This window comes from Bacillus halotolerans (assembly GCF_001517105.1).
GTDB classification, from domain to species: Bacteria; Bacillota; Bacilli; order Bacillales; family Bacillaceae; genus Bacillus; species Bacillus halotolerans.
On the sequence record NZ_LPVF01000008.1, the window covers coordinates 807,401 to 865,071 of the forward strand.

Annotated in this window: 53 protein-coding genes, 4 pseudogenes and 1 riboswitch (2 of these 58 running past the window's edge); of the genes and pseudogenes, 12 read left to right on the forward strand and 45 right to left on the reverse strand. The window is 44.5% G+C overall.

Annotated features, from left to right (window positions below):
- The 3 genes from AU387_RS06550 to AU387_RS06560 all read right to left on the reverse strand — a co-directional run.
- Positions 1 to 1,363, reverse strand: partial view of a GntP family permease gene (locus AU387_RS06550; protein ID WP_059335228.1) — the 5' portion only. Its footprint begins 77 nt before the window's first position; 1,363 of the gene's 1,440 nt are visible here — the first part of the coding sequence; the start codon lies at positions 1,361 to 1,363; its stop codon lies beyond the left edge, outside the window.
- 232 nt (positions 1,364 to 1,595) lie between these two features.
- Positions 1,596 to 2,438, reverse strand: a complete 843-nt coding sequence (locus AU387_RS06555) for a methyltransferase domain-containing protein (protein WP_059335377.1) — start codon at positions 2,436 to 2,438, stop codon at positions 1,596 to 1,598.
- Positions 2,439 to 2,663: 225 nt separating this feature from the next.
- Positions 2,664 to 3,416, reverse strand: a complete 753-nt coding sequence (locus tag AU387_RS06560) for a (S)-benzoin forming benzil reductase (RefSeq protein WP_059335229.1) — start codon at positions 3,414 to 3,416, stop codon at positions 2,664 to 2,666.
- Positions 3,417 to 3,560: 144 nt separating this feature from the next.
- Positions 3,561 to 3,662: riboswitch (purine riboswitch) on the forward strand.
- A gap of 127 nt (positions 3,663 to 3,789) precedes the next feature.
- On the opposite strand from AU387_RS06560, the gene AU387_RS06565 reads away from it, so the two are divergent.
- The gene (locus AU387_RS06565; RefSeq protein WP_059335230.1) at positions 3,790 to 4,983 is read left to right on the forward strand and encodes a NupC/NupG family nucleoside CNT transporter; all 1,194 of its coding nucleotides are present in this window, start codon (positions 3,790 to 3,792) and stop codon (positions 4,981 to 4,983) included.
- A 42-nt stretch (positions 4,984 to 5,025) separates the two neighbouring features.
- Here AU387_RS06565 and AU387_RS06570 read toward each other — a convergent pair whose 3' ends face one another.
- From AU387_RS06570 to AU387_RS06580, 3 genes are all read right to left on the reverse strand, one after another.
- Entirely contained in the window at positions 5,026 to 5,700 is a 675-nt protein-coding gene (locus AU387_RS06570; RefSeq protein WP_044160028.1) for a DUF3298 and DUF4163 domain-containing protein, read from the reverse strand.
- Positions 5,701 to 5,848: 148 nt separating this feature from the next.
- Positions 5,849 to 6,136, reverse strand: coding sequence for a hypothetical protein (locus AU387_RS06575; protein WP_044160029.1), 288 nt, complete (start codon positions 6,134 to 6,136; stop codon positions 5,849 to 5,851).
- Between the two features lie 49 nt (positions 6,137 to 6,185).
- Positions 6,186 to 8,246 (reverse strand): catalase, encoded by a 2,061-nt coding sequence (locus AU387_RS06580; RefSeq protein WP_059335231.1) that lies wholly within the window; start codon positions 8,244 to 8,246, stop codon positions 6,186 to 6,188.
- 208 nt (positions 8,247 to 8,454) lie between these two features.
- Between AU387_RS06580 and citH the strand changes: the two genes are divergently transcribed.
- A complete protein-coding gene (citH, locus tag AU387_RS06585; protein WP_059335232.1) occupies positions 8,455 to 9,735 on the forward strand; it encodes a citrate transporter CitH in 1,281 nt (426 codons plus the stop codon).
- A gap of 44 nt (positions 9,736 to 9,779) precedes the next feature.
- Here citH and AU387_RS06590 read toward each other — a convergent pair whose 3' ends face one another.
- The 5 genes from AU387_RS06590 to AU387_RS06610 form a co-directional block, all read right to left on the reverse strand.
- The gene (locus tag AU387_RS06590; RefSeq protein WP_059335233.1) at positions 9,780 to 10,886 is read right to left on the reverse strand and encodes a hypothetical protein; all 1,107 of its coding nucleotides are present in this window, start codon (positions 10,884 to 10,886) and stop codon (positions 9,780 to 9,782) included.
- A gap of 98 nt (positions 10,887 to 10,984) precedes the next feature.
- A complete protein-coding gene (locus tag AU387_RS06595; protein ID WP_059335234.1) occupies positions 10,985 to 12,403 on the reverse strand; it encodes a glycoside hydrolase family 1 protein in 1,419 nt (472 codons plus the stop codon).
- A 19-nt stretch (positions 12,404 to 12,422) separates the two neighbouring features.
- Positions 12,423 to 14,255: a beta-glucoside-specific PTS transporter subunit IIABC gene (locus tag AU387_RS06600; protein WP_059335235.1), complete on the reverse strand. Its 1,833-nt coding sequence runs from the start codon at positions 14,253 to 14,255 to the stop codon at positions 12,423 to 12,425.
- 310 nt (positions 14,256 to 14,565) lie between these two features.
- Positions 14,566 to 15,399, reverse strand: a complete 834-nt coding sequence (licT, locus tag AU387_RS06605; RefSeq protein ID WP_059335236.1) for a BglG family transcription antiterminator LicT — start codon at positions 15,397 to 15,399, stop codon at positions 14,566 to 14,568.
- Positions 15,400 to 15,495: 96 nt separating this feature from the next.
- The gene (locus AU387_RS06610) at positions 15,496 to 16,176 is read right to left on the reverse strand and encodes a hypothetical protein (RefSeq protein ID WP_059335237.1); all 681 of its coding nucleotides are present in this window, start codon (positions 16,174 to 16,176) and stop codon (positions 15,496 to 15,498) included.
- 210 nt (positions 16,177 to 16,386) lie between these two features.
- Between AU387_RS06610 and AU387_RS06615 the strand changes: the two genes are divergently transcribed.
- A complete protein-coding gene (locus AU387_RS06615) occupies positions 16,387 to 17,670 on the forward strand; it encodes an MFS transporter (protein ID WP_059335238.1) in 1,284 nt (427 codons plus the stop codon).
- An 18-nt stretch (positions 17,671 to 17,688) separates the two neighbouring features.
- Here AU387_RS06615 and AU387_RS06620 read toward each other — a convergent pair whose 3' ends face one another.
- Both AU387_RS06620 and AU387_RS06625 read right to left on the reverse strand, forming a co-directional pair.
- Complete coding sequence (locus tag AU387_RS06620) at positions 17,689 to 19,128, reverse strand: DEAD/DEAH box helicase (RefSeq protein WP_059335239.1); 1,440 nt, start codon at positions 19,126 to 19,128, stop codon at positions 17,689 to 17,691.
- An 81-nt stretch (positions 19,129 to 19,209) separates the two neighbouring features.
- Positions 19,210 to 20,358, reverse strand: coding sequence for a rhamnogalacturonan acetylesterase (locus AU387_RS06625; protein WP_059292216.1), 1,149 nt, complete (start codon positions 20,356 to 20,358; stop codon positions 19,210 to 19,212).
- Positions 20,359 to 20,522: 164 nt separating this feature from the next.
- Between AU387_RS06625 and AU387_RS06630 the strand changes: the two genes are divergently transcribed.
- Together AU387_RS06630 and AU387_RS06635 are read left to right on the forward strand one after the other, a co-directional pair.
- The gene (locus tag AU387_RS06630) at positions 20,523 to 20,864 is read left to right on the forward strand and encodes a PadR family transcriptional regulator (protein ID WP_044160040.1); all 342 of its coding nucleotides are present in this window, start codon (positions 20,523 to 20,525) and stop codon (positions 20,862 to 20,864) included.
- Positions 20,861 to 21,382, forward strand: a complete 522-nt coding sequence (locus tag AU387_RS06635) for a DUF2812 domain-containing protein (RefSeq protein WP_059292215.1) — start codon at positions 20,861 to 20,863, stop codon at positions 21,380 to 21,382. Before AU387_RS06630 ends, AU387_RS06635 begins: the two co-directional genes overlap by 4 nt.
- Positions 21,383 to 21,592: 210 nt before the next feature.
- Here the strand turns inward: AU387_RS06635 and AU387_RS20400 are convergent, their stop codons facing one another.
- From AU387_RS20400 to AU387_RS06725, 20 genes and pseudogenes are all read right to left on the reverse strand, one after another.
- Entirely contained in the window at positions 21,593 to 21,724 is a 132-nt protein-coding gene (locus AU387_RS20400; RefSeq protein ID WP_063623096.1) for a hypothetical protein, read from the reverse strand.
- A gap of 17 nt (positions 21,725 to 21,741) precedes the next feature.
- A pseudogene (locus AU387_RS06640) lies at positions 21,742 to 22,193 on the reverse strand (hypothetical protein).
- 13 nt (positions 22,194 to 22,206) lie between these two features.
- The gene (locus AU387_RS06645) at positions 22,207 to 22,503 is read right to left on the reverse strand and encodes a YxiJ family protein (protein WP_059335240.1); all 297 of its coding nucleotides are present in this window, start codon (positions 22,501 to 22,503) and stop codon (positions 22,207 to 22,209) included.
- A 64-nt stretch (positions 22,504 to 22,567) separates the two neighbouring features.
- On the reverse strand, positions 22,568 to 22,831 hold the full coding sequence (locus AU387_RS06650; RefSeq protein WP_232460826.1) for a hypothetical protein: 264 nt from the start codon (positions 22,829 to 22,831) through the stop codon (positions 22,568 to 22,570).
- A 140-nt stretch (positions 22,832 to 22,971) separates the two neighbouring features.
- A complete protein-coding gene (locus AU387_RS06655; protein WP_232460827.1) occupies positions 22,972 to 23,340 on the reverse strand; it encodes a hypothetical protein in 369 nt (122 codons plus the stop codon).
- A gap of 43 nt (positions 23,341 to 23,383) precedes the next feature.
- Complete coding sequence (locus AU387_RS06660; RefSeq protein ID WP_082687847.1) at positions 23,384 to 23,872, reverse strand: DUF2716 domain-containing protein; 489 nt, start codon at positions 23,870 to 23,872, stop codon at positions 23,384 to 23,386.
- Positions 23,873 to 23,887: 15 nt separating this feature from the next.
- Positions 23,888 to 24,337 (reverse strand): hypothetical protein, encoded by a 450-nt coding sequence (locus AU387_RS21690; protein ID WP_082687860.1) that lies wholly within the window; start codon positions 24,335 to 24,337, stop codon positions 23,888 to 23,890.
- A 72-nt stretch (positions 24,338 to 24,409) separates the two neighbouring features.
- Positions 24,410 to 24,736 (reverse strand): annotated as a pseudogene (locus tag AU387_RS21695) (DNA-binding protein); the annotation flags it as partial.
- Positions 24,737 to 24,939: 203 nt separating this feature from the next.
- Positions 24,940 to 25,356 (reverse strand): YxiG family protein, encoded by a 417-nt coding sequence (locus AU387_RS06670; RefSeq protein ID WP_059335243.1) that lies wholly within the window; start codon positions 25,354 to 25,356, stop codon positions 24,940 to 24,942.
- A 52-nt stretch (positions 25,357 to 25,408) separates the two neighbouring features.
- Positions 25,409 to 25,654: pseudogene (locus tag AU387_RS06675) on the reverse strand (hypothetical protein); the annotation flags it as partial.
- 657 nt (positions 25,655 to 26,311) lie between these two features.
- On the reverse strand, positions 26,312 to 27,241 hold the full coding sequence (locus AU387_RS06680; protein ID WP_059335245.1) for a DMT family transporter: 930 nt from the start codon (positions 27,239 to 27,241) through the stop codon (positions 26,312 to 26,314).
- A 158-nt stretch (positions 27,242 to 27,399) separates the two neighbouring features.
- Positions 27,400 to 27,846, reverse strand: a complete 447-nt coding sequence (locus AU387_RS06685) for a universal stress protein (protein ID WP_044160046.1) — start codon at positions 27,844 to 27,846, stop codon at positions 27,400 to 27,402.
- A 102-nt stretch (positions 27,847 to 27,948) separates the two neighbouring features.
- The gene (bglH, locus tag AU387_RS06690) at positions 27,949 to 29,358 is read right to left on the reverse strand and encodes an aryl-phospho-beta-d-glucosidase (protein WP_059335246.1); all 1,410 of its coding nucleotides are present in this window, start codon (positions 29,356 to 29,358) and stop codon (positions 27,949 to 27,951) included.
- Between the two features lie 23 nt (positions 29,359 to 29,381).
- Positions 29,382 to 31,220, reverse strand: coding sequence for a beta-glucoside-specific PTS transporter subunit IIABC (locus tag AU387_RS06695; RefSeq protein ID WP_059335247.1), 1,839 nt, complete (start codon positions 31,218 to 31,220; stop codon positions 29,382 to 29,384).
- 375 nt (positions 31,221 to 31,595) lie between these two features.
- Positions 31,596 to 31,868: a DUF2247 family protein gene (locus AU387_RS06700; protein WP_052330392.1), complete on the reverse strand. Its 273-nt coding sequence runs from the start codon at positions 31,866 to 31,868 to the stop codon at positions 31,596 to 31,598.
- Positions 31,869 to 32,060: 192 nt separating this feature from the next.
- Positions 32,061 to 32,474 carry a hypothetical protein gene (locus AU387_RS06705; protein ID WP_059335248.1) on the reverse strand — a complete coding sequence of 138 codons (414 nt, stop codon included), beginning with the start codon at positions 32,472 to 32,474 and terminating at the stop codon, positions 32,061 to 32,063.
- Between the two features lie 25 nt (positions 32,475 to 32,499).
- Complete coding sequence (locus AU387_RS06710) at positions 32,500 to 34,230, reverse strand: T7SS effector LXG polymorphic toxin (protein WP_059335249.1); 1,731 nt, start codon at positions 34,228 to 34,230, stop codon at positions 32,500 to 32,502.
- Between the two features lie 19 nt (positions 34,231 to 34,249).
- Positions 34,250 to 34,519 (reverse strand): YwqI/YxiC family protein, encoded by a 270-nt coding sequence (locus tag AU387_RS06715; RefSeq protein ID WP_059335250.1) that lies wholly within the window; start codon positions 34,517 to 34,519, stop codon positions 34,250 to 34,252.
- Positions 34,520 to 34,530: 11 nt separating this feature from the next.
- On the reverse strand, positions 34,531 to 34,896 hold the full coding sequence (locus tag AU387_RS06720; protein ID WP_059335251.1) for a YwqH-like family protein: 366 nt from the start codon (positions 34,894 to 34,896) through the stop codon (positions 34,531 to 34,533).
- A 322-nt stretch (positions 34,897 to 35,218) separates the two neighbouring features.
- Complete coding sequence (locus AU387_RS06725) at positions 35,219 to 35,650, reverse strand: very short patch repair endonuclease (RefSeq protein WP_059335252.1); 432 nt, start codon at positions 35,648 to 35,650, stop codon at positions 35,219 to 35,221.
- Between the two features lie 155 nt (positions 35,651 to 35,805).
- On the opposite strand from AU387_RS06725, the gene AU387_RS06730 reads away from it, so the two are divergent.
- Entirely contained in the window at positions 35,806 to 36,912 is a 1,107-nt protein-coding gene (locus AU387_RS06730; RefSeq protein WP_059335253.1) for a DNA cytosine methyltransferase, read from the forward strand.
- A gap of 135 nt (positions 36,913 to 37,047) precedes the next feature.
- Here the strand turns inward: AU387_RS06730 and AU387_RS06735 are convergent, their stop codons facing one another.
- The 4 genes and pseudogenes from AU387_RS06735 to AU387_RS22360 all read right to left on the reverse strand — a co-directional run bounded on the left by AU387_RS06735 (position 37,048) and on the right by AU387_RS22360 (position 41,008).
- Complete coding sequence (locus tag AU387_RS06735) at positions 37,048 to 38,673, reverse strand: AlwI family type II restriction endonuclease (RefSeq protein ID WP_059335254.1); 1,626 nt, start codon at positions 38,671 to 38,673, stop codon at positions 37,048 to 37,050.
- Between the two features lie 19 nt (positions 38,674 to 38,692).
- Entirely contained in the window at positions 38,693 to 39,136 is a 444-nt protein-coding gene (locus AU387_RS06740; protein ID WP_059335255.1) for a hypothetical protein, read from the reverse strand.
- Positions 39,137 to 39,313: 177 nt separating this feature from the next.
- The gene (gene abnB, locus AU387_RS06745; protein WP_059335256.1) at positions 39,314 to 40,726 is read right to left on the reverse strand and encodes an arabinan endo-1,5-alpha-L-arabinosidase AbnB; all 1,413 of its coding nucleotides are present in this window, start codon (positions 40,724 to 40,726) and stop codon (positions 39,314 to 39,316) included.
- Positions 40,727 to 40,843: 117 nt separating this feature from the next.
- A pseudogene (locus tag AU387_RS22360) lies at positions 40,844 to 41,008 on the reverse strand (hypothetical protein).
- Positions 41,009 to 41,351: 343 nt separating this feature from the next.
- Here AU387_RS22360 and hutP point away from each other — a divergent pair.
- From hutP to AU387_RS06775, 6 genes are all read left to right on the forward strand, one after another.
- On the forward strand, positions 41,352 to 41,798 hold the full coding sequence (gene hutP, locus AU387_RS06750) for a histidine utilization transcription antiterminator HutP (RefSeq protein ID WP_044160053.1): 447 nt from the start codon (positions 41,352 to 41,354) through the stop codon (positions 41,796 to 41,798).
- 112 nt (positions 41,799 to 41,910) lie between these two features.
- The gene (gene hutH, locus AU387_RS06755) at positions 41,911 to 43,437 is read left to right on the forward strand and encodes a histidine ammonia-lyase (protein ID WP_059335257.1); all 1,527 of its coding nucleotides are present in this window, start codon (positions 41,911 to 41,913) and stop codon (positions 43,435 to 43,437) included.
- A complete protein-coding gene (hutU, locus tag AU387_RS06760; RefSeq protein ID WP_059335258.1) occupies positions 43,434 to 45,092 on the forward strand; it encodes a urocanate hydratase in 1,659 nt (552 codons plus the stop codon). The genes hutH and hutU overlap by 4 nt, the downstream gene beginning before the upstream one ends.
- A 12-nt stretch (positions 45,093 to 45,104) precedes the next feature.
- Positions 45,105 to 46,370 carry an imidazolonepropionase gene (gene hutI, locus AU387_RS06765; protein WP_059335259.1) on the forward strand — a complete coding sequence of 422 codons (1,266 nt, stop codon included), beginning with the start codon at positions 45,105 to 45,107 and terminating at the stop codon, positions 46,368 to 46,370.
- Positions 46,363 to 47,322: a formimidoylglutamase gene (hutG, locus tag AU387_RS06770; RefSeq protein WP_059335260.1), complete on the forward strand. Its 960-nt coding sequence runs from the start codon at positions 46,363 to 46,365 to the stop codon at positions 47,320 to 47,322. Before hutI ends, hutG begins: the two co-directional genes overlap by 8 nt.
- A 76-nt stretch (positions 47,323 to 47,398) precedes the next feature.
- On the forward strand, positions 47,399 to 48,826 hold the full coding sequence (locus AU387_RS06775) for an amino acid permease (RefSeq protein ID WP_044160058.1): 1,428 nt from the start codon (positions 47,399 to 47,401) through the stop codon (positions 48,824 to 48,826).
- A 42-nt stretch (positions 48,827 to 48,868) separates the two neighbouring features.
- Here the strand turns inward: AU387_RS06775 and AU387_RS06780 are convergent, their stop codons facing one another.
- The 8 genes from AU387_RS06780 to AU387_RS06815 all read right to left on the reverse strand — a co-directional run.
- Positions 48,869 to 50,170: a pyrimidine-nucleoside phosphorylase gene (locus AU387_RS06780; RefSeq protein ID WP_024123413.1), complete on the reverse strand. Its 1,302-nt coding sequence runs from the start codon at positions 50,168 to 50,170 to the stop codon at positions 48,869 to 48,871.
- A 28-nt stretch (positions 50,171 to 50,198) separates the two neighbouring features.
- Positions 50,199 to 51,380: a nucleoside permease NupC gene (gene nupC, locus AU387_RS06785; protein WP_059292196.1), complete on the reverse strand. Its 1,182-nt coding sequence runs from the start codon at positions 51,378 to 51,380 to the stop codon at positions 50,199 to 50,201.
- 91 nt (positions 51,381 to 51,471) lie between these two features.
- A complete protein-coding gene (deoC, locus tag AU387_RS06790) occupies positions 51,472 to 52,143 on the reverse strand; it encodes a deoxyribose-phosphate aldolase (RefSeq protein ID WP_059292195.1) in 672 nt (223 codons plus the stop codon).
- A 105-nt stretch (positions 52,144 to 52,248) separates the two neighbouring features.
- Entirely contained in the window at positions 52,249 to 53,190 is a 942-nt protein-coding gene (gene deoR / locus AU387_RS06795; protein ID WP_059335261.1) for a DNA-binding transcriptional repressor DeoR, read from the reverse strand.
- A gap of 133 nt (positions 53,191 to 53,323) precedes the next feature.
- On the reverse strand, positions 53,324 to 54,154 hold the full coding sequence (locus AU387_RS06800) for a DUF1206 domain-containing protein (protein ID WP_059335262.1): 831 nt from the start codon (positions 54,152 to 54,154) through the stop codon (positions 53,324 to 53,326).
- A gap of 64 nt (positions 54,155 to 54,218) precedes the next feature.
- Positions 54,219 to 55,328, reverse strand: a complete 1,110-nt coding sequence (gene eutH, locus AU387_RS06805) for an ethanolamine utilization protein EutH (RefSeq protein WP_059335263.1) — start codon at positions 55,326 to 55,328, stop codon at positions 54,219 to 54,221.
- A 72-nt stretch (positions 55,329 to 55,400) separates the two neighbouring features.
- Positions 55,401 to 56,747 carry an MmgE/PrpD family protein gene (locus AU387_RS06810; protein WP_059335264.1) on the reverse strand — a complete coding sequence of 449 codons (1,347 nt, stop codon included), beginning with the start codon at positions 56,745 to 56,747 and terminating at the stop codon, positions 55,401 to 55,403.
- On the reverse strand, positions 56,744 to 57,671 hold the 3' portion of the coding sequence (locus tag AU387_RS06815; RefSeq protein ID WP_044160066.1) for a M20 peptidase aminoacylase family protein. Its footprint extends 215 nt past the window's final position; only the last 928 of its 1,143 coding nucleotides appear in the window; its start codon lies off the right edge, out of view; the stop codon is at positions 56,744 to 56,746. Before AU387_RS06815 ends, AU387_RS06810 begins: the two co-directional genes overlap by 4 nt.

Sequence of the window (57,671 nt, forward strand, 5' to 3'; positions counted from 1 at the left end):
TATCCCGATACGATTGGCGATGGGTCAGACCCGTCACAGCCAGCAGGGTGATCACCGCCCCATTATGCGGAAGCGTATCCATGCCTCCTGACGCCATTGAAATGACCCGGTGCATCACTTCAGGCGGTATGTGATAGGTCTGAATCGCTTTCAAATATTGATCAGACATCGCGCTTAACGCGATTCCCATTCCCCCTGAGGCCGATCCGGTGATCCCTGCCAGCGTTGTTGTCGTCACAGCTCCGTTTACAAGCGGATCCGTAAACGTATGTGAAATGCCGCTGCTCAGCTTATGAAACCCCGGCAGCGCAGCAATGATGCCGCCGAAACCATACTCGGCGCCTGTATTCATCGATGCAAGCAAAGCGCCGCCGATCCCTTCATTCAGCCCTTCCTTTAGCTGTCCAAACACTTTTCTCCAATCAAACAGAATGGTTGCGATGATTCCGATCAGGAGGGCAAGCTCCACTGACCAAATCGCAACCGCGGAGGAGATATCAAGTTTCCCGAACTCTCCCAATCCTATGGCGGAAAAATCAAATTCATTCGGATACCATTTGGGAAGGAACGTGGTGAAACATTTATTCATCACACCAACGAGAATAAGAGGAACAAAAGCGAGTGCGTGCCGGACCTTACTTGTGTCAGGCTCTAAGACCGGCCTGCTTTGTTCCGGGGCAAGATCAGATGGCTCACGCGCGGCAGAAATCTCCGATTGAAAACCGGCGTAACCTTCGCCCGATTTCTCTGCTTTTTTGCGCCTCGATTCCAAGTAGAGCATACCCGCCGCCAGCACAAACACCGCACCGATCATACCAAGCCAAGGGGCGGCGTAAATGTCTGTTTTGAAAAACGTCGTAGGAATCACATTTTGGATTTGCGGTGTACCCGGCAGTGCATCCATTGTAAAGGTAAATGCCCCGAGAGCAATCGTTCCCGGTATGAGGCGCTTCGGGATGTCAGCTTCTTTGAACATATTTTTCGCAAAGGGGTATACAGCAAAGACGACAACAAACAGGCTGACTCCGCTGTACGTTAAAATGGCGCCCATCAATACGATAGCGAGTGTTGCTCGTTTCGCCCCAACCAGTCTGACAATAGTCTTCGCAATGGAAGCCGCCAAGCCGGACATCTCGACAACCTTTCCGAAAATGGCGCCAAGCAGAAATACTGGAAAGTACAGCTTAATAAACCCCGCCATCTTTTCCATAAATATGGTTGAGAAAAAAGGAAGCACAAAGCTTGGATCCGTCAGCAGCACAGCAAATAAGGCGCAAATCGGAGCAAACAAAATGACTGAAAATCCCCGATAGGCGACAAACATCAGCAAACCCAAAGCCAAAAGAATAATAATAATGTCCACAAACATCCCTCTTTTCCGCTTGTCTGAGAAAAGGAAAGCGTTTACAAAACATCCCCTCCCTTTCCGTCATTTCTCATGCAAGTTCTGTGCCAGTTGCCAGAACACCATTTCAAGCCTTTCCCCTTCCATATTTACGGAAAATGCGAGATAGCTATTCCAATCCGGTGGAAATTTCCGTTTTTGCGGAAAACAAGAAAGGAAAGCTCCTTTTTTGGGAGCTTTCCTCTATCACTCATATCGTTCCGATTAATACATCGACATCAACTGTCAGCTGAGCCGATTCCATTTTTCGAAACTGGTTGATGTTTTCAGCCGATGCGGACCAGGCTAACGGTGTCATGTTCAGAAGCCATTCTATGCCTTGCTGATGAAGCGTTTTGGTATAGCGCAGCCTCATCAGATGATCGAGCTGAAAATGTGTTGTAAAACGCTCAATTGCAGGGGTATTGGAATAGGTTCGTCTTTCTGAATCTGCGTATAAAACCTGCCTTAGTTCTGTTAAATAATCCTTTTGAGGAACAACCTTTATAACCAAACCATCTTTTTTCAGCAGTCTGTGAAACTCTGCATAATTTGAAGGTGAGAAAATCGATAGAATGACATCAAATTGCCGGTCTTGAAAGGGCGCATTAGCTACATCGGCTACGGCCCACAGCATTCCGCCACTATTTTTTGAAGCCCGTAAAATGCCATCCTTGGCAATATCAATTCCAATTCCGTGAACTGTTTTCTTCTTTTGAAGCAGATCGCAAACCGCTTTCAAGTGGGTCCCCTCACCGCATCCGCAGTCTAAAATGGTTAACGTCTCTTTTTCAGACTTCCGGTCACTGATCAAGTCAGCTATTGCCTGATGAAGCGGTGCAAAAAAATGATACTCTGCCATCAGCTGGCTTCTTGCTTCGAAAAGCCCCGCCCGATAGCTGCTTTTGACCGGCTTTGTCAGGAAATTCACGTACCCATGCCGGGATATATCAAACGTGTGCCCGCTCGTTAAACAAATCAAACTTTTCCATGATGTGACTTTCATAGAAGAATCACAAATCGGGCATCGAAATTGAGAGACAAATTGATTCATATAAGCAGCATGCTTCTTTATGTTTGACACAAAAAACACCTCATTCATTCGTTTTTAAATAAATGAAAAAGGCATAGACAAATAAACCTGGGCCTATCTCACTTTTTGGCCAGGTCTGGAAAGTCGTCTATACCTGTCATTATCTATAACGAATGAATTGAATAATCATAAAAAAGAACTCCTTTTTGCTGCATAGAGGGTTTCCCCGCTATTATGATACATCAATCATCCAGAAATAGGAACCAGATTCTCAACGACAGGCGGCTGCCCGAACTCCTCGCTGTTTAGAAGGTCAATTAATAAGTGGGCTGTTACTTCAGCAGACTGCAATCTTCCTTCTTTCTCTAACTGAATGAATTGATCAACAGTAGGAAAATCCTCTTTACGAACGGATCGAATTTCAGTTTGCAGCTGGGTATCAATCACCCCGGGATACACCGCTGCGATTTTAACTGGATACGGCTGATCCGCCTGCTCCAGACTGATGCTTTTAGAAAATGAATCCAGCGCCGCTTTTGACGTGCTGTAGCAGCTTTGTGAAGGCAACAGATATTTAGCTGAAGCTGACGAGATATTCATGATTCGCTTATCCGTTTTGATGTGCTTCGTGTGCTTCACAAAATGGGAAGTGATCACCATAGGTGCAATTAAGTTGACCTGCAGGTTTTCTATCATGTCCTCCGTTTTATTTTGATCGATCGGCCCAATTGGCGCCAGTACACCGGCATTATTGATTACATAAATGCCTTCCGGCTCCGTATCAAGGCTAATGTGCTGAAACAATTCATCAAAGAGCGCCTCGAACCCGCGGCTATCTCTCAAATCAAATGAGTAATATTGCAAGCTGCTGTCCAAGTCGATCAGCTTTTGATTAGGCTGTCTTGAAATACAGTAAAGCCGATGGTCAGCATGTATTAGTTTCTGAACTAATGCTTCCCCAATCCCTCTTGACGTGCCGGTGATAATGATGTGCTTCATTTTTGTCCCTCCTGATCACAATTTCAGCATAGCAATCCAATATGATTTTCCTTTATTTTCTCGACTTCGAAATATAAATTTATTATTTTGAAAATAGTTAAAAAGGTTGATTTTCAAAAAGTGAAAGGATAAAATACTGCTATCATCTTAGAAAAAAGACATTCTTGTATATAATCAGTAATAAGGTCTGATTGTTTCTACCTAGTAACCGTAAAAAACTAGACTACAAGAAAGTTTGAATAAATTTGAACGAGTTGAAAAGGACAAGTTCTTTTCTGTTTGCTCTTATTTTTCACACTTTCTGCACTTCCAGAATTTGTGAAGGATAAGGGCTTTTTTCATTTCCATAATAAACCTCATAGGAGTTGCTATCATGTACTTTTTATTAAACCTTGTCGGTCTCATTGTGATTATGGCAGTTGTGTTCCTATGCTCCCCGCAGAAACAGAAAATCCAGTGGCGTCCTATTATTACGTTAATTGTTCTGGAGCTTTTGATTACTTGGTTTATGCTGGGGACAAAAGTCGGCAGCTGGGCCATCGGACAAATTGGAAATTTCTTCACTTGGCTGATTGCTTGTGCCAGTGACGGGATCGCGTTTGCCTTCCCTTCTGTGATGGCAAATGAAACGGTAGACTTTTTCTTCAGCGCACTTCTTCCAATTATTTTCATCGTCACATTCTTTGACATTTTAACATATTTCGGCATTTTGCCATGGCTGATCGATAAAATCGGCTGGGTGATCTCAAAGGCTTCCCGCTTGCCGAAATTAGAAAGCTTTTTCTCTATTCAAATGATGTTCTTGGGAAATACAGAAGCTCTGGCAGTCATTCGCCAGCAGCTCACAGTATTAAACAACAACCGCCTGCTCACATTTGGCTTAATGAGCATGAGCAGCATCAGCGGCTCCATTATTGGATCTTACCTGTCAATGGTTCCGGCGACATACGTGTTTACAGCGATTCCTTTAAACTGCTTAAACGCGCTGATTATCGCAAACCTGCTGAATCCTGTTCATGTGCCGGAGGATGAAGACATCATCTATACACCGCCTAAAGAAGAGAAAAAAGACTTTTTCTCTACGATTTCTAACAGTATGCTTGTCGGCATGAACATGGTGATCGTTATTTTGGCAATGGTGATTGGATATGTGGCGTTAACGTCAGCAGTCAATGGTATTCTTGGCGTTTTCGTACACGGCCTGACCATCCAGACGATTTTTGCTTATCTCTTTAGTCCGTTCGCATTCCTGCTTGGGCTGCCGGTACACGATGCGATGTATGTCGCTCAGCTGATGGGAATGAAATTGGCGACGAACGAGTTTGTTGCGATGCTTGACTTGAAAAACAATCTGAAAACACTACCGCCTCACACAGTTGCGGTAGCGACGACATTCCTGACGTCATTTGCCAACTTCAGTACTGTCGGCATGATTTACGGAACGTATAACTCGATCCTTGACGGCGAAAAATCAACCGTGATCGGGAGAAACGTGTGGAAGCTGCTCGTCAGCGGAATTGCGGTATCTTTACTAAGTGCTGCGATTGTCGGCCTGTTTGTGTGGTAGAAACATGGAGCCATATCCCTTTTAAGGATATGGCTCTTTTGATTATTGATAAATAGAGGAAGGCACCTGCACATCTCGGATTCCGGCTGCATATGGTCCTAAGTCATACTGGCCGAAGACGATGGCGATCCCGTTTTTCGTAAAGTAAAACGTTGTGTCTTGGTTAAGGGTAATATCCTCTTTCTTTACATCAGGAAAAAACAGCGTGTCATGTTTTTTGATGTAGCTGTATAGGTAATCTTTCGTTTTGCTGACTTTTGTTTTGGTATTCAGAATCTGATTCAGCGTCACCCGCTTTTGTGTTTTCAAGTCATAGTTGAAGGACTGAACAGACGTTAAACCATGGGCGCCGCCTGAATAGATATAATTGAGCGTTTGAATGCTGAGCTTGCCCGCTGCATTATATTTGACGCTGAAGGATGTTTGATATTCCGCGTTGAAGCCCTGCTGTTCGCCTGCTTTTTTGTTTTTCAGGTATTCCTGATACGATTGTTCAATATAGGCTTTCAGCTCTTGATTGATGTTCTTTTCAAATGCGGCATTCCCGATGTGATGAACCTGAGGATACTTTAATTCCTTGATCTTTTTGTACGTATGGCTGCTGACAGTCGGCGTTTTCGCTTGAACCGCTTGTAAAGATGGGGCCGCATATGCAAATACACTAAAAAGCAAAACAGCAGCAGCTACCGCGCATTTCATCATTTTGTTCCATTTCATACAATCTCCCCTTTTCGATGTTCTTTGTTTATCATTCCCTTTTTTCTGCAACGCACACTTTTATAGACTGATGAGGTGAAAAGAAGTTTCTAGGTCTATCTGCTCGATTTTCCCAATAAAAAAGAGACAATAAATTGTCTCTTTTTTACTATTTACGCCCGGCAATCACTTCGTGAACCGCTTGTGCCAAATCAATATTCCCAAACATCTCCAACACCGCGATGACGGTCTGGTCAGGTATGTGTTCTGACTCGTTCTTCGGCACGATCAGTTCTTCCACTGTTTTTTTCAAGCTTTCATTCAGCTTTTGCTGCGGATATGCTTTGGCATATAACTCCAACGGATCAAGATCATGGTTCACACACCATTGGGCGAACACTAATATCATCATATTTTCGTCGCGCTCGTAAGCCTCTGCGAGCTGTTTTTCGTTCATATGTCATGCTCCTTATGAAAAGTATCTTCCTCTAAGATACAGGAGCGAATCAAATTCGTCTATCCCAATGGCGGTGGGCGGCAACCGCTTCGATAAACGCTTTGCTGAAGCCGGTGTAATCATCTTCGTCTTTTGCTGACACAACGCCCGGCCCCTCTGTTGTGCCGACAGCCGATTTGAGGAGGTCAACTCCTTCGTTTGCCGCGCCGACCGTCTTATAGTGATTGTAGGCTTCTCTGATAAACGCCATCGCTTGTTTATCTTCTTTTAATTCAGGTCCTCCTGCGGCATAAACGGCATCATACAGAACAGAATCAACCGTCAGGAATGTGCCGCTGACCTCAAGCTGCTGTCCGGCGCCGCTTGTGATGTACCCCAGCGCTTGACTGATGATATCCGCTGTGATCCCTTCTTGTTTTAAGGCATCCAGCACTGTTTGCAGTTCTTTTTCATCAAAACCATTGCCGGCGAGAACCGCGACTTTTCTCGTTGACGCTGTTTTCACTGTACGGGCTTGGCTTAACGCAGGTGAGGTAAGGATTTCTTTTGATGCTTTGCGTTTCGCCGGCGGCGCCACGCCTACTCCTTTGGCGATTTCTTCTGCTAAATCTGCATCGACATTGCTGAAGACATCAACGACCTGCCGCTGCACATCTTTGCTTTTGATCTTCCCGACCTCGAAACAAAAGGCGGAAATGATGTGCTTTTTCTCAACCGGGGACATGCTGTTCCAGAACAGTTTTGCCTGTGAGTAGTAATTATTGAAACTGTCGCTCCGCTGGCGGATTTTTCTGCCTTCTACTTTCTCCTGATAGTGGACATAACCGCCTTCTTCGGCTGACGCAGGAGACGGGTCATTGTTCTGCAGAGAGTTTTTATGATAAGCGACCGGCCCCTTGTTGATGGTCATCCGGTGATAACCGTCGTACTGGTTGTTATGGAACGGACATACCGGGCGGTTAATCGGAATCTCGTGGAAGTTCGGGCCGCCAAGACGGATCAGCTGTGTATCCGTATAAGAGAAAAGCCGTCCCTGCAGCAGCGGGTCATTTGTGAAGTCGATGCCCGGCACGACATTTCCCGGGTGGAATGCGACTTGTTCTGTTTCCGCAAACACATTATCCTGGTTGCGGTTCAGCGTCATTTTCCCAATGATCTTCACCGGTACAAGCTCTTCCGGCCAAAGCTTCGTCGGATCAAGAATATCAAAATCAAAGTTGAATTCATCTTCTTCATCTATCATCTGCACGCCTAGCTCATATTCAACAACGCCGCCGTTTTCAATCGTTTCCCACAGGTCGCGGCGGTGGAAATCAGGGTCTTTTCCGGCAATTTTCTGCGCTTCATCCCATACGAGAGAATGTACGCCGAGCACCGGCTTCCAATGGAATTTCACGAAACGCGCCTTTCCTTGTTCGTTCACAAAACGGAACGTGTGAACGCCAAAGCCCTCCATCATCCGGTAGCTGCGGGGAATGCCTCTGTCAGACATCGTCCACATCACCATGTGAGCAGACTCTGGATTATTGGCGACAAAGTCCCAAAACGTATCATGAGCTGTCGCGGCCTGGGGCATTTCATTGTGCGGCTCAGGCTTAAACGCATGCACCAAATCCGGGAATTTGATCGCATCCTGAATAAAGAACACCGGGATATTATTGCCTACTAGATCATAGTTTCCTTCTTCGGTATAGAATTTCGTCGCAAAGCCTCTGGCGTCACGCACCGTGTCAGCGGAGCCTTTGGAGCCCGCAACTGTTGAAAACCGGACAAATACCGGTGTCTTCACCGAAGGGTCCTGAAGAAATTTCGCCCGGGTGAATTCTGTCATCGGTTCATAAACCTGAAAAAACCCATGCACGCCATACCCGCGCGCGTGCACGATCCGTTCAGGGATTCTCTCATGGTCAAAATGGGTCATCTTCTCCCGAAAGTGAAAATCCTCCATCAACGTCGGGCCGCGAACTCCGGCTTTTAACGAATGTTCGTCCTCAGACACCCGTACGCCTTGGTTTGTCGTCATTTTCTTTCCGCTGTTATCAACCCTGTACTGTTCGAGCTGCTCGTCTTTTGAGTGTTCATTGACTCGTTTGTTTTGATCATCACTCATGTCTGCTCCCCCTTTTCCTATTGCAGATCTCAAAAAATAAACATTCTACAGCACATTTACCCGGGGCGATCTGTATATAAACTGCTCATCTGCTCTCTAGGTTTTGAGGTCTACTTGTCAACATGAGGTCATAAATATTTGAAATAAGCCTTCTCGAAGTGTGGAAGCGCTTACTATAATTGTGCTGTTGAATGGAGGAGGTCATATCGTGCTTGCGATACTCGGTTTTGTGATGATCATTGTCTTCATGTATCTTATTATGTCTAACCGGCTTTCCGCTCTTATTGCCTTGATTGTCGTTCCTGTTGTGTTTGCCCTGATCAGCGGATTCGGCAAAGACCTGGGCGATATGATGCTTCAGGGTGTAACAGGTCTCGCTCCGACAGGCATCATGCTATTATTTGCGATCCTGTATTTCGGCATCATGATTGATTCAGGTTTGTTCGATCCGCTCATTGCCAAAATCTTATCCCTTGTCAAAGGAGATCCATTAAAAATCGCTGTCGGCACAGCGGTGTTGACGATGACCATTTCGCTGGACGGAGATGGGACAACAACGTACATGATTACCATTGCTGCGATGCTTCCGCTATACAAACGGCTCGGCATGAACCGGCTGGTGTTGGCGGGAATTGCAATGCTCGGATCGGGAGTCATGAATATTATTCCGTGGGGAGGACCGACTGCAAGGGTGTTGGCTTCTCTAAAATTGGACACGTCAGAAGTCTTCACTCCGCTGATTCCTGCTATGATCGCCGGCATTCTCTGGGTGCTTGCCGCAGCCTATATTCTTGGAAAAAAAGAACGGAAACGGCTCGGTGTCATTTCAATTGAACACCAGCACGCGTCCGATCCGGATACAGCGCCGCTCAAACGACCCGCTCTCCAGTGGTTTAACCTGCTGCTGACTGTCGTGCTGATGGCGGCTTTGATCACCAGCCTGCTCCCGCTCCCTGTTCTTTTTATGATCGCATTTGCTGTCGCCTTGATGGTGAACTATCCAAATGTCAAAGAGCAGCAAAAGCGGATCTCAGCGCATGCAGGAAATGCGTTAAACGTTGTCTCCATGGTGTTTGCCGCCGGCATTTTCACAGGCATTTTGTCGGGCACAAAAATGGTAGACGCGATGGCGCATTCTCTCGTATCACTCATCCCTGACGCCATGGGCCCGCATCTGCCCTTGATTACTGCCATCGTCAGCATGCCATTTACCTTTTTTATGTCGAATGACGCCTTTTACTTCGGTGTTCTGCCGATTATCACAGAAGCCGCCGCTGCTTACGGAATAGATGCCGCAGAAATCGGCAGAGCCTCTTTGCTGGGCCAGCCTGTGCATTTGCTCAGTCCTCTCGTTCCTTCCACTTATTTATTGGTCGGAATGGCGGGCGTCAGCTTTGGCGACCATCAAAAATTCACGATCAAATGGGCCGTGGGAACAACCATTGTGATGACGATTGCGGCACTGCTGATTGGGATTATTTCATTTTAATGTGAGAAAAGGATTTCCGCTTCCGGAAATCCTCTTTTGGTAATTTAATTGATATATTTTATGACAGGCAAGCTTTCAGCACCTGAAGCATAGTAGTAATTTAAAACACTGAAAAAGTCTATCGCTTTGCCGGTTTTCAGATCAACGATTAATATATGGTCCCCATAGTTCTGATCATCCGCATCAAGCCTTCTAGGTGTTTTTTTACCTAACGTATCAAGGAAAGAATCATCATAACCTACCCCGGACTGATAAGCTGATACATGATGCATAAAAAGCGTGCCTGTGTCTAAGTAAACCATGATGGCTGAGCTTGAACTTGCATAACTCGAATGATAAGTGACAGGGTCAGAAATATTTTTAACCTTCACATCAGAAATGGAATGGGTGCGCTGATTATACCCGCCTCCATAGGAAAAATAATATTCTCTTTCCCAGTCTAATGAAGATGTTTTCGTACTAGAATTGTACAGCAGTGTACCATTAGCATAAACGGAACCGTCTCCATACTCAGCAACAAAGGCTTGTAAATTAGACGTTACCGATTTTACACTTGAATAATTTGAAGGGTTTTTCGCGTTTAACTGAATGTTATATGAATCTCCCGTCGTTCCTTCAGAGTAAACCCGGATCATATAATCGCCAGCGGGAAGCTCTTTTAAAAGCACTAAGTTCCCTGCTGCCATAGATATATTAGACGGCTGAGCTTCTCCTGTATCCCAATTGACAACATACAATTTCAGATGGTAATCGCTGTTGTCTGAAAGAATTCTTGTGATAAGGGTTCGATCTGACGAAGTACTGAAAAAGTACATATCATCAGGATTATTTTCATCAAGGACAGAGGTTGTATTGAAAACCTGGTCATCGGAGTTGTACATGGAACTTGTTTTAAAACCATTCTCATTCGAAGGCTTCTTCACTTTCAGCTTTTCTGTTGTATTGTCCGTTTTAAAGCTTACTTGCTTCGCTTGATTTAATGAAACACCCTCAGTTTCCTTTTGTTTTTTCAGTTTTTCCTGCTGCTCCATAATTGGTTTATCTTTTAACACACTTTGCGCTGAGGCAGCATTTGAATTCAGACATAAGCTAAAAACAACAAGCAACACAGTACACAAAAAAGGCAGTGAAACAATTTTTTTGTTCTTCATATACAAACCCCTTTCCAATTTTATACTATACATATCGGCAAGGGGCTCGGATCATTTACATAAATATATTTATTTTCATAAATTGTTTATTTTTTCTATCATTTCGATGACGCGCCATTCGAAGCAATCAGCTCTTTATACCAATAAAAGCTTTTCTTGCGAATACGGCGCAGGTCTTTCAGGTCGAATTCATCACGATTGACATAGATGAAGCCGTAGCGTTTAGAACAGCCCTGGTGGGTGGAAATTAAGTCAATCGCAGACCACGGTGAGTAGCCGAATACGTCAACACCGTCTGTAATGGCCCACTGGATCTGTTCAATGTGCTGCTTTACATAATCAATCCGGTAATCGTCATTAACCGTATCGTTTTCTTCGAGTTGATCGAAAGCGCCTAACCCGTTTTCTGTGATGATCAATGGCAGCTGGTAGCGATCATAGATTTCACGAAGTGTGGAACGGAAGCCAACCGGATCAATTTCCCAGCCGAAATCGTTTTTCTCCAGGTTCGGGTTGGCACTGCCGCGGTAGACGCCGTCTTCTCCCGTTTTCAAATGCTGGTCTCCTCCGCGCGCTGCTTCGTCCGAGCCGTCGCCTCTGCTTGCTTCCGCCGTTTGAGACGTGTAGTAGTTAAATGCGATAAAATCAGGCTTCGCAGATCGCAGAATCTCCATATCACCATCTTTAATGACTGGCGTATAGCCTTTTTCTTTCATATATGCCCAAGCTGTCGTGTTATAACGCCCGTGAACTGCCATATCTAAATAGAGCCAGTTGCGGATTGCATTGTAGTTGAAGGCTGCGACAACATCTTCCGGTTTTGAAGATGCCGGGTAAATCAGCGCAATGTTCGGAGCTGGACCGATCTTGGCTTCCGGCAGCATCTCATGGCATAGATTCATAGCCTTCGCCTGTGCCACCAGCATGTGGTGATTTTGCTGATACAGTTCTTTTTTCGGGTTTTTCAGATTCGGATCAAGTGTGCCCAGTGCACTTCCATGCAGGATCATCATGTTTTGTTCATTGATTGTCAGCCAGTACTTGACACGGTCACCGAAGTGTTCAAACAGCACCTTCGAATACCGTTCAAAAGCGTCAATTACAGATCGCTTTGACCAGCCTCCTTTTTCCTGCAATGCATTCGGCAGATCAAAGTGATACATCGTGACGATCGGTTCAATCTTATATTTGAGCAGCTCATCAATCAGATTGCTGTAAAATTCAATCCCTTTTGGATTGATGTCTCCGTCGCCATCAGGAATAATGCGCGTCCAGGCGATAGAAAAACGGTATGCTTTAAAGCCCATTTCAGCAAACAGCGCAACGTCTTCTTTATAACGGTGATAATGATCGCTGGCTACCTTAAAATCAGTCGTTCCCTCAGGATAGCTGTCGCGGGCGTCAATCACTGAAGGTCCCTTTCCATCTTCGTTCCACGCGCCTTCAACCTGATAAGCAGAAGTTGATGCTCCCCACAAAAAGTTCTCCGGAAATGCCGCAAGTTTGTTATAGTTCATCGTCTGTTCCTCCAATGCTTTAGATTAAAGAAAGAATTCTTTCTTCTGTTTTGACTTGCTTTTGATCAGTTTGAATGACGTCGGTATATTGATCTGTGTTTGTGATGATGATCGGCGTGTTCATATCAAACCCTGCCTTTATTAACTCCTCTAAATCAAATTCAGCCAGCAGATCGCCTTGTTTGACGGCTTGCCCCTGCACTACTTTAGGATAAAAGTGTTTACCTTCCAGCTTCACCGTATCAAATCCGAGGTGAATCAGGATTTCTGTTTCCTGATGGGTGATCATGCCGAATGCATGGCCAGTCGGGAAAACAGTCGTTATCACGCCATCTGCCGGAGCCACCAGCCGGCCTTTCTCCGGCAAAATCGCAATTCCCTTTCCAAGCGTCTCCGATGCGAACACCTTATCCTTCACTTCCGCTAACGGAATCACGCTTCCTTCTAATGGACTGCTGATCTGCTCATGATGTGTGGCAGGTGCTGGCGGTTCCGTTTTGGCATCTGCTTTTTCCGCGGGATCTTCAAATCCGACAATGTACGTTAGGATGATTGAGAGAATAAAAGATACCGAGATTCCCAAGATAAAGCCTGCAAACCCCTGTCCGTAGAAAATCGGGATGGTCAATAGACCCGGCGCACCTGAAGCGATGGCCACACTGTGAGCCTGCCCGATAATCGCCCCGCCAACAGCCGCACTGATGACACCGCATACAAAAGGTTTTTTCAGTCTGAGCGTCACCCCATAAACGGCAGGCTCCGTAATGCCGAAAATTCCGGTGACTGCGGCGGAACCCGCAAGTGCCTTCAATTTTTTATTTTTCGTTTTTAACATGACTCCGATGGCGGCACCTGTTTGGGCAAACACAGCTGCTGCTGTAGCCGGTTTGATAGAATCCTGCCCGTTGACCGCAATATTGTTTAAAATAACCGGCACGATGCCCCAGTGAATGCCAAAGATGACAAGGATCTGCCAAAGGGCTGCGATCACGGCACCGGCCAGCATCGGATTAAAATGAAAGATCGCCAGAATCACAGCCGCGATGCCATTTCCGGCATTTACGCCAATCGGCCCGAACACGATTAATGTGAGCGGCACGACCATCACTAAACAGATCAGCGGCGTGATGAAGGTTTTTACACTGTCATGAATCAGCCTGTTTAGAAACTTCTCCATGCAGCTCATCACGAAAATCGCCAGGATGATCGGTATAACGGTTGATGTGTAATTCATTAAAACAACGGGAATGCCAAAAAAATCGGTATCCGCATTGCCATTCTTCAGTTCAATAATGGTTGGATAGATGAGCGCCCCCGCAACCGTGACAGACACAAACACGTTTGCGCCGAATTTTCGGGCAGCTGTAATCGCAAGCAGCAATGGCAGAAAATAAAACAGGCTGTCCGCGGCGGCATATAAAATCGTGTAAGTTGTATCCTCAGTTTTGAGCCAGCCGGCATTTGTACAGATCATAAGCAGGCCCTTTAAAATTCCCGCTCCCGCCATCACGCCAAGCAAAGGCGTAAAAATGCTCGATACGATATCAACCAGACGGCCGAACAGATTCCCTTTCTGAGCAGAACGCTCTGTTTGGTCATCCTGCAGCACACTTGATATCTTTCCAATCTCGCGATACACCTCGGAAACATGATTACCGATGACCACCTGAAACTGCCCGCCGCTTTCCACAACAGTCACGACATCGTCTAAAGCTTCTATTTTTTCTTTGTCTGCTTTTGAGCGGTCGTTCAGCGTAAAACGCAAGCGCGTCGCACAATGTACAAGTGAACGCACATTTTCTTCCCCGCCGACCAATTGTAAAATGTCTCTGGCCGCTGCCTGAATCCCCATTTCCCCTCATCCCTTCCGCTGAAAAATAAAAAACCTAAACTACCCCTGCCACAATAGGAACAAGTAGTTTAGGTTTTGCCTGCTGACCAGTAACAATCCTATAAAACTTCATCATTCGATTTTTCTTCAATTTTGCTCCATCACCATCCCCTGAAAAAAATAAAAACCTAAATTACCACTAGCGCAGACAGAGATCCTCCGCACTCATCGTAATTTAGGTTTTGCCTGCTTATCAGTAACAATCCTAAAATCATAATATATTGATGTAAGAAGAAATTAACACACGAAAATAAAAATGTCAACGCTTTCATCATGTTTGTTTGACGACCCTTTCAATATGAATCGTTAAGTACAGCAGCTCGTCCCTGGTGAGTTTGTGTTCATATTCGTGTTCCATATACGTTTTGATTTTCTTCGTGCAGTCATACGCGCGATGATATTTTTCTTTCACCGTTTCCAGCAAAAAATCGTCCTGGCTTTCCAGGTAGGTTCCGTTAAAAAGACGCTGCGCGAAAAACTTCAGGTGAGTGACAAACCGATAATAATGCAGCGATTCTTCATCAAATTCAATATTAAAATGATATTTTACAATACTTAAAATCTCTTGCATCACTTTTGTAATGTTGATGATATTGGGCATCTCTTCATTGAGTTCGGCATTCACGATATGGAGGGCAATAAAACCTGCTTCATCCTCCGGCAGGGAAACACCTGTCTTGTTTTTCACCATGTGCAGCGCTTCTTTGCCGACCGCAAACTCATCTTTGTACAGCCGTTTGGTTTCCCACAGCAACGCATTTTTGATATCAAGACCCTTTTTATTGCGCTGTATGGCAAAGTTAATATGATCGGTCAGCGACACGTAGATGCTGTCGTTCAGCTTTTTTCCAAGCTGTAATTTCGCATAGCTGATAATGTCCTCACACACTTCCATACATTCAAGCGGTATTTCATACAAAAGGGTTTTAAATTTCTCTGATACATCCTTGTTATCGAGAGTGAACACCTTCTCAATGCGTGCTTCATCGACCTCGTCGCCGGACTTTTTTTGGAACGCGAGCCCTCTGCCCATGATGACCAATTCGCTCCCTTGTTCATTGACCACACTGATCACGTTATTGTTGATCACCTTCGCAATCTTCATGACATGTCCCTCCAATCAGCTAAGAACAGACTACACCTTGATTGTACATTCTTTTTGTACTAGGTCAATATCTTCAGGGAAAGAGCAGCGATCCGGTCAATATCCTTCACTCAGCACCGTCTGCCCGCTCTGTTTCTGAAGCAGCGCCTCAAGATGGCGTTCAAAGGATTCCTTGTCTGCCCCCTGCTTCTTGACTATGCCATTCATTAAGCTGATGCTTTCGGCATTGTATTTCGTATATTGTTTTTTCAGCTGATCCAGCTGTTTTCTTGTTTGTTTAGCGTTTTTCGGTGTGACTTGATTGATGAGAGCGATCATGCTGCCGGTAATCTCAAAAAAGGTGTCTCTATTGTCTTTAAGCTGCTGATTCTCATTGCGGCTCTTTTCTTGATTGCGGGTTTTCTGAAGCATTGCGAATGCCTCTCTGTTTTGTTTTTTGAGCCGGCCGTTTTCGAGTTTAATGGATTCAAGATTTTTCTTCGCTATATCTGCTTCCTCTTCTGTCATGCTGCTGCGAATGAAATATTCAGGGTTGCCGATCCCATAATCAAACGTCTCGCTTACGTGTACCATAGAACTGAAAACAACCGCCAGCTGCATATCGTTTGATAGGGTCTGAAAGTCTTGCTTTTTCTTGCTGCCCAGTGATTTTATCATGCTTTGTTTGATCGCCTTTTGATCATGATGGGCGGCGGTCTGAACATTGCTTTCGCTTTCACATGCGCTCATCGCAAGAACAGCGACCAGCAGGCTTATCAACAAGCCTATTCGCCTCATGCTCTGTCTCCTCTCTGCTGAAACTCTTCTGGAAAATGCGGCAAAATATAGTTAAATCGTACCAGATATATGATGTGTCAGCAATAAACCAAAAGTATTATTTGACCTGTATAGAACATAAACATTTTGTAAAAATTGACCGCGGTTCCATCCTTTTCTATGCGGTTTCTCGTACAATAGAAGTATCGTTACTGGGGAGGGGCTCTGCAGATGAAACGTTTTACGAAACAAGAAAACAGCTGGGTTGTATATGACTGGGCTAACTCTGCTTATTCCATTGTCGTCACAACCGCGGTATTTCCGTTGTTTTATAAATCAGCCGCTGCGGAAGGCGGTGTCAGCGCTGCTCAATCAACTGCTTATTTAGGTTATACGATAGCGATTTCTACCTTTATTCTCGCCATGCTCGGCCCGATTTTAGGAACCATCGCCGACTATGAAGGCTGCAAAAAAAAGTTCTTCGGCTTCTTTGTGTCAGCGGGTGTCGCCAGCACCGCGGCGCTTGCCTTTATTCCAAGTGAACATTGGCTGCTTTTGCTGCTGTTCTACACCATATCGGCTGTCGGTTTTTCCGGCGCCAATGTATTCTACGACGCCTTCCTCGTTGACGTCACGCCTGAGGAGCGAATGAATCTCGTCTCCGCCCGCGGCTTTGGCTTAGGCTATATCGGCAGCACGATCCCATTTATCCTCAGCATCGCCGTGATCCTGCTCGCACAGGCAGAAACGATTCCGATGTCTGTGTCTGGCGCAAGCCAGCTGTCCTTTTTTATAACGGCCGCTTGGTGGGGGCTGTTTACCATTCCGATGCTGAAACACGTTCATCAGCGCTATTACATCAAAAGAGAACCCCGCATCATAGCCAACAGCTTTAAACGCCTCGGGCAAACGATGAAACGGATCCGGCAGTACCGGGCGCTGTTCCTCTTTCTGCTCGCTTATTTCTTTTATATCGACGGAGTCGGCACCATTATTACGATGTCGACGTCCTACGGGTCAGACTTGGGCATCAGCTCCACAAGTCTCCTGATCATCCTGTTTGTCACTCAGGTCGTCGCCGCGCCGTTTGCCATTTTATACGGAAGACTGGCGGAGCGCTTCACGGGGAAAACAATGCTGTACGTTGGCATCGTCATTTATATGATTGTCTGCCTATATGCGTATTTTCTGGAAACGACGCTTGATTTCTGGATTCTAGCCATGCTTGTCGCCACCTCGCAGGGCGGCATTCAAGCATTAAGCCGCTCCTATTTCGCCAAGCTCGTCCCGAAACACCATGCAAATGAATTCTTCGGCTTCTACAACATTTTCGGAAAATTCGCCTCGATTATGGGGCCGCTGCTCATCGCCGTTACCGCCCAGCTTACCGGAAAATCATCGACCGCGGTGTTCAGCCTGATCATTTTGTTTGTGATCGGCATTGTGATTCTTGCCTTTGTGCCGGAAGAAAACAGCACCAATGTCAGCCATCACGAAAACGACCTGCCCCTTTGACTGGAGCAGGCCGTTTTTTTATTTATTCGCTTTATTCACCTTAAGCTTTTTCCCTTTGACGGTTGTATCCTTCATGGCTTTGAGAACACGAGGGCCTTTTCCGTTTAAAATTTCTACGTACGAGGCGTTATCCATGATCGTAATGATGCCAATGTCATCAGCTGACACACCATCAATTTTGGCAATCGTCCCGACAAAATCAACGGCTCTGATTTTCTTTTTCTTTCCGCCGTTAAAATACAGCTTCATAATGTCTTTATTCAGCTCTTCGCTTTTGTCCTTTTTGATTTTCGGACGGTCGTTCAGTTTAGCGAGAAAATCCGGTTTCTTTTTTGCGACATCCTCTTGCGATGGGGCTTCCAATTTCTGAATCCCAAATCCGATATAGTCTTCTATTTCAGTCAGGAACCGCTTTTCAAACGGCGCCACAAATGAAATCGCTTTTCCCTGATTTCCGGCTCGCCCTGTCCGTCCTGTACGGTGTACGTAGCTTTCTTTCTCAAGGGGCAAATCATAGTTGATGACAAGGGCGATATTTTCGATATCGATCCCCCGCGCGGCGACGTCTGTCGCGACTAAATAACGGTACTCGCCTCTTTTAAATTCATTCATGACGTCAAAACGGTCTTCCTGAATCATCCCGCCGTGAATTTTATCGCATGGATATCCTAAGTCATCCAATTCATCGGTCAGCTGATTCACATGCTCTTTCGTCCGGCAGAAAATGATGCAGCTGTCCGGGTTCTCAGTGATGAGTACATCCTTCAGCAAAGAAAACTTATTCTCTTCTCTGACTTGAATCACCGCATGTTCAATATTCCTTGTGGTGAGGCCGGCCGCTTTGATTTCGATATGCTCTGGTTTTTGCATATATTGACGGCTTAATTTCTCAATATCCTCTGGCAGCGTCGCAGAAAACAGCATCGTTGTACGCTTAACCGGGAGATGCTTGATAATCGCCTCCACCTGATCGATGAAGCCCATATTCAGCATCTCATCCGCTTCATCAATAACCAGATAGGATAGGCGATCCAGCGGCAGCGTGCCTTTTTCAATATGATCCAGGACGCGTCCCGGTGTGCCGACAACGATATGGCTTTTTTGCTTCAGCTCGGCTTTTTGTTTATCAAAAGATGATTTTCCAAAGACAGCTGTCGCTTTGATTCGTTTAAATCTTCCGATGTTCGTGATATCCTCTTTTACTTGCACGGCAAGCTCACGGGTCGGCGTCAGCACCAGTGCCTGCGGTTTGTTTTCGTCCCAATCCGCCAGCTCGCAGAGAGGAATGCCAAACGCAGCCGTTTTCCCGCTTCCCGTCTGTGATTTGACGACAAGGTCTTTTCGTTCAAGGGCTGCCGGAATCACGTTTCGCTGCACCTCGGTCGGTTCTGTATACCCCAGTCCTTCCAATGCTCGTAAAATGTCGTGACTGATTTGATAGTTTTTAAAATGACTCATGTATAAACTCCTGTCTCTTGCAGATGTTCTCATTATACTCTAATTTCCGGCGGCGTATGTGTTTTGCTGAAAAATGACGTTTTAGAAACCATCAATCCCCTGTCTTTTTAGTTCCTGAACGGCCAATCGCGCCAGTGCATCGGCCCCTGCGCGGTTCGGATGAAGCGTATCGCCATCCATATAAAGCGCGAGCGTTTTTTCCGGACCGATCGATGTAAAGTATGCCGAACTGAGGACATTCAAGTCAATGAGATGTGTTTTTTCCTCTTCGGCCAAAGCCAAAATAGAAGCCCTGTACCATCGGTTTACAGACGAATGGATGCCTTCAGAAGTAAAGTCTGTCGCCCGGCCTTGCGGTGTTGAAAGAATCACGTCCGCGCCCTTCGCTTTCACCTGGCGGATCATATCACGCATGATGTCCTTAAACTCAGCTTCAGATTCATTATGCTTCGGGTTTGTATCGTTAATGCCGAGCTGCAACATAAAGTAATCTCCCGGTTTAATGTACTTCAAGATCGCTTCAAGCTGTCCGTCATTTCGAAACCCTCTCGCAATCTGCCCGCCTGACGCCATGTTTCTCACTTGAAAGGTATGCTTGTCGACATAGTGAGGCAGCATCTGCCCCCAGCCCGCCTGCTTGCTGCTGTTGAGCGGATAATAATTGCACACCGTCGAATCGCCGCCGACATAGATCGTTCGGTTTGTCACCGGCTGATCAGACAATTTCTTGATCTTCAAGGCGCTGAGCGTAAAAGCCGTACCCGTCTTGCCTTCAGTCACCAGCAGATTCAGCTGCCCGTCGGTGACAGGAATTTGGAACGTATCCTCCGCACCGTCTCCCGTCATATTGATGACCTGATACACACCCTCCGCCGCCACGCTTGCCCTCGCCGTATTGCCCAGCGTCACCTTCACCTCATAAAGACCATTTGGAAGATCCACATTAAACGTGTTGTCGCTTTTCGTCCCATACGCCAAAAACTGAACCGCATCACTCTTCACACCCGTCCCGGATGCCGCCACATCCTTCATATATTCCGGCGTCTGAAAACCGTAGCCCTTTGACGGGTTATAACGGTCAGATGCCCTGACACCAATGTAATCAGGCTCAGCCGAACCGCTCCCAAAGTCAAACTGATACACCTTAAGCTCAGATGCCTTTAAACTCTCCGCCCCGCTGAAACCCAACAACAACATCATCACAAAACCCGCCGTTATCCATTTTTTCATTAAGAATCCCCCTATATGAAAACGCACTCATTAATGCATACTCGGTGATTGTTTCTTTATGATGACTGAATGCAGAAAAAAATTGCATTGACAAAAGAAAAGGAAGATTTTATTATATCAATAATTGATATATCATTAGTTGATATAAGAAATGAGGTGACCGCTTGCCAAAGCAACGTCCGCAGGAAATGGATCAGCTTACCGATCCAGCCTATTATATTGTCTTAACCTTGCTGGAGCCAAAACACGGATATTCGATCATGCAGGAGATTGAGGACATGACCGATGACTCCTTTACGATCGGCCCAGCTACCTTATATACATTGTTAAAGAAATTATTGCAGGAAGAGATCATTGAGCTTGTCAACAATGAAAACCCGCGCCGCAAAGTGTACCAGACAACCCTGCATGGCCAAGAATTACTCAAAAAAGAAATTCAGCGCAGAAAGGTGATGGCTGAACACGGCGAACGCGCTTTTCAACAATTGAAAGGAGATCAGTCATGAAACAGAAAAAATATATGGTGTCTGAAGGCTTGGCTTTTTCAGAAGAAAAAGATATGAAGAAACTCAGCGATATGGCCAGCAAAGGCTGGATGCTCGATTCTTTTGCGGTTATGGGGTATAAACTTAGAAAAGCTGAGCCGCGGAAGTTGATCTACAGTATTGATTATCATGATGTTGGGGAAGAAAGCTTGGCGGAATACACCGAGATGTTTGAAGCGGCCGGGTGGGAACGTGTTTGCTCTTCACGAGGTATGCATATCTTTTCGGCTGAGCCTGGGACTTCGCCGATATACAGTGATCAATCCACCATGAGAGAGAAATATAAAAGAAGTGAAAAAGACATTCGAAATGTCACCTGCACCTTGAGTTTCCTGACTCTCTTGTCCATTGCACTCCATTATTTGACCGGATTATCAAATTGGGTGCCTTTGGCTTTCCTGGTTGTGACTTTTCCGTTTCTCGTGACATATGCGGCAACAAAAGCAAGAACGCTTGGAAAGTGGGGAAAATCAGTGTGACTTCTTGTCACACTTGATCACATCCCAACCTCCGCAATAGAAGCTTATTTGGTCTTCTTCGTCATACACATAATAACGGAGTCTTTCCCATTGATCGTCAGTCGGTACAATCTCCAACTCAACCCCATTGATGGATTCAAGGTCATCCAGCTTTGATGCACTAATGTTTTCAAACCGCAATTGAATGTCACAGGTTTGAGCAGATAGTTTTCATTCAAACACAGGAATATGAATATAACGATCATCTTCTTTCATATAGAAAGAAAACTCGTTTAATGTAAATGGGCCTGTAACCGCATCAGAAAGATGCTTTTTCAATTTCTCGTATTGTATGATATTCAAATGAATTCCCCCTATTTTTAGTTACCGCCAACCATATAGATGTCCGCAGCATCGTATTCAAACCACATGATCCGTTCGCCCGAGTCCGTCAGGCACTGGAGTTTGCCTTCGGAAAAATGGTTTTTATCCGGTTGAGAGGCAGTGATCAGAAAAACATCATCATTGATAGAAGCTAACAGAAGAGAAAATCTGCAATGCTCCGGCCTGCTTCATGTACTACGCATTGGAAATGAAATTGCCTTTTCGCCAGCTTCGTCACTTTGTAAGCATAGCCTTTGAAAAACTCTGACAGGTCTTCTATAAATGAACCACTCGTTATCACCTGTATCATGATTCGCTCATAGGCAAGCCCCTGCCAAAAACGATAAAAAGACTCAGCATCTTCAAGTTCGCATGACATAACGGTTTGGTCAGGCTTAAGCTCGATCATGTCCAAATTGCCAATACTGCTTATAGAGGTTTTTTTCATAAAATCCTCCTTATCAGTTGGATAGCGCAGCGCAAATCTCTTGTCTGACTTGCTCATACAAAAGAATGTGATGATACAAATCAGTATCGTTTTTGATCATATCCGGCGGGATGTCAGGATACAGCTCAAAAAAGCTTTTCTCCAACGAATGCCGCTGATGCCGGGGCATCCTTTTATTCGCCAGCACATAACCCAAACTGCCGGCAACAAGCATAAAAAACTCATATATTTCCGCTTCAAAGCCGTACAATTCATCGGGATACGGCGTTTCTTCAAGCTCTTGCTGTCTTTTTCTCAGTTTTTGAAGCACGCTGATCCTCCTCTCCCTATTCAACTTCCATCACCTCATATTGCCGGCAATAAAAGCGGAACGTCTACTCTTCCCATTCTTCCACAAGGTACATCCCTTGCGGCTGCATTTTAATATTAAGAAACCCATCAGACAGATCCGTTAGGGTTTCCATATCTCGTATCGTAACGGCTGAAACGTCTTTGAATGTGACAACAATCGAACGGGAATGATAAACAACTGATAACTGAATCGTATAAATGGTACCAAGAACGTTATCTGCTTCCTGATAAAGACGCCATTTCTTGATATGCTGAAACATAATAGGAGAAACTCCAGAAATACTCAATTTTGATTCCTCCGTTGATGCTCTCCTATACTCTATACTCACAGTAAGGCTTCAAATCAGGAAAAGCATCCTTCATCAGTCTTTCTATATTTTTATCGGTCACTGTAAATATAATATCGGTTGAATCAAAAAAACCGACTTCACCAAACACATTCTTTCACAGGGGAGATATAATCATCTTCATAAAAGTCAGCATTCCCATCAACAAACGGAACTTGTGTTAAATCATACGGTATCGTCTCTTTAGGCACAGCAGTTAAAATAGAAAATATCACATAAATCTCAAATTCATTTAATATACGATGAAATTCCTCACCTGTGATAAACAGATAGTCTTCACGCTCGCCGATGATATCGTTCCAATGATTCTTATCCTCCGATAAATCCATCATATTCAAAATATCACCAATGACCCAATGATACTCAGTAATAGGGAGAGGGAATTGTTTGAAAAAATCATTTAATAGAAAAAGATCAGAAATCGCATATTCCAGACAATACCTGCTCATGTTTTACCTCCACATCATTAAAGACACATGTTAAATGACAAACTCATCTATCTTGAAACAGGATAGGCGGATATTTATCTATCGCCTTCAATAACTCTTCACCAAACACAGTGATGGTACATTTCCACGGATCACCCAAAATCCCCCAAGAAAAATCCTGATGAAAAAAGAAATAATAGTCTCCGTTTGGAAATACCGGAACAGGCCATTCGCCAAATTCATCCTTAGGCATTGTCTGATGAGGGCTAAAGATATAGCCGTCATGCTGCCAATCTAATGCGTACATCAGATCGTTCTTCCCAGTACATGATTGAAATGCTTTTAAAATAGTAGTCTCTAAATCACTCAGCACTCCGCTTACATCATTACGACCAGCTTTACTGCTCATCCCGCTCGAGATATCAAACACTCGATATGGATCAGGCGGGATGATGTGATGACATCTGCTTCCGGGCTTCCATTTTATGAGCTGGTTCACTTCTGACCAGATGCTGTCTTGTTTTGTCTGACTTAAAGTGCGCCAATTCATCATGATCTCATCAACACCTTATTGGATATCCTGCTTATAAACACCAGAAGAAGTCACTGCGTAAACAGCGTTACTTGTCAGTTTCAGCTGTTGAACGTCTAGGGCTACACCGTTCGAGTCACAGCATGTTATCTCTTCCATCTCTTGACTCACATCGGTAGAAATCAAATAAAGAGACGGCTTAAGATCTGCTCTGTAACAGTTGACCGTCCCGACCCAAAAACCTTCTTTAGATACTGTGAGTTGATCATATGCTTCTGATTTAGGTGCTTCATCCGACAGAATCCACACCCGTCTCACAACGCTTTCATCAAATGCGGCGACTGCATCTCCGTAATACAGCATATAAATCAATCCGTTTTTTTCTGCAAGCCCATAACATTCATCTACAGCCGGTGCATCCATTTCTTCAAGCTTTCTATCAATATACATTTCCTTCTGCTTACCATCTAACGTAAAACACCACACACTTTGGCCGTTGGGATTCTCATCATGATAAATCCCTTCATCACATAAACCGACCCAAAGGTGTTGTTTCTCATCCAGAAGACAGCAGGAAACCCCTGAAGGCAAGCAAAAAGAAGTTTTCACCCTTCCCTCTTCTGAAAAAACCTTTACCTTCGGCTCATACGATTCGTAATAAACCAAGACATAGCCATCTGCACATTGTTGAAAGAGCAGAATATCGCTGTATGCAATCTGCTCTTTCACTTTAAAATCCCGAACTTCACCAGAAGGATCAAAGATTGAAACAGTGATATCACCTTTCCCTCCTTTTCCAATGTAGACACGTTCCTGTGCATCGGCATGGATAAAACAATCTTGGGTTTTCGTGTTGATGATTTTATTCATTTTTAATTTTTTCATTGGTTATGCTCCCAGATTAGAAATGAAGTGATAAGAATAAGCCATTTATTAGCTATTAGTAACGGACAGCCTAGTTTCATTAATCGTTTTGATATAAAGCTACTTTCCAATTCAGTCTTAAATCGCGATTACGTTGTCTTTTACATTTCGTCTGGCAGCTGTTATGTTGTATAAGAAAAGAGAGGCTGACAACCTCTCTTTTTTTATTTAGTGTTTAATTGGTATGCATAAAATGATTGATCATCAAAGCAAACCGTTTCAGCTTCTATAGCAATCAGCATTCTGTTCATGTCAATGAGAAAGTTAGCATTTGATTGATACTCTGGAATTACAGAATTGGATAGATTCCCGATTCCCTCCGGGTGATAACTCATTTCAAATACTTGCCAATTGTATTCTTCCGGATCTATTTTTTCCAATCTTATATCTCCGTCACCTCCATTGAAATAAACAGATGCTACATTTTGAAATATAATATTATGCGTATATTCAGCTTTATTTTGAACAACATGAATCTCAATTAAGAGTTCTTTTTTAAACACATTAAAGTCAATTTGAAGTACAATGCACCCCCCATCTATATAATCAACCCATTCATTAATTGTTTTGTACATTGTCATCTCCTACCTCTTTTTAATCAATAACGCCTTACCATCAAGCAGAATAAACAAATTACTCCGTATATAGTTTTATCCAATCATTTAAATCATCTGTTGAATGCAAATAAGTTTCCGCAGAGTCTTTCAAATCAATCCCGCTTAGAAGGATTAACATATCCCAGACTCTATCATCTTCTACCTCGGGGTCATCCGCATAAACATAAGAGCCCGCCCAATCTGACACTTCTTCTCTTGATGTTTGTTCATTTAAGACACTTTTGATTTTATTTATGCATTCTATTAGCTTTGGCTCAGTCAAAATTGATCACCGCGCACATCGTCTTCATTTTTAATCACCGACAATTCTTTTTTACTAAAGCTTTCTGACCATTCAAATGATCAACAGGCAATACTTTATTCGTTCTAATTGAAGAACAATCAGGAAGATCACACACAAAAACGTCAAATATTGCTTAGTATTTGTTAAATTATGTTTAGAACATTTTCTCTATTTCTTAAACCTATTCTGATAATCTCAGAATCTGTTATTTCTATATGACAGAAGACAAGATTCGGTATCTTTAATAAATTTTTTTCTGTTAACTGAACTCTGCTCAATATATCTATTAACTCAACGTTTTTTGAGTAATATGATATTCTCATGAGCAACAATTGTATTTTTTATCCTCTGCTGAAGTTTTCATAAATGAATTTTTTATATTTAAACAAAGTATTTGTTTTTCATTCGCTGAGTATCCACAATCATCCCTGTCTTTATTTGAAACTGAGTAGAATACGTTTCATATTGTTTATTTTCTATATTTCACAGTCCAATGATTCACCCAAAAAATTGAAATAACTGTGTTATTGATTTAACATGTTAGCGCCATTGGAATATGATTACAATATTTTTCTAGAATGTTTATGTTATTTTAAGAATAAAAAAAGGCCACTTAGGCCTTTTACATCTTCAATCTCAAACTTGTTCTATATTATTGTCCTCAGCCACCACTTCCGCCTTCCCCTGCCTCCTGACAAGCGTCAAAGCCATACCCGCAAAGATCATTGCAATGCCGAGTGTCTGAAAAAGATCCGGGCGAAATCCCGTAAACACGGTATCGAGCACGATCGCGACAGCGGGGTCGAGGAAGACAATGACCGAAATAAATTTCGTTGATAAAAATCGCAAACTGTCAAAAAACAGCAAATACACAATACCTGTATGAATAATACCAGTGGAGACGACCATAATCCAGTTTCCCTGAGACAGGTTTGCAAAAGCGCCGAAGTGAATAAACGGAATCAGGATGATCACCCCTAAACCGGTTTGCAGGAAGGTGGTCGTGTAAGGGCTGAGGTTTTGAATGCCTTTTCCCAATAAAGTGGTGAACGCATAAAACAGTGCGGCGAGAACGGCCCAAATGATTCCTGATCCCATCAGCTGTGTCAATGAAGTGCTGCCGTTAATCCCGGAAATCAGCGCCGTTCCAAGAAAGCAGATGATAATGGAGCTGACGGAGATCACATTTAATTTTTCTCTATAGATAATACTCCCCAGGAGAAGAACAAGCACAGGTGCAAGGTGGTATACAGAGATGGCAATTGTAACTGACGTTTCTTCAAAAGACTTAAATAAGAAGACCCAGTTGAATACCAGAAAGAAACCGCAAGCTAAAGTTTGCAGGACTTCCCGCTTGCTCCATTTTTCAGTTTTATGCTGACCGGACGCCAGCCAGCAAAAGCTTAAAAATAGCGTCGCGCAAAGGCAGCGGACAAAGACCAATTCAAATGACTGCAAATTGGTATGCTCAGAGAAAAAGCCGATGGAACCGAAAATCACCATAGAAATGACCATTTTCAGCACGGCTGCTGATTTTTGTTTTTGTAATATGAGATTTTGCTGCATCAAATGCCTCCTAGTATAGCTATCTGCAGATATAAGAGAAAATCCTCTTTTTTACATATTGATACTATTATAAAGGAAGCTGTTCCATAAATCACCCAGAGTTATTGTACGAATCTATACATAAAAAAAGCGCCTTGCGGGCGCTTTTTTCTTCTTATCTATCGAACAATTAATACAGGACAAGTTGATAATTGAGACACTTTATGGCTGACGCTTCCAAGCATCATTTCTTTCAGGCCGCTGATGCCCCGGCTTCCTACTACGATCAGGCTGACGCCTTTCTCTTTTGCGGTATTTAAAATTTCATATGCCGGCTCTCCCTGTGCGTAAATGATGTCGGCTTGAACGCCGCTCTCGGCCGCTTTCGCTTTCGCGTTCTCAAGGATGTGTAAGCCTTCTTTTTTCACTTCTTGCCTGATTTCATCAATAAAATGTTCTGGTACATAGACAATCCCGGTCAGAGAAGAAGTCGCTACGACGGCTTCTCTCCCCACATGAAGGATGCTTAGTTCTGCCTGCTGTTCTTTTGCCAGATGCACTGCGGCATCAAGGGCTTTTGCACTCATTTCTGACCCGTCAATCGCAACTAACATTTTGTTAAACATACGCTTCCCGCCTTTCGGACTGTGGGTGGTTCATCTTTCTCTTTTATTGTCCGCCTGCTGTCTGTTATTGTCAATTGCGGTGTATGTTTTTTCATAAAGTTGTCAGAGACTTTCTCCGTTTGTGGCAATGACCTGCTGATACCAGCCGAAGCTTTTTTTCTTGATGCGATTCAATGTTCCGTTCCCCTCATTGTCTCGATCAACATAAATGTAGCCATAGCGTTTTTTCATTTCGGCAGTGGACGCGCTGACAAGGTCAATCGGTCCCCATGATGTGTATCCGATCAGCTCAACGCCGTCAGCAATCGCTTCACGCGCTTCCATTAAGTGGTCCCGCAGATAGTCAATTCTGTAATCATCGTGAATAGAGCCGTCCTCCTCAACTTTGTCTGCCGCGCCAAGGCCGTTTTCCACGATAAACAGCGGCTTCTGATAGCGCTCGTATAACGTGTTAAGCGTGATGCGCAAGCCTTTCGGGTCAATCTGCCAGCCCCATTCTGATGATTTGAGATAAGGGTTTTTCACGCCACCCAGCAGATTGCCCCCTGATTTCGCAAGATCTTCAGGATCGGTGCTCGCCGCCATGGACATGTAGTAGCTGAATCCGATGTAATCGACCGTATGTTTTTTCAACAATTCCTCATCGCCTTCAGCCATTTCAATTTCAATATTGTTTTCTGCCAGATAGCGTTTCATATATCCCGGGTACGCGCCTCTTGCCTGCACATCTGAGAAGAAAAGTGTTTTGCGCTCATTCTCCATTGCCGCGAAGACATCCTCTGGCTTAGAGGTCATCGGATAGGTTGTTGTCGCGGCGATCATACAGCCAATTTTTGAGTCGGGAATGATCTCATGCCCCGCTTTGACGGCAAGGGCGCTGGCGACAAACTGGTGATGTGCGGCCTGGTACATCGCGTTCAATTGATGTTCTCCTTCTTCAAAAACAAGACCGCCGCCTGTAAACGGCGCATGGAGGACCACATTAATTTCGTTGAATGTCATCCAGTACTTCACTTTGTGCTGATAGCGTTTGAAAACAGTTCTGGCATAGCGTTCATAAAACTCTATGACTTTGCGGTTCTTCCAGCCGCCATAATGTTTCACAAGACCGAGCGGCATTTCATAATGAGAGATGGTCACGACTGGCTCAATATGATGCTTTAACAGCTCATCAAACAGGTCGTCATAAAATTTGAGGCCTTCTTCATTTGGCTCCTCTTCATCGCCATTCGGAAAAATTCTTGTCCACGCAATCGAAGTGCGGAACGCTTTGAAACCCATTTCTGCAAATAAGGCAATATCCTCTTTATAACGATGATAAAAATCAATTCCGGTATGATACAGATTTAAAGAAGTCATCGATTCATCAAATGGAGACATGATGCCGTTCGGTGATACATCAGCTGTCGAAAGTCCCTTGCCGCCCTCGTTATAAGCACCCTCAACTTGGTTGGCAGCAACCGCGCCGCCCCATAAAAATCCTTCTGGAAATCGTTTTGCATTTGCACTCATTACAGTTCACCTCATCAGTTTATTTAAGATAAAGCAAGCAGCGCTTCTTTTGTTTGAACCCTGCCGATTTCTTTTACCGGCGAAAATGAATATCGGTCTGTGTTAGTGATGATAACCGGAGTGATCACGTCATATCCAGCTGCTATAATCTGTTCCAGATCAAAGGAAACGAGCGGATCTCCAGGCGCGACCTTGTCGCCTTCTTTGACATGAGCCGTGAACCATTGGCCCTCCAGTTTGACAGTGTCCAATCCAATGTGTATGAGGATTTCAGCTCCCTGATCACTCGTAATGCCAATAGCGTGCTTTGTTTTAAAAATGGTGGTAACGCTTCCATACACAGGTGAAACCACTTCTCCTTCTTCCGGCTCAATAGCAAATCCTTTTCCCATAATCCCGGCAGAAAATACCCCGTCATTGACTTCGCTTAATGCTTTCACTTCCCCTTTAATCGGACTGTGAATGATTTCTCCGCTGTCCTGATGACCATTTGTCACAGAAGGCTGCTGATCACTTTCAGACGGTACATCCTCGAATCCAATAAGATAAGCTGCCGCTGTTCCCGCAACAAACGCAATCACAAGACCAATTATCGCGTAGATAAACGTTGGGCCGATAAAGACCGGGATACTCGGCAGCCCTGCATTGCCTCCGACAATATAGGAAGCAACACCCGTCACGCCGTAAAATGCGCCGCCAGCCGCACCGCCAAGCAAAGCGGCCGCAAACGGTTTCTTCAAACGCATATTCACGCCGTACATCGCGGGTTCTGTAATTCCCATCAGCGCCGTCACACTTGTGGTAAGCGCAAGCGATTTAAATTTCTTGTTTCTTGAGCGAAGAAAAACCGCAAAAGATGCGCCGGCCTGCCCCATATTCGCCAAAAACATGGCGGGCAGCAAATAATCGTGGCCGTTTTGCGCGATGTTGTTAATCATAATCGGCACCAATGCATAATGCATGCCCGTCATAATGATCAAAGAGAACGTTCCCGCAAGCAAAATCATCGCCACAAGCCCGGCATGATCAAATAAATAGTTTACGCCGACAGACAAGTATTCTCCTAAAATAGCACCCAGCGGACCAACTGTAATCAGTGTCAGCGGCACGACAATCAACAATGTCAGAGTCGGAACGACAATCAACTTGAGAGAAGAATGCGTGATTCGGTCAATCCACTTTTCCACATACGATGCGATCCAAATCGCAAGCAAAATCGGGATGACCGTTGATGAATAAGTGGCAGCCGTTACAGGAAGCCCGATAAAGGAAATACTTTTCCCTGAACTGAGCAGCGCCGTCAAATCCGGATGCAGAATCGCTGCTGCAATCGCCGCCGCTACATACGGATTGCTTCCAAACTTTCTCGCCGCACTCATCGCAAGCAGGAGCGGAAGAAAGTAGAACGCACCGTCACCAACAGCTGACAGAATGACATGGACTTGGCTCTTCTCCGCCATCCAGCCGAATGTGATCGCTAACGCAACGAGCCCTTTGATCATACCTGCACCAGCAATCGCGGGCAGGATCGGTGTAAACACACCAGAAATCACATCAAAAACCGCACTCAGCACATTCTTTTTCTGAGAAGATGAACCAGCGCTCTTTTCATCACTGAGATTGCTGTGCCGCACAATCGCCTGATACACCTTCGGCACATCGTTTCCGATAATGATTTGAAACTGCTCGCCGCTGATATTGGTGCCCATCACACCCGGCAGCTGCTCCAATTGACTCCGGTCCGCTTTCGAATTGTCATAAAGATTAAAACGCAGTCTCGTCATGCAGTGAATCACGCGCTGAACGTTTTCTTCACCGCCTGCGAGTTGTAATATGTCTCTCGATAATTTATCATAATCCATGTGTATACCTCCTTTTTTGGGGGGAACCGGCTGGATGAAAGGTGACCGCCTTTCTCCAGCTTTTTTTGTATTTAATGCTGCATCACCTCCAAAATGAGAATAAAAAAAACCTAAATGACACAGATTGCGAGAGTCTCCTCCTGCACCTGCATCATTTAGGTTTTGCCTGCTTTAGCAGTAACAATCCTGACGGGTCGCTGTATTTGTTTGTAGGTATACTTTAGCACTAGATTTTTGGGGTGTCAACGCTTTCATTTTTGGTTTTTGACTAAGGGCAACACTTTTTAAGAACTATTTTTGTTTACAATGGTAAGCCATTTTTTATATTTTGTTTTTCTCTTACTAAAAAGTATAGAAACGAATTGTATAATCTAATTATATTTTTTTCATAGGGATATAAAAGCGGGTTACATCCGTTATTAGAAGTCTGTCAGAGACTAGTTCTAATAAAGCATCTGCTTTTTCTTCAGTTTGTTCCCACGCCAATTCAAGGATATTCTCATCTTTAATATTAAGATTATTCCCTAGATAATTAACCGCATAATTTGTAACTTCTTGTGAAGAAATTAACTTAAACTGCCTACCAATAAACAATGTAATCCAGTTACATTCAAATTCATTTTTCTTGATTATCTCAACTGTATACATCCTTCTATCTCTTCCATTCTGGTTTATTTCATCTGATACTTTTCCACCTCTTTAACGTAATAATTTAAAATTAGGAGCTGATTCTACAATAGGAAAAGCTTATTCCACTCCACATCACGGTGTGAGAATAAGCTTTAAAAAGTTATCATTGACTTTTAAGCATTGTTGCATAAACAATTCTATAACAAATTATTAAGAATGAACCTTCTCAAGAAAGTCTTCAAGTATTTTCTTTACTGGAGCACTTGCTTTTGGCAACTTATCATTTATTCGCTGAAGTATGGATGGATCGTTCAATATCATTTGTTTACTCTCGGGTGTCACAAAGCTTCTTAGAGAATCTATGCATACCTCAAATAGCTCTTCATTATCAATACTAAGTAGTGATAGTAATATTGAAAACTCATGTGAACTTCCGTTATTATCCATACAGTATGCCAGTTTTTTTTGCCATTCCAAAGGTTTAGTAAGTGCTTCGTTTTTTAATTTTCCCCAATCATCTGCTCTAAATTCTGACAATATATCACTTGCAATTATACAACCATCATCGTACCATGAGTCCTCAGTTGTTTCAGCAGATAAAAGATTATCCAATTCTCTATACATTTTTTATCACCTTTCAATTTACATCTCAAAAACCTGATGGACGAGGCGCATTTACCTTTCCTGTTGGGTAACCACTAGTTACATCGTCACCATTTTTGATAACATCTATTTCCACTCCATTTTTTGATGCTCTATGCCAAGTTGATCTATCCCTCAACCTTGTAGATATAGGTGGTGTATTTCCAACCTCTATAATACTCTTAAGAATCTGATCATCATTCCATGATTCCGGAAATAATGTACTCTTTTTAATTTTAGAAATATTACCATCTACAAATTGCTTAGTAAACATAACATTTTTCGTCCCATCTGCATTAGTAGATAGTACTTCCACTGCGAAATTATCATTAACGTTGTTTATACTTGAGGAATGTCCACCTATTAAAATATTTTTTGGAACTTTACGTTGTCCTTCCAATATTTTCGCTTCCATATCTGAGCTAATAACCGTCTTTGAAGATACCAATTTCCTACCTTCACTCGCACCCTTTGAAGCAACCTTATTAACTTCACCCTTACTTTCCTTCTCCGCAATATGTTTAGCCACATCTGTAACAACACGCTTCCCGCCTCGGACCGCCAATTTTTTTATAGCACCCTGAGGACTTACCCACTCAACAAACTCATACTGTGTCCCGGCAAGAAACGAATCAATTGGCTTAGCTCCGCCTCCTTTATCCTCTGGAATGTAAGACACTTCTTCTAGCCGCTTTTTCCCTCCAGCGTAGAGTTCTCTCACAATTTGGCCGTTTTCATATACATAATATTTGCCGCCGACGTAGTCGATGCTTGCAGTATCACGAGTTAGTTCGTCAATCACTTCTATCGTATCTATCTTTTTTAATCCTTTATGATTATATAGTTTATCATTTATCACCCGTATGTCTCCATAGACTTTCGGGTGGGCTGCTGCTTCTTTCTGTAATACAGTTAAATTACTGTCATCACCATAAATCTCGCGCTCGATCTTCTGTTGTTTGCCATCCATCATCACAGAATCAACGTTTGATTGCTTATGTTTCTCCAGTTTCTTCAGCATCATCTCCATCGGTGATTCATCCGGCTGTTTCATTTGCGGATTGATGGCGCCGAAGGTTTGGTTGATGTTTTCTTCTTCCTGAGATTTCAAGATAGAGCCGGTTTTGTATCCTGTGATTTCAATTTTCGGACCGGTGTACATGGTTTCGAGCTGGTCTATATATTTTTTCATCGTTTGAAAATCTGATTTTGCCGTTTCTAGTGCTTGAGTTTGCTGGCCGTCAAATTGAAAGAGCTTATTCAGGGTGTCTGAAATCAGTCGCTCAGCCTGTTCTGTTTCCATCCGGAAAAAGGAGTCATTGACTGTCGGCAGGCTGACGATGTGGTCGATAGCTGATGTCTGGCGATTGACTGCGTCAGTGAGCTGTTCTGTCACTTCTCGTGCATGCTTGACCCCGTGTCTCGCGTCGTGTGAGAGAAAAGCCTCTGCGATCATGCCGTGGGAGTCAGATTCTACAGAGGCAATCGCATGCTGTGTTTGTTTCAGCACTTTTTTGTATTCGTCGATAAACATGCCGAAGAAAAGGAGAAAGGGCTTGTGGCACTCCTCGTAAAAGGTCCGGATGGCATTTCCGCCTTTTCCTTTTAGCGCATCCTCCATGCCTGCCAGGTGCTCAACGCTTTTTTCCAGCTTCTCCAGCTGCTGTTTTTGCTTGTCCAGTTTCTCAATCGTATGCTGAATGCCCTCGTGAAGAGCGTGGACATCTAATGTTTTCAATCCCTTGTCCTCCCGCGCTTTATTTCATGGAAGATGATATGTTTTCGTCCGTTTCCTTCATGGCGTTTACCGCGCTTTCCGTTTGTGCGATATGCTTGGCCAGAACGGACGCATATGCTTCAGTGAGCTCTTTGATGTCCTCATTTAATTGCTCGATGGACTTCACAACATTTAAATGGTTTCTGCCTGAGAGATGGCCGGGCACGGAGGACTTGAGTTCAGCTGAATGCTTGAGCTGAGAAAGCCCTTGCTTCACTGTGCCATAGACCATTTTAATTTCCTGTGCCATTTGTGCTCACCTCACTTTTTATGTTTTTCTTTCTCTATTTCATGCTCTATTCTTATGATTTGGCGTCTGATGGAATACACATCGCCCTCTAATGAATGGATTTTTCCTTCTATGCTTTCGATGATTCCGCTGACCTGTTCGCTTTTGATTTGACGATATGCTTTGTTCATTCCTTCACGAATATCTTCAAACCGCTCCGCATGTGTTCCTCTCCATACCTCTCGGTTAAGGTGAGGCCGATGAATGAGATGCTGGGCCTCAGAAAATTCGTGTTTGATTTGCCTGATTTCGTGCAGCACTCGTTTTAACTGATGGATCTGTTCCTGTTTTTCATGTAAGTCGGCTTTTACCGAATGTAACAACATTTCACTATGCATGCCGCAACACCTCGTGTTTCTATCAAACTGTGTCAATTCTTTACAATACAGACTATTTTCATATTACATGATGGATCATATTGGATAAATAGGTAAAAAGGTTTGTCTTAAAGAGGGTTTGAATAAGCCTAAATATCTACTTTATCTCTTTGTTTTATTTTCTCCTGATTGAGATCCAGCATACAAAGGACTATGTATCTAGGCTAATTAACCTCATTCAATTCGATAAAATTAGGATCTATCTAAATTTTGAGGGGGAAAATGTTATTTCAATGAGAATTAATTTAAGAGAAACAATTTAAAACCTGGATAACTAATCCTCTTAGCGTCTTTTAGAGAATTCATCTTTTGTTTCTTTTATAAACTTTTCTATTTTATCTATTGCCATGTTAAAATCTTTCATAAATTCATGCTCCCATATCCTTAAGATATTCCATCCTTTCTCTTTGTAATAAGACGTTACTTCACTGTCCCTAACTTTATTGCGTTTTAGTTTAGCCTCCCAATATTCTTTATTGCTCTTTGGCATATTTCCATGAATGTCACAACCATGCCAAAAACAAGAATCTATAAAGACTACTATTTTATATTTTTTTATTGCAATATCAGGTTTTCCGAAGAGAGATTTTACATTCCTTCTAAAACGTATTCCTCTTCTCCATAATTCAGCAGCTGATTTATCTTCTAATTTAGATTTTGATTTTATAGCCTGCATGTTTTTTCTTCTTTGTTCTTTTGTATGTTTATCAGCCATTAAATCATTCCTTTCAACTTTTGAATATTCATTTTTCCCCGTTTAATTTCACTTAAATCTTTTAAAAAGGTAAAAACAAACGTTCCCCTTGCTGCAAAAAAATATGTTATAGTTTATAATATGTATTACTTAGATTAATTAATGGAGGTTTTTATATGATCTTCCGTAAAGGAGAGCTTTTTAGCGGACCCGGAGGACTTGCTTTAGGTTTAACAAGCGCATGTATTGTTGATGATTCTGGTAATGAATATAAAATCAAACACGAATGGTCTAATGATTATGATGAATCAGCTTGCAAAACATATAGACGAAATATTTGCCAGAACATAGATGACTCGAGTGTAATTGAAGGTCCTGTTCAGGAACTTGACATTGAAAGCCTCCCGCCGATAGATGCTTTAGCCTTTGGATTCCCTTGTAATGATTACAGTATAGTAGGGGAACATAAAGGAATGAGCGGTGACTATGGTCCGCTTTATTCTTATGGTGTTAAAGTGCTTAATTATCACAACCCAAAGTTTTTTGTTGCTGAAAATGTTGGCGGACTGCAAAGTGCAAATGAGGGAAAAGCCTTTATACAAATACTAAAAGAACTTGCCGATGCCGGACTGGGTTATCAATTAACACCCCACTTATATAAGTTTGAAGAATATGGTGTTCCTCAAAAAAGGCACCGTATTATAATAGTTGGTATTAGAAAAGATCAGGATGTAATATTTAAAGTACCTGCACCAACTACACCGGATAAATATGTTTCTGCAAAAGAGGCTCTGCATAATCCTCCGATTCTTGATTTTACAGAAAACCACGAACGCACAAAACATAATCCTAAAACGATTGAAATGTTGAACTATATCCCTCCCGGCAAAAATGCTTGGTATGAAGGGATCCCCGAAGAATTGCGTTTAAAGGTTAAAGGTGCCCGAATGAGCCAGATTTATAAAAGACTTCATCCGGATGAACCATCTTACACAGTAACTGGCAGCGGGGGCGGCGGTACACACGTTTACCACTGGGAAGAGCCCAGAGCATTAACCAATAGAGAACGTGCTCGCCTTCAAACTTTTCCGGATCACTTTGTTTTTGAAGGAAAGAAAGAAAAAGTAAGACAGCAAATTGGAATGGCTGTACCACCTAGAGCAGCTAAAATTATAGGTGAATCGATCTTAAAAACATTTGCAGGTATTGAATATGATTCAATCAAACCCAAGTGGACTTACGAAGAACTAATAAAAGAAGAACAAGTTCCATACATGGTATAAGCAGAATCGCAAAACGATTCTGCTTCTTTTTCACTTTAAAAATAAAATTGCTGCAACCGTAAGTATAGAGATAAATGCAGGAGTTATTGATAGCTTAAACTTCTCTATTTCAATGTACACAACTAATTCACTCTCCTAACCAATCTGGTTTATTTCTGTTAGAAGCTGTTCAATTGAAGAATAACTTTTATTTTTTATCGCTTTCATAAAAATCTTTACTCTTTCTTTTGGAGACAAATCATTTTCTATACAAAAATCAAGTAAACCTAGTAAAGTTTTCGCATTTAATAAAATACCATTAATAGAAAATCCCTGAAGATTTCTTACAGTCAATTTATTGATCTTATCTAAATTCTTGACACCTCTAAATTCATCAGCTGCTGTAACATAACCATAAAACATCATATCTTTATTATCATATCCTTTATAATTTGGTATATATTCAGATGCCATATGAGAAGCAAAAGATGCGCTCAAAGTGAACTTTCCTTTATATCTTTTTGCATCAATTATTCCAAAAAAATCATCATAACTAATTAATAAATCAATTTCAGTTCTTTCATTATTAAGTGCTTTGGGATGCATTGTTACATTAAATCCAAGAGCTTTAAAGATCTCACCTGTCTTGTCCTCAAATAAGAGATCATTTGTCTCATTTATATAACCTTCAACAAAATCTATATTTAACGTTTTATATTCATCTTTCGAGAGAATATCATGAGCGATATTTTTTGAATCACGCGGCGGAAATACTTTACTTAAAACACCTATCAGTTCTTCCTTACTTAAGGATTTCGGTTCTGGTATACTTTTGAGAACTGATTGTACTTTTTTTTCTGTTTTTTTAATATTTGTAGCAGGTTTTATACCATTAAAACCACTCGCTTTATAGCTATGTATATCAAGTCCATTATTCTCAGCCATTCTTTGCAAAGAAATTAGATAACGTTTATTGAAAGGGTATTTAATGTCCAATAAATCCATCTCTTTATTGAGCTGCTCTCTTTTACTACTTTCAACAATCAGCGCTTTCCCTCTAATATACTCGACCATTCCTGTATATTCACTTATGAGCATAAAAGTATGTGCAACATCTGAATGTGCTGTATAAAAATTACGTGCCCCTTTATCAGACCTTTCTCTATGATCATACTTTTCAGCTATTAATTGTTTCATCTTTTCTTGTTCTTCTTTGTCAGCTTCACGGAAACTGATAATTTTATCAATAACTTCTTCTACTTGATCATCTTTTTGAGCGGTCATTACAAAGTAGGTGATTTCTTCTTTTGTTAGATAATAATTCAGAGTCCCTTGATTTGCAACTTTTACCAGAAATCTAACAGGCCGCAATTGGAAATCCTCACTGAACTTTGGTCTAAAGCCTTTTTCTAAAAAATATGCATTTGGATATTGAAGAGTAAGTATTTGTTTTCTAATATTTAAGTAAACTTCTCTTTTTTCTAATATAGCTTTTCCTGATTTCGTAAATCTAATTTTTCCGTTCTCATCTAGATAACAATAAGCAAAAGTTCTCAGCATTGCCATCCATGTTCTTCCTCCAGAACCGTCAGCACTTACATTTTGCCTTTTCACTCCTTTATCAGCAAGAACTTGTTCAAACTTTTTATGAACCTCACGATTCCCTGTCCATGTTAACGACAGTTTCTCGGTTGCCTCATAAAGTGCTTCTATTGCATCTTGATGAAATTTAGGATCCCTTTCAGGCCTTGTTATAAACCATACTAACCTCTCAGAAGCCACTTAACATACCTCTTCTCTCTTATAATCCTTTTATTTTTATATATATCTTTTCTTCTTCAGCACTTATCTTTTTTTTCTTCTTTAATAATTCAAAATAATATATTGTACTTTTTAAAAGACTTTTATTGTCACTTAAAAAAACAGTTAAATCTGCATCTGCAATATTATTTGTAACTTTAATAATCTCTAAAGCCTCATCATCAATAAATTGTTCCAATGTTATTTCTTCACTCTTTCTTTCTCTTAATATTTCATTTACAGACTCAAGATACCTTAAAATAGTTGTTAATTTAGGGATCTTCATTTCGTTCAACATTTTGTTAAACGCATTATCACTTTTTCCAGTTCTAATACTCAACTGCTTTTGTTTAATATCTTCTCGTGATAAAACACTGTTTATATTATCTAAAATTTTCTTTGCTGCAACCTTCTCTAAAAATTTTTGAAGAGTTTCTGTACTCATATACACCTCTTTTAAATATTGGGTTTTATACAAAATAATTCATATCATTATCATAATACAATTTTTTACCTCTTAATATACTCTATAGAGTACTCTTTTCTTCTTCTAATAATTTTTTGATCTTTCAAACAAAATCAAAAGGCCCTTCAAAAGGCCTTTTGATTAATAATTTATAGTTTATTTATTAACTCCCCAAACAGCCTCACCGCTGCCATTCAATACACTAAACGTCATCACGTTCTTCTCTCTCACCGAATCCCACTGGCGTAAAAATACTCCATTATATGTCTTGCCGGCTAACGTGATGTCGGCTGTATCATCTCCAGTTTTCTTCCACGTTCCGGTCATTTCCCCGGAAATGGTGTGGTCTTTGTTGAGCTGAATGTTGATGGTTTTTTTGATGTCGGCTGAGATGTCTTTTCCGTGCTGGATGAGTTTGTATGTTCCTGTGATGTCTTTTTGCTTTACTTTTTTCAGTGTTTCACCTGCGTATCGATATGGCGCGACAATTGGCCAGCCGTCTTTGTTCATGAACATCTGGTGGACCCTGACTTCGTGTTCTTCACCTCTGCCAGGAAAGCGGGTGTGGAAGATTAAATAGGAACGGCCGGTTTTTTCGTCATAATAGGCTGAGTTGTGGCCCGGTGAGACGTATCCGGCTCCTTTTTCAGTTTCTGTTTCAAATGAATAGCTGCCCATGAGCTTGACGCCGTACGGCTCAATGGAGCGGTCATCGAAGAATGTGCCTTCTTTGCCTTTAACATCAATCATTGGACTGCCCTCTGCGTCATAATACGGGCCATCTGGTTTTTTGGAGCGGGCCACACGGATGTTGTAGCCGCCTGTTGCGTCTAGACCGCCATATGATAGGTATAAGTAGTAGTAGTTGGTGTCTGGATTGTAGAGGATATATGGGCCTTCGATTCTGCTGTGGTTGCCGCCGAGCAGTTTTTTCCCGTATCCCTGTCCAGGGAGCGGGAAGCCAGTTTTCGGATTCATTTCAAGTATGAAAATGCCGCCTGAGTATGATCCGTAAACCATCCACAGCTTTCCGTCTTTATCAAAGAAGGTATGCGGATCGACGACATTCGGATGTTTTGTTGCGTCATACGGTGTTCCGTCATTGCTTGTGCCTTCCATGCCTGATTTCAAAAAGATGCCTTTGTTTTTATAGGGTCCTTCGATGTTGTCAGCGATGGCCACTCCCATGGCGGATCTTGGTGAGTCACCGCGGCAGGCGTTGTAGTACATATAGTATTTGCCGTCCGCCAGCTGTGCGACATCAGCCGCCCACAGGGTATCGGATTGTGCCCATTCGAAGGTATCTTTTAATTCTTCATAGACATTGGGAATAAGAGGGTTATCATTGCTGACGCTGGTGGTTAGCTGCTGCCATTGCATGAGGTCATTTGTTTTCGCTGAAGCGAGATGAGATCCGAAAACATAAAAGGTGCCATTTGTTTCAATGATGGAAGGATCATGGACGCTGACTTCTTTAAATACAGGTTTTTGTGCATAGACGGAGTTTGGGAGGGTGAAGGCCATGATAAGAGCTATAAGAAAACATACACGGAACAATCGGTTGAACATCTAAACAATTCGCCTCTCTTTTTTATTGAATTTTTAAGCGTTTACATTCTTCTATGAAGAAACCCCAGCCTATTAAAACAGCCGAATGTTTTCATATTCAAACAGATAGGTGATTTCTCACTGTTCTCTTACATTGTCTGGCTGTTTGCGCAGAACTGCTGCTTGCATATCCTCTCCTTCATACATAGTTCAACTCTTTTGCTGTTTCTCCTTCTTTCATCACTCTGTTTTTCATTTGCGTACATGTAATTTTTGTAAAGTCGTCGACTGTGATACAGCCATTTCGTTGTCGGCGTTTTTTAAGATGATGCCTGACTGCTCGTCAACACCGGAGTCATTTGGCTTGGCGGTGCTGAGGAAGTCATTCGGCTGGCTCTTGAGAAAATGCTTTGCGAAAAATACGACTTAGTAAACGCATATTGAGAGTAAGACAGCGGCGCTTTCCTCCTGTCCGGATATCGTGTGCAATCGCTGAAAAAACCCGTCCTGCTTTCTGCGTCACGATATCACAATACCAATCTAACTTGTTAAAGACTGTAAAAAACCTTTTGACTTCTATTGCTGAAACAATTAATATAATACTCAGTTAATAGTTATCAGAATTTTTAGGAATTGAGTGATTCATATGACACTGCACAAAGAGCGCCGGATCGGCCGGCTGTCTGTTCTTCTGCTGCTTCATGAGGCGGAAGAGAGTACACAGGTCGAGGAGCTGGAGCGAGATGGATGGAAAGTCTGTCTTGGCAAGGTAGGATCAATGGACGCGCATAAAGTAGTAGCCGCAATTGAAACCGCTTCCAAAAAGAGCGGGGTCATTCAATCTGAGGGTTACCGTGAGTCACATGCGCTTTATCATGCGACGATGGAGGCTTTGCATGGCGTGACCAGAGGTGAAATGCTGCTTGGATCACTGCTTCGGACGGTTGGTCTGAGGTTCGCCGTTTTGAGGGGAAATCCTTATGAAAGTGAAGCGGAAGGCGATTGGATTGCTGTCTCGCTTTACGGAACAATCGGGGCGCCGATTAAAGGACTTGAGCATGAAACATTCGGCGTTGGAATTAATCACATATGAAACAGCCCATAGATCTTAGACGATAGGGGGCTATGCGTGAAATCAGGTTTTCACAGCATAGCCCCTTTTTGTATGGGCGCTTTACCAAAGTAAAGACAAAGGAGTTGGGCTTATGGTGACATTAGACGGTTCTTCATTGACAACAGCCGACGTCGCGCGAGTGCTGTTTGATTTTGAAGAGACAGCGGCTTCCGAAGAAAGTATGGAGCGTGTGAAAAAAAGCAGAGCGGCAGTGGAGCGCATTGTTCACGAAGAAAAGACAATATACGGCATTACCACCGGATTTGGCAAATTCAGTGATGTCCTGATTCAGAAGGAAGACTCGGCGGCGCTGCAGCTGAATTTAATTCTTTCTCATGCCTGCGGAGTCGGAGATCCTTTTCCTGAGTGTGTTTCCAGGGCAATGCTGCTTTTGCGCGCCAATGCGCTGTTAAAAGGGTTTTCCGGTGTGCGTGCTGAGCTGATTGAGCAATTGCTTGCTTTTTTAAATAAACGTGTCCATCCTGTCATTCCCCAGCAGGGATCACTTGGTGCAAGCGGAGATCTGGCGCCGCTCTCCCATCTGGCGCTTGCACTGATCGGGCAAGGAGAAGTCTTTTTTGAGGGGGAGAGAATGCCGGCAATGACGGGCTTGAAAAAAGCCGGTATTCAGCCGGTAACACTGACATCCAAGGAAGGGCTTGCCTTGATTAATGGGACTCAGGCCATGACTGCTATGGGTGTGGTCGCATACATTGAAGCGGAAAAACTAGCCTATCAAACAGAGCGCATTGCCAGCTTAACGATTGAAGGGCTCCGCGGGATTATCGATGCGTTTGACGAGGATATTCACTCCGCACGCGGTTATCAGGAGCAGATCGATGTCGCAGAACGAATCCGTTTTTATCTATCTGACAGCAGCCTGACGACCTCTCAAGGAGAACTGCGGGTCCAGGATGCCTATTCATTGCGCTGTATTCCGCAAGTGCACGGTGCGACCTGGCAGACGTTAGGCTACGTGAAGGAAAAATTAGAGATTGAGATGAATGCAGCTACGGACAATCCTCTTATTTTCAATGATGGTGACAAAGTCATTTCTGGCGGAAACTTTCACGGGCAGCCGATCGCCTTTGCCATGGATTTTCTGAAAATTGCAATATCAGAGCTTGCGAATATCGCAGAGCGCAGGATCGAACGACTTGTGAATCCGCAGCTGAATGACCTGCCGCCGTTCCTAAGCCCTCATCCCGGTCTGCAATCCGGTGCAATGATCATGCAGTACGCCGCGGCCTCACTCGTTTCTGAAAATAAAACACTGGCCCATCCTGCAAGTGTGGATTCCATTCCGTCATCCGCCAACCAAGAGGACCATGTCAGCATGGGAACCATCGCTGCGCGTCATGCTTATCTGGTAATCGCGAATACGAGAAGAGTGATTGCGATTGAAGCGATTTGCGCATTGCAGGCTGTTGAATACAGGGGCATAGAACATGCAGCATCCTACACCAAACAGCTTTTTCAAGAAATGAGAAAAGTCGTGCCGTCTATTCAGCAGGACCGCGTTTTTTCCTATGACATCGAACGCTTGACTGCCTGGCTGAAGAAGGAATCTTTATTACCATATCAACAGAACGAAGAATTGAGGGGGATGAACATATGACTGATGTAAAAAAATCAATCCGTGCCAACCGGGGGACAGAGCTTGAATGCTTAGGGTGGGAACAAGAGGCGGTGCTTCGGATGCTTCGCAACAACCTTGATCCGGAAGTCGCCGAGAAGCCGGAGGACCTCATCGTATACGGCGGGATTGGCAAAGCCGCTCGGGATTGGGATGCGTTTCGCGCCATTGAGCATTCTCTGAAAACACTAAAACATGATGAGACATTGCTCGTGCAATCCGGAAAGCCCGTCGGCATGTTCCGTACGCACCCGCAGGCACCGCGCGTGCTTTTAGCAAACTCTGTTCTTGTTCCAAAGTGGGCGAACTGGGAGCATTTCCACGAGCTTGAGAAAAAAGGGTTAATGATGTACGGGCAAATGACAGCTGGCAGCTGGATTTACATTGGCTCACAAGGCATTTTGCAAGGAACGTATGAAACCTTCGCTGAGCTCGCGAGACAGCATTTCGGAGGAACGTTAAAAGGGACATTGACGCTGACAGCCGGTCTCGGCGGAATGGGAGGCGCCCAGCCGCTGTCTGTCACGATGAATGACGGAGTTGTGATTGCCGTCGAGGTTGATGAAAAACGAATCGACAAACGAATTGAAACGAAATACTGTGACCGTAAAACAGCGTCGATTGAGGAAGCCTTAGCGTGGGCTGAAGAGGCAAAGCTGGCAGGAAAACCTCTCTCCATCGCTCTTCTCGGAAACGCGGCAGAGGTTCATCATACCCTTCTGAACCGCGGCGTCACCATTGATATCGTCACCGATCAAACGTCTGCCCATGACCCATTAATCGGTTATGTTCCCGAGGGCTATTCACTTGATGAAGCCGATCGCTTGCGCCAAGACAATCCAGACCTTTATGTGCGCCTTGCGAAACAAAGCATGAAAAAACATGTGGAAGCCATGCTGGCCTTTCAACAAAAGGGCTCAGTTGTATTTGACTACGGCAACAATATCCGGCAAGTTGCTAAAGATGAAGGCCTGGAGAATGCCTTCGATTTTCCGGGATTTGTCCCTGCTTACATCCGTCCCTTATTCTGTGAAGGAAAAGGACCATTCCGCTGGGCGGCACTTTCCGGTGATCCGGCAGATATTTACCGTACGGATGCGTTATTAAAAGAACTGTTCCCGGCAAACAAGGCCCTTCACCGCTGGATCGATATGGCACAGGAAAAAGTCACGTTCCAAGGCTTGCCGTCCCGCATTTGCTGGCTTGGATATGGAGAACGAAAAAAGATGGGCCTTGCCATTAACGAATTGGTCCGAAACGGGGAGCTAAAAGCGCCTGTCGTGATTGGGAGAGATCATTTGGACTGCGGGTCTGTCGCCTCTCCAAACCGGGAAACTGAAGCGATGATAGACGGAAGTGACGCTGTCGGCGATTGGGCTGTGCTCAATGCGCTTGTCAACACGGCGGCAGGTGCGAGCTGGGTTTCCTTCCACCATGGCGGCGGCGTCGGAATGGGCTATTCCCTGCATGCCGGTATGGTCGCAGTTGCCGATGGAAGTGAGCTGGCTGACGAACGGCTCGCCAGGGTCTTAACGAGCGATCCGGGGATGGGCATTATCCGCCATGCGGATGCGGGTTATGAACGTGCCGTTGAAGTAGCGAAGAAGCAGGACATTATCGTGCCGATGCAAAAATAAGGGAGTGATAACATGCCGAAACAAATTGATACGATGCTCATCAACATCGGTCAGCTTTTGACGATGGAAAGCAGCGGCCCGCGCGCGGGCAAAAGCATGCAGGATCTTCATGTGATCGAAGACGCTGTTGTCGGAATCCACGAACAGAAGATTGTGTTCACCGGAAAAAAAGGGACTGAAGCCGATTACGAGGCAGACGACATCATTGACTGTTCGGGACGGCTTGTAACCCCGGGCCTCGTCGATCCGCATACCCATCTTGTATTTGGCGGATCTCGGGAAAAGGAGATGAATCTTAAGCTTCAGGGCATCTCCTATTTAGATATTCTGGCGCAGGGCGGCGGTATTTTGTCCACTGTCAAAGATACCCGGGCCGCCTCGGAGGAAGAGCTGCTGCAAAAAGGCCGTTTTCACCTGCAAAGAATGCTGTCATACGGCACGACCACGGCTGAAGTGAAGAGCGGCTACGGCTTAGATATAGATACAGAGCTGAAACAATTGCGCGTCGCAAAAAAACTGCATGAAAGCCAGCCCATTGACCTTGTCTCCACATTCATGGGGGCTCATGCCATTCCTCCTGAAGATAAGGACAGCCCCGATGAATTTTTAGATCGCATGCTGGATCTCTTGCCAAAAATAAAAGAGGAGGAGCTCGCAGCCTTTGCAGATATTTTTACAGAAACAGGCGTTTTTACAGTCAGTCAATCCCGACGTTACTTAAAAAAAGCGGCTGAGGCGGGATTCGGATTAAAAATCCACGCTGACGAAATTGATCCTCTTGGAGGAGCTGAATTAGCGGCTGAGCTAAGAGCTGACTCAGCCGATCATTTGGTGGGCGCCTCAGATGAAGGCATACAGCAAATGGCTGAATCAGGAACCATCGCCGTCCTCTTGCCGGGCACGACATTTTATCTCGGCAAACACACATATGCCAGAGCAAGAGACATGATTGATGCGGGTGTACGTGTCAGCCTGGCAACGGACTTTAACCCGGGCAGCTCCCCAACTGAAAATATTCAGCTGATCATGTCGATTGCCGCGCTCCATCTGAAAATGACCGCAGAAGAAATATGGCATGCCGTCACAGTCAACGCCGCATATGCCATAGGAAAAGGCGAAGAAGCAGGGCAGCTTAAAGCTGGCCGCTCAGCAGATCTTGTCATTTGGCAAGCCTCGAATTACATGTATATTCCGTATCACTACGGCGTCAATCATGTACATCAAGTCATGAAAAATGGGACATTTGTTGTCAACAGGGAGGGAGCCATTCTTGGATAAATACCCTTTTCTCAGAGAGGCCGGTTCATCGTTTAAAGACCGTGATGTAACGAAAATGAGCGATCTGATAGAAAAATGGAACGGCCAAAGCATTAAGGGGCCGGCGCTGATAGGTGTCCCCCTATCAAAATCATCCATCAGTCATTCCGGCGCTTCCTTTGCCCCCGGAACAATCCGCCAAGCTCTAAAGCATTCATCTGCTTATTCTGCAGAGCTTGGGGAACATGTCGTATCAGATTTTCTTTATGATCTGGGGGATGTCGATATTCATGTGACCGATATCGTGAAATCACATGATCAAATCTTCCAAACCATGCATGCTCTGCTTTCAGATCACCCAGATTGGGTACCGCTCATACTCGGGGGAGATAACTCCATCAGCTACTCCACCATAAAAGCGATTGCGCAAACGAAAGGAACGACAGCCGTTATTCAATTTGATGCCCATCATGATGTGCGCAACACGGAGGACGGAGGGCCGACAAACGGCACCCCCTTCCGCCGCCTTTTGGATGAAAAGATCATAGAAGGCCAGCATTTGATTCAACTGGGCATCAGAGAATTCAGCAACAGCTTGGCTTATGAAACATACGCGAAAAACCATCACGTGGACATCCGCACGATGGGAATGATTCGTGAAAAAGGACTGATCCCGACCATTAAAAAGATCCTGCCTGCCGTTCAAACAAGAACAGACTTCATTTTTATATCTGTTGATATGGATGTCTTAGACCAGTCCCATGCACCCGGCTGTCCAGCGATTGGCCCAGGCGGCCTTTATACAGACGAATTACTCGAAGCCATCAAGTACATCGCACAAGAGCCCAATGTCGCAGGGATCGAAATCGTTGAAGTTGATCCCACCCTCGATTTTCGAGATATGACAAGCAGAGCCGCAGCTCACGTTCTGTTACACGCATTAAAAGGAATGAAACGCTCCCGATTCAAGTGATCTTCCGGTCAGGTTGTATTTTGGTTACAAGAAACTCATCTGCCTGATAAACGGCAGCTAAAAGGAGGACGAAACGGTGGGTCTTCAGGAAAAAAGCGGCCATCAGCTAAAACGGACAATGAAAAGCAGGCACTTATTTATGATTTCATTGGGAGGCGTCATCGGAACGGGACTTTTCCTCAGTACGGGCTATACGCTCAGCCAAGCCGGTCCCGGCGGTACGATACTCGCTTATGTAATCGGCGGATTGATGATGTACCTCGTCATGCAATGTCTCGGTGAATTGTCGGTCGCCATGCCGGTGACCGGTTCCTTTCAAAAATACGCCACAACATTCATCGGGCCATCTACCGGTTTTATGGTCGGCATCATGTACTGGGTGAATTGGGTGGTGACGGTAGGATCTGAGTTTACCGCATCCGGTATTCTCATGCAGCGCTGGTTTCCTGACAGCAGCGTATGGATGTGGAGTGCGATTTTTGCAGCTCTCCTTTTCGTATGCAACGCATTTTCAGTCAAATTATTTGCGGAAACTGAATTTTGGTTTTCGAGCGTGAAGATTGTCACCATCATTTTATTTATCATTTTAGGAGGCGCCGCCATGTTTGGCTTGATCTCTTTAAACGGGACGGCTGATGCCCCTATGTTTTCAAATTTCACAGGTCATGGAGGATTGTTTCCGAACGGCTTCCTCGCCGTATTTATCGCCATGATATCTGTGAGTTTTGCCTTTTCCGGAACAGAATTAATCGGAGTCACAGCAGGAGAATCCGCAAATCCTCAAAAGGATATTCCGCGTTCTATCCGCAATGTCGCATGGAGGACAGTCATTTTTTTCATCGGTGCCGTCTTCGTATTATCCGGACTGATTTCATGGAAAGAAGCAGGTGTAATTGAAAGCCCCTTTGTAGCAGTATTTGCAGAAATCGGAATCCCTTACGCCGCAGATATTATGAATTTTGTTATATTAACAGCCTTGCTGTCCGTTGCCAATTCAGGCCTATATGCCTCAACCCGTATGCTGTGGTCGTTAGCAAATGAAAACATGATCAGCTCTCGCTTTAAAAAAGTCACATCTAAAGGCATTCCGCTAAATGCCTTAATCATCAGTATGGCTGTATCTTGTTTATCTCTCGTTTCCAGCATTGTGGCGCCTGGAACTGTTTATGTGGTGATGGTAGCGATTGCTGGATTTGCAGGGGTCGTGGTCTGGATGAGCATTGCCTTGTCCCAACTCTTGTTTCGAAAGAGATTTCTGAAAAAAGGGGGGAATGTAAAAGATCTGACATTTCGCACACCGCTTTATCCTCTTATGCCGATAGCCGCTCTTTTATTATGTTCTGCTTCTTGTATCGGTCTTGCTTTTGATCCCAATCAAAGAATCGCTCTCTTCTGCGGAATTCCTTGTATCATCCTATGCTATCTCATCTACTATTTCAGAAGAAATCTTACGAAAGCAAAAAAAATCGGACAAGAGGAATATCCTATTGATCACATCCTTTAATCAAAACAGCACACCCCACTCAGGATGGGATGTGCTTTATTTTTATTCTGTAATTAACGTATGAATCAGCTTCGGCGCCTTCGCCTCCGCTGCGATACGGATATTGTCATATACTTTCGCGATGACTTCATCGACATTTTCGCGGTTGGCGTAAAGCGTCACGAGTGGTTCGCCTTTTTCAACCTTGTCGCCGACCTTTTTGCGGAGCATGATGCCGACGGCTAAATCGATTTCATCTTCTTTTGTGGCGCGTCCGGCACCTAAAAGCATGGCAGCGACGCCGATTTCGTCTGCGACAATTTCGGAGACGACACCCGCTTCTTTGGCTGGCACATCAATGTGATAAGCCGCTTGCGGAAGCTTAGACGGATCATCAACAATCGAGCTGTCGCCGCCTTGGTTTTTCAAGAAATCTTTGAATTTCTCAAGCGCTTTGCCGTTTTTCATGACCTCTTCAAGCTTTGCTCTTGCTTCGTCTAATGTACCTGCTTTTTTCGCAAGCACGACCATCTGGCTGCCGAGTGTTAAGACAAGCTCGTGCAGGTCTTCAGGGCCTTCGCCTTTGAGTGTGTCAATCGCTTCTTTCACTTCAAGCGCATTTCCGATCGCAAAGCCGAGCGGCTGGGACATGTCGGAGATGACAGCCATCGTTTGGCGGCCGACCTTGTTGCCGATTCGTACCATTGCTTTCGCGAGTTCAGCCGCATCTTCCTCTGTTTTCATGAAGGCGCCCGCTCCCGTTTTCACGTCAAGCACGATCGCGTCTGCTCCGGCAGCGATTTTTTTGCTCATAATGGAGCTAGCGATAAGCGGGATGGAATTCACCGTACCCGTTACATCTCGCAGGGCGTACAGTTTTTTATCCGCCGGCGTTAAGTTGCCGCTTTGGCCAATGACGGCAACCTTGTCGCGGTTCACTAGCTTAATAAATTCTTCCTTTGACAGTTCCACGTGAAACCCGTCGATCGCCTCTAATTTATCAATTGTTCCGCCTGTATGGCCGAGGCCGCGGCCGGACATTTTGGCAACCGGCACATCAAGAGCCGCGACAAGCGGTGCAAGCACGAGTGTTGTCGTGTCGCCGACGCCGCCGGTTGAATGTTTATCCACTTTAATTCCTTCGATGGCAGAAAGATCAATCGTTTCACCGGAGTTCACCATAGCCATTGTTAAGTCCGCCCGTTCACGATCACTCATATCCTGGAAGAAAATCGCCATGGCAAGCGCGCTTGCCTGATAATCAGGAATGCTTCCGTCCGTATAGCCGTTCACGAAAAACTGGATTTCTTCTGTGGTGAGTTCTTTTCCGTTTTGTTTTTTGATGATAATATCTACCATTCTCATTATAGTCACCGATCCTTTTCGATTATGTTCAGTAAATCAGACCTACAACTGCCGCTGTTAAAAAGCTGACAAGCGTGGCACCGTATAATAATTTCAGACCGAAGCGAGCAACGACGTTTCCTTGCTTTTCATTCAGACCCTTAACAGCACCGGCAATGATACCGATGGAAGAGAAGTTCGCGAACGAAACGAGGAATACTGAGACAATCGCTGTTGTACGGCCGCTGAAATGAAAACCGTTTTGCGAAAGAGACGTCATGGCGACAAATTCGTTCGATACCATTTTTGTTGCCATAATGCTTCCGGCGTTAACAGCTTCATTCCATGGAATACCAACAAGAAAAGCGAATGGAGCAAACACATATCCAAGCAGGTCTTGGAAGGAAATACCGAGTACAGCGTTAAAAATACCATTGATCAAAGCAATAATCGCGACAAATCCGATCAGCATCGCTGCGACAACAACCGCTACTTTGAAACCATCTAAGATGTATTCTCCGAGCACTTCGAAGAAGGATTGTTTTTCTTCATTTTCTACACGAAGCATATCCTCATCTTTTGCGACCTCGTAAGGATTAATAATAGAGGCAATGATAAAACCGCCAAATAAGTTCAATACAAGAGCCGTTACGACGTATTCAGGCTTCAGCATCGTCATGTAAGCGCCGACGATTGACATAGATACGGTTGACATCGCAGAAGCGCAAAGCGTGTACAACCGCTGCTGTGACAGTAAACCGAGTTCTTTCTTTAAGGAGATAAATACTTCTGATTGCCCTAAAATCGCAGATGCGACAGCATTGTACGACTCCAGTCTTCCCATCCCGTTAATCTTGCTGAGGGCAAGGCCGATGTATTTAATAATAAACGGGAGGATCTTCCACTTTTGCAGAATCCCGATGAGTGCTGAAATAAATACAATCGGCAAGAGAACGTTCATAAAGAATGTCGATTGATCCGCATTCACCAAACCGCCAAACACAAAGTTGATTCCTTCTGCCGCATATCCAAGCAGGTAGCTGAATCCTTGTGCAAATCCTCCTACGAGAAAATTCCCGATCCCCGTATTGAGGAGAATGTAACCGAGAATAAACTGCAAAATGAGCATGACAATAATTGGGCGGATCTTAATTCTTTTTTTGCCGCTGCTCGCGATCCACGCAAGGCCTAAAAACACGATTAAACCGATAATCCCAATCAAATACTTCATATGTGTTTCTCCTTTATTTGTATTCGCTTACATTATTATTTCCCCGGAAAGAAAAGCAGGACCGGAAAGCGATGTGCCTTCCGTCTGCTTCTTAATAATTGTCTCCGCCGGCTCCGTTTTCTCCTTTTACAATGGAAACGCCTGCGCTTGCGCCAATGCGGCTAGCACCTGCTTCGATCATCGTGTCTACATCTTCTTTCGTTCTGATACCCCCGGATGCTTTTACGCCGATATCAGGTCCTACTGTTTTGCGCATTAAAGCGATATCTTCCTTCGTTGCGCCGCCTGTTGAGAAGCCTGTTGAAGTTTTCACGAAATCCGCTCCCGCAGAAACCGCTAAACGGCATGCACGCTCTTTTTCTTCATCTGTCAGCAGGCATGTTTCAATAATAACTTTGACAAGCGCTTTACCGGCTGCAGCTTCCACTACACCGCGGATATCCGCTTCCACTACGTCGTCTTCTTTGTCTTTCAAAGCAGCGATGTTAATGACCATGTCCACTTCAGTGGCGCCTTTTGAAATCGCATCCTTCGTTTCGAACGCTTTTGTTTCTGTTGTGTTGGCGCCGAGCGGGAAGCCGATGACTGTACACACGTCAACTCCTGTGCCCTCAAGCTCTTTTGCAGCCAGCTGCACCCAAGTCGGGTTTACACATACAGAAGCGAATTTGTATGTTTTCGCTTCTTCTATTAATTTCAAAATATCCGCTTTTTGTGTATGCGGTTTCAAAGCTGTATGATCAATTTTATTGGCTAATGGCATCCTTCGCACACTTCCTTTTTTGTTAAGATATTTTTTAGCATAACCGACTTTTGAACATATGTAAATTGGTAATTGAAATTTTGTTCAGCGAATGGTCTGAAGGTGTCACAAATCATTAACAAGTGCCCTTGCGGTATGCTGGTCAATGATTAACACGTTGGCATATTTTCCTGTTAACGCACCATGGATGGAGGACACTTTTCGGCTTCCGCCGGCCACTAATATAGAGCGTTCCTTCAGCCTCAGATCCTCAAGCTCGACGCCGATGGTCCGGTCATTGATGGCGGTGCTGCAAATCTTCCCTTCCTCGTCAAAGAAACGCGAACAGATATCTCCGACAGCCTGATTTTTCAGCAACGCTTTCTCTTCTTCGTTAAAATAGCCGAGCCGGAATAACAGCGCTTCGTCACGGACTGTTCCCACAGTGAAAAGAGCGATATTCGCCTGCTTGCCCATCTCAATGATCCGCTCGATATGACGGTCTTTCTCCACCATTTTCTTCACATCCGCATTATCAAACACGACGGGAAGCGGAAGATAGCGCGGCATCGTTTGAAAAGCCTCTGCAAACAGCTGAATCGTTTCAGCTGAATAGGTGTTTACCCGGGAATGGCTGATGCCGCCTTTCAGCTGGACGACCTCTACGCCTTTTACCTGCTTTGGCTGCATGTTTTGCGCGATCTGATACATGGTGGTTCCCCAGCTGACGCCGACGATGTCGCCGTCTTTTACCGTTTCATGCATATATTCTGCACCGTACCGGCTCAAGCCATGTGTGATTGCTGCATAGTCCGGTGTCGGAGAAAACACAACGTGTGCTTCGAGAAGCCCGTATTTCTCTTCCAGCATGGAACCGAGCGCATCTAAATCCTCAAAAGGGTCCATGACGCGAATTTGGACAAATCCTTTTTCTTTTGCGTATTGCAGCAATCGGGAAACGGTCGGCCTCGAAATGCTGAGCTGCTCTGCGATTTGCTGCTGACTGTAGTCAGACTGATAGTAAAGCCTTGCCGCTTCTATGCTTAATTGTTGTTTTTCCCGATCCATTCCGCACCTCCCCTTGGATCAGTTCATGGTGAACCTGCTTTCGATTTGCTTTTATTATACAGGCTGGCAGCTGCTTTCATCCACCTGATTTGCAAGAAACTGAAAAACGCTCTGGCACAGAGCTTCCCAGAGCTTATTTTTCCCACTTCATATATTGATAAATGCCTTTCATAATGGCGTATATTCCATATAACACAAGCCCGCACGCCAAAAAGATCAGAATCACTCTGCCATGCGGCTGCTGCGCGAGCTCGGCGAGCGCCCCGTCAAAGCCTCTTGTGTCGTCCGGATCAGAGGTGAGAGCGGTTTTTATGAGAAAGAAGCCGATGGCTGAGAAAATAATGGCACGGGCGATGTTGCCTGCGCGTCCCGTGTTTTTTGCAATACATATCATTTCTTTGCTCATTTTTGACGTATCAAATTCTCTCATAAAAGAAGCCCGGATACCTTTCATGAATTGAACCATCGCAAATAGGATAAAGCCCGCTCCTGTGAGTCCCGTCAGCCACTGCCCAAACGGCTGCGCCAATATATAAGCGGACCACGTCTGTTCTGAAGTGCTGCCGCTCCCATGATCAAAGACAAACCGAAGGGCATTCCACGCAATTGATGCGTATACGGCGGCGCTGAACAAATTTCCCGTTCTTCGCGACAGGCCCCTTCTTCCTGTGCCGTGGCCCTCTGTATCCTTAATCGCACTCAGCACCATCCATATGACATACCCGATGAGTCCGACTCCGATGAAGAAAAGCAGAATCGATCCGTATGGCATGCGTGATAAGGTTTGGAGCGCTCCGCTTGAATCCTTTGCCCCGCTGCCAGCTCCGGCAGCCGTCATCAATGCCAGAATGCCGAGCAAGATAAAAACGCCGCCAAATGTAAAATAACCAAGCCTTCCGAACCGCTGTATCCAAGGCTTGGTTTCCTGTTTTATTTTAGAGATGCACTGGTCCTTCGCATCCATGTGCCCAACCCTCTTTCCGGAAACGTTACTGTATCATTTCCCGAATGAGAAGAATTGAAACAGACTACCCTTCAAGAGAATCGTGTCTTTGCTTTTTGGCTGTATAGGCGGGGGTCGTCCAGGCAGCTGCCGCGACAGCTGTGATGCCGCCGGCTAATTTCCCGATGATCATGGCCGCTGCCATTTCTTTCTTCATTCCCGCCACAAAGCCGAGGTGGCTGCCGAGCACAAAGGCTGCGCTGACCGCAAACGCGACATTGATAACCTTTCCTCTCGGCGTCATGTCTTTTAATAAGGCGAACATGGGGATAAGGTGTGCCAAAGAAGCAACCATTCCCGCTGTCGCTGCCTGGTCTAAGTGTAACAGCCTGCCTAATGTATGGAGCGGTTTCTCAAAAGCTTTTGTGATAAAAGCTGTCAGCGGAAAAGCGCCCGCCAATACAACCGCGATGGTGCCTACGGTTTGTATGCCTGTTTCAATCTTTTCGAGGCCAGGTATGAATACAAAGCCTGTCATTGTTTCAATCGAGACAGCAACAAGCCCAATGATCGCAACAATACTGACAGCCTTCCCGAAAACGTGAAATACGCGGATTGTCTTGTCGGTGCAGCGCCATAGTCCAAAAGCGATAACCGCAGAAAAAAGACTTGGAATCAGAATGTTTTTCAGGATCAATCCCATCTCAAATCCCGCAGCTAACCCGCCTGCGAAGCATCCGATCGGCACAGTGCACAGTCCGATTAAAATGCCTTTTGCAAAATACGGGTGATCCTGTTTTTCAATCATGCCAAGAGCGACGGGAATGGTAAACACGATCGTCGGCCCCATCATCGTCCCCAGAAATACCCATGAAAACAAGCCTGCGTCCGGATCTTTCGCCATTTCTTCTGCCAGCGCATAGCCTCCCATATCAATGGCCAAAATGGTGTTGGCAAAGGAGGAAGGGTCTGCGCCAATGGCGGCATAGACCGGAGACACAACGGGAATCAGTATGGCCGCAAGCACTGGCGCCAGCGACACAATCCCGACCATTGACAGCGCAAGCGGTCCCATGGCCTTAAAGCCTTCCGCAAACCGCTCGCCAAGCCCCCACCTGTTTCCCAAGCAATAATCGGCTGCTCCCACTAATAAAAAGACTGCCAGAATACATACAACCGCATCATTTACCGTCATGGCCTTTCTCCTTTTTCAAACGTATGATTTGGCTTTATCATATCATCTGAAGGAGGGGATGAGAGGCGGATTCTAATCTAAACGCGATAAAAATTCTTTCATATCAGCGCGCTCAATGGCCTCTATGATATGCGCTGCTTTTTGCACATTACTTAGCAGCGCTGATTTTAATTTTTCTTTTACGTCTTCTTCAGACAGACCGTTTCCGGGAGCTCCCTTTGGGCAGTCCACCCGCGCTTCACATATGCGTCCATCTGATAAAAACGCCCGAACAATGGTGAAACGGCCTTTCGGAACCGCTTGAGAGGCTGGCTGAATGCGATTGTCATACACACGCTGAATATGACGCATTGCGCCCTGCATATGATTTGGTATGGGCTCGCTGTTGAAATGTTCAGCAATCAGCTTCTGTCCGTGCAGGGCAAGGGCAATGACATATTCAACGCTGAAGCGGCCTTCCTCTCCTGTTTTTGGTGATCTTGCCGTTAATGCAGCATCTCCGCCAGGCGGAAAAACGACTTCAATCCGTTCTGTATTGTCAGCAGAAATGGCTTCCTGAGAGATAAGCTCGCGAATGGCATCTGCCGCGTGGTGCGCCGCAGAGCAGAATGGATAGATTTTAAACCATAAACCTGGCTTCACGATTCGCCACGGTTCGCCCCAATGGCTTAACAGCGTGGTTTGGGCCTTGTCTACATCACCGTATAGGCTGAAGAAACCTTTTTCTCCATCCAGTGCCGTACGAGAGCCTCCAACATCAGATTGAGCCAGCTTAACAGCAAGCAAGCCTGATTGAGCTGCCAGCCCTGCGTGCAGCGGTTTCATTTCTGTGCCGAATTGCACCCTCATTCCGGCTGACTGCGTTGCGGCAAAACCGATTGCTTTTTCCAGTTCTTCTTGAGTGAGTTCCTCCGCGTACCCTACAGCACAGGCGGCGGCTATGGCTCCGAGCGTTCCCGTATTATGCCAGCCTTTTTCATAGTGCGGGCTGCCAATCGACTCCCCAAGCCTTGCCATTACTTCCACACCAACAATATAAGCGCCAAGAAGCCGCTCGTCACTTTCTCGAGCGGCAGCTGAAGCAATGAGTGCCGGCAAAATAACTGCACTCGGATGTCCCCTTACATCGGAATGGACATCATCGAAATCCAGAGCATGGGCGATAAATCCATTGAGCAGTGCAGATTGTAATGGCGCTGCCTTTTTCCCTTGTCCGATAATAGGGACAAGGGGCGTGCCGCCTTCCTCTTCGATCAGATGCAAAAGCTTTTGAATGCCGTTTTCTTCTCTTCCGGCAAATGATGCGGCTGTAAAATCGAGCAATCCCTTTTTGGCTTCACGCATCGCGTCAGGGGCGTTCTCAGGCTGTGATAATCTTACGGCCTCAGCAAGACCTGCTGTCAGCTCTGTTTGGATCATTTGATTGACCCCAGTACAATAACAGCCAGCTCAGCAAAGTAGCTGGATGCAACTTGCAGTGCGTCTTCATCCAATGTAAACGCGGGGTGATGCCATTCCTCTGTGCCGTTTGTTCCCATCCAGACAAAGAGGCCGGGAATTTTTTCTTGATAAAGAGCGAAGTCTTCTCCGCCCGGAGATTGCTCCGCATGAACCGTTTGATAGCCAAGCCGGGCCGCAGCTTCTGACGCCGCGTTCAAAAACGTGCCGTCATTCTGAACGGACGGCAAATAAGGAAACCACCGGAATTCGGCCTGTGCCCCGTAGCCCGCGGCGATTCCTTCAGCCACTCGTTTCATATGCTCCGGAACGGCCTTTCTCGCTTCTTTTTGGAAGGTGCGAACGGTGCCCTCCATTTCAGCCTGGTCCGGAATCACGTTCCATGAACTGCCTGCCTGTAATCTTGTGATACTGACGACCGCGTTTTGCAGTGAGCTGATGTTGCGGCTGACCACAGATTGCAGACCGCTGACCATTTGGCCTGCCGCTGCTATGGGATCAATGCTGTTATTGGGAATGCCGGCGTGTCCACCTTTTCCTTTCACAACAATCTCAAACCGATCTACGCTTGCCATGAGCGGACCTTCCTTTATCCCAATGGTGCCGACAGGCAAATCAGGCTTATTGTGCATGCCAAAAATGGCGGAAACATCGTCCAGCACGCCTGCTTCTATGACTTTTCTTGCTCCTGCGGCGATTTCTTCCGCTGGCTGAAAGATAAAGCGGACAGTGCCTTTCAGCTCGTCTCTTCTTTTATTCAGCAAAATGGCCGTGCCGATAATGGAAGCTGTATGAAAGTCATGCCCGCACGCATGCATCGCGCCGTCAATCTTAGAGGCAAACGGCAAATTCGTCTGTTCTTGGATCGGGAGCGCATCAATGTCT

Coding starts and splice junctions, on each gene's coding strand:
- AU387_RS06635 (WP_059292215.1), top strand. CDS start 20,861: ATGAAACAGAAAAAATATATGGTGTCTGAAGGCTTGGCTTTTTCAGAA.
- AU387_RS06660 (WP_082687847.1), bottom strand. CDS start 23,872: ATGATGAATTGGCGCACTTTAAGTCAGACAAAACAAGACAGCATCTGG.
- deoC (WP_059292195.1), bottom strand. CDS start 52,143: ATGCCATTAGCCAATAAAATTGATCATACAGCTTTGAAACCGCATACA.
- deoR (WP_059335261.1), bottom strand. CDS start 53,190: ATGGATCGGGAAAAACAACAATTAAGCATAGAAGCGGCAAGGCTTTAC.
- AU387_RS06595 (WP_059335234.1), bottom strand. CDS start 12,403: ATGAACTATAACAAACTTGCGGCATTTCCGGAGAACTTTTTGTGGGGA.
- AU387_RS06565 (WP_059335230.1), top strand. CDS start 3,790: ATGTACTTTTTATTAAACCTTGTCGGTCTCATTGTGATTATGGCAGTT.
- AU387_RS06705 (WP_059335248.1), bottom strand. CDS start 32,474: ATGTATAGAGAATTGGATAATCTTTTATCTGCTGAAACAACTGAGGAC.
- abnB (WP_059335256.1), bottom strand. CDS start 40,726: ATGTTCAACCGATTGTTCCGTGTATGTTTTCTTATAGCTCTTATCATG.
- bglH (WP_059335246.1), bottom strand. CDS start 29,358: ATGAGTGCAAATGCAAAACGATTTCCAGAAGGATTTTTATGGGGCGGC.
- AU387_RS06615 (WP_059335238.1), top strand. CDS start 16,387: ATGAAACGTTTTACGAAACAAGAAAACAGCTGGGTTGTATATGACTGG.
- eutH (WP_059335263.1), bottom strand. CDS start 55,328: ATGACGGTAAATGATGCGGTTGTATGTATTCTGGCAGTCTTTTTATTA.
- hutP (WP_044160053.1), top strand. CDS start 41,352: ATGACACTGCACAAAGAGCGCCGGATCGGCCGGCTGTCTGTTCTTCTG.
- AU387_RS06780 (WP_024123413.1), bottom strand. CDS start 50,170: ATGAGAATGGTAGATATTATCATCAAAAAACAAAACGGAAAAGAACTC.
- AU387_RS06670 (WP_059335243.1), bottom strand. CDS start 25,356: ATGACAATGTACAAAACAATTAATGAATGGGTTGATTATATAGATGGG.
- AU387_RS06555 (WP_059335377.1), bottom strand. CDS start 2,438: ATGAATCAATTTGTCTCTCAATTTCGATGCCCGATTTGTGATTCTTCT.
- AU387_RS06580 (WP_059335231.1), bottom strand. CDS start 8,246: ATGAGTGATGATCAAAACAAACGAGTCAATGAACACTCAAAAGACGAG.
- AU387_RS06560 (WP_059335229.1), bottom strand. CDS start 3,416: ATGAAGCACATCATTATCACCGGCACGTCAAGAGGGATTGGGGAAGCA.
- nupC (WP_059292196.1), bottom strand. CDS start 51,380: ATGAAGTATTTGATTGGGATTATCGGTTTAATCGTGTTTTTAGGCCTT.
- AU387_RS06570 (WP_044160028.1), bottom strand. CDS start 5,700: ATGAAATGGAACAAAATGATGAAATGCGCGGTAGCTGCTGCTGTTTTG.
- AU387_RS06700 (WP_052330392.1), bottom strand. CDS start 31,868: ATGTATACAGTTGAGATAATCAAGAAAAATGAATTTGAATGTAACTGG.
- AU387_RS06680 (WP_059335245.1), bottom strand. CDS start 27,241: ATGCAGCAAAATCTCATATTACAAAAACAAAAATCAGCAGCCGTGCTG.
- AU387_RS06740 (WP_059335255.1), bottom strand. CDS start 39,136: ATGAGTACAGAAACTCTTCAAAAATTTTTAGAGAAGGTTGCAGCAAAG.
- hutI (WP_059335259.1), top strand. CDS start 45,105: ATGCCGAAACAAATTGATACGATGCTCATCAACATCGGTCAGCTTTTG.
- AU387_RS06610 (WP_059335237.1), bottom strand. CDS start 16,176: ATGAGGCGAATAGGCTTGTTGATAAGCCTGCTGGTCGCTGTTCTTGCG.
- AU387_RS06715 (WP_059335250.1), bottom strand. CDS start 34,519: ATGGCACAGGAAATTAAAATGGTCTATGGCACAGTGAAGCAAGGGCTT.
- AU387_RS06620 (WP_059335239.1), bottom strand. CDS start 19,128: ATGAGTCATTTTAAAAACTATCAAATCAGTCACGACATTTTACGAGCA.
- AU387_RS06800 (WP_059335262.1), bottom strand. CDS start 54,154: ATGGATGCGAAGGACCAGTGCATCTCTAAAATAAAACAGGAAACCAAG.
- AU387_RS06590 (WP_059335233.1), bottom strand. CDS start 10,886: ATGAAGAACAAAAAAATTGTTTCACTGCCTTTTTTGTGTACTGTGTTG.
- hutU (WP_059335258.1), top strand. CDS start 43,434: ATGACTGATGTAAAAAAATCAATCCGTGCCAACCGGGGGACAGAGCTT.
- AU387_RS06625 (WP_059292216.1), bottom strand. CDS start 20,358: ATGAAAAAATGGATAACGGCGGGTTTTGTGATGATGTTGTTGTTGGGT.
- AU387_RS06810 (WP_059335264.1), bottom strand. CDS start 56,747: ATGATCCAAACAGAGCTGACAGCAGGTCTTGCTGAGGCCGTAAGATTA.
- hutH (WP_059335257.1), top strand. CDS start 41,911: ATGGTGACATTAGACGGTTCTTCATTGACAACAGCCGACGTCGCGCGA.
- AU387_RS06600 (WP_059335235.1), bottom strand. CDS start 14,255: ATGGGGATTCAGGCAGCGGCCAGAGACATTTTACAATTGGTCGGCGGG.
- AU387_RS06720 (WP_059335251.1), bottom strand. CDS start 34,896: ATGCATAGTGAAATGTTGTTACATTCGGTAAAAGCCGACTTACATGAA.
- AU387_RS06655 (WP_232460827.1), bottom strand. CDS start 23,340: ATGAGCAGGTATTGTCTGGAATATGCGATTTCTGATCTTTTTCTATTA.
- AU387_RS06725 (WP_059335252.1), bottom strand. CDS start 35,650: ATGGCTGATAAACATACAAAAGAACAAAGAAGAAAAAACATGCAGGCT.
- AU387_RS06685 (WP_044160046.1), bottom strand. CDS start 27,846: ATGTTTAACAAAATGTTAGTTGCGATTGACGGGTCAGAAATGAGTGCA.
- AU387_RS06575 (WP_044160029.1), bottom strand. CDS start 6,136: ATGAACGAAAAACAGCTCGCAGAGGCTTACGAGCGCGACGAAAATATG.
- licT (WP_059335236.1), bottom strand. CDS start 15,399: ATGAAGATTGCGAAGGTGATCAACAATAACGTGATCAGTGTGGTCAAT.
- AU387_RS06730 (WP_059335253.1), top strand. CDS start 35,806: ATGATCTTCCGTAAAGGAGAGCTTTTTAGCGGACCCGGAGGACTTGCT.
- AU387_RS06695 (WP_059335247.1), bottom strand. CDS start 31,220: ATGGATTATGATAAATTATCGAGAGACATATTACAACTCGCAGGCGGT.